Source organism: Desulfomicrobium apsheronum, assembly GCF_900114115.1.
Classification (GTDB): Bacteria; Desulfobacterota; Desulfovibrionia; order Desulfovibrionales; family Desulfomicrobiaceae; genus Desulfomicrobium; species Desulfomicrobium apsheronum.
Window position 1 is genome coordinate 1 of the sequence record NZ_FORX01000016.1, and the last position, 53,127, is coordinate 53,127.

Here is a 53,127-nt window from a genome sequence, read left to right on the forward strand (position 1 = left end):
GACATGGAAGTTCGTGAGCTCCTGTCCAAGTACGAGTTCCCCGGCGATGACGTTCCGGTCATCCGCGGTTCCGCACTGAAGGCACTGGAGAGCGACAGCGCCGACACCGATGAGGCCAAGTGCATCCTCGAACTGCTCGACGCTTGCGACGCTTACATTCCCGATCCGATCCGCGAGACCGAGAAGCCCTTCCTGATGCCCATTGAAGACGTGTTCTCCATTTCCGGTCGTGGCACGGTCGTCACCGGTCGTGTTGAGCGCGGCATCGTCCGCGTTGGCGAGGAAGTCGAGATCGTCGGTATCACCGACACCCGCAAGACGACTTGCACCGGTGTGGAAATGTTCCGCAAGCTTCTTGACGAAGGCCAGGCCGGCGACAACATCGGCGCCCTGCTTCGCGGTATCAAGCGTGACGACGTCGAGCGTGGCCAGGTTCTGGCCAAGCCGGGCAGCATCACCCCGCACACGAAGTTCTCTGCCGAAGTATATGTCCTGAGCAAGGAAGAAGGCGGCCGTCACACACCTTTCTTCTCCGGCTATCGTCCTCAGTTCTATTTCCGTACGACAGACATCACCGGTGTGGTGACTCTGGACGAAGGTGTAGAAATGATCATGCCTGGTGACAACACGACTTTCCATGTGCATCTGATCAACCCGATCGCCATGGAAAAGGGTCTTCGCTTCGCTATCCGCGAAGGTGGACGTACCGTTGGCGCTGGTGTTGTTTCCGAAATCGTGGAGTAATGAGGCAAGGTCATCATGAACAGTGACAAAATTCGTATAAAATTGAGAGCGTACGACTACCGCATTCTGGATAAGGCTGTAGCCGAGATTGTCGATTCCGCACGTAATACCGGCGCATCCATCGCCGGCCCCATTCCGTTGCCGACCCGTATTCACAAGCAGACGGTTCAGAAGTCTGTGCATGTGGACAAGAAATCTCGGGAACAGTTTGAAATGCGTGTACACAAACGCCTTTTGGACATTCTTGAACCCACCCAACAGACGGTTGATGCTCTGGGTAAGCTGAATCTTCCCGCTGGCGTTGATGTAGAAATCAAGCTGTAGGGATAACGAGAGGCTATCATGAAAAAGACTTTGGGAATCGTTGGGCGCAAAATCGGTATGACCAGAATCTATGGTGCTGACGGAAACGTCATCCCCGTAACGGTCATTCAGGCCGGTCCTTGCCCAGTTATTGAAAAAAAGGTCAGCGAAAAAGACGGTTACACCGCTTTACAGGTTGGGTTTGAAGAAGTGGCAGCACATCGACTGACCAAACCCGAGCAGGGCCATCAGCAAAAGGCAAATTGTGGCTTTTACAAAATGCTGAAGGAAATCCGTCTTGGCAGCGTAGATGAATATGAAATCGGTCAGAAACTGACTGTTGAAATGTTCACTCCCGGCGAAAAAATTCGCGTTACCGGTACCTCCAAGGGCCGCGGGTTCGCAGGCGTCATCCGTCGTTGGAATTTCGGCGGCGCTCCTGCATCACACGGACACGAACAGGTCCACAGAAAGCCCGGCTCGATCGGCCAGTGCGCATGGCCGAGCAAGGTTTTCAAGGGAAAGAAAATGCCGGGTCAGCTTGGAAACAAGACCGCCACGATGCTCAATCTTGAGATTGTGGACGTCCGCCCGGAAGACAATGTCGTGCTTGTACGCGGCCAAGTTCCAGGACCCAAGCAGGGGATCGTCGTCCTCAGCAAGATGAAGTAAAGGGGTATAGATAATGGCAAACGCGAAAGTATACGATCAAAACAGGATGGAAGTCGGCGAGATTTCCCTGGCTGATGACATCTTCCAGGTTGAAGTAAGACCCGAAGTGCTTCACCTGGCTGTGAAATCTCATTTGGCGAAGCTTCGCTCCGGAACCGTAGGTGTCAAAACCCGCGGTCTCGTCAGGGGCGGCGGCAAGAAGCCGTGGCGCCAGAAGGGCACTGGTCGGGCTCGTGCCGGATCCAGCCGTTCCCCTCTTTGGAGAAGCGGCGCGGTGATCCACGGACCTCAGGCCCGTGACTACAGTTTCAAGATCAACAAGCAGATCCGCAAGCTTGCTCTGAAGATGGCCATCTCCTCGCGGTTTACCTCCGAGAACATGCTTGTCGTCAACAAGCTCCAGTTCGATGAGATCAAAACCAAGAACTTCGTGGCCTGCAAGGATACCCTCGGGTTGAAAAAAGCCTTGATTGTTGTTGCTGAAAAAGATACCAACCTTGCTCTTTCGGCCAGGAACGTTCCTGGTATTCTCGTGTTGGATCCGCAGTCGATCAATGTTTACGAAATCCTCAAGTATCCCCAGATGGTCCTGGACCAGGGTGCTGTTTTGGCCCTGCAGGAGAGGTTGAAATAATGGAAAGCACGCAAGTATTACTCAGGCCGTTGATTTCTGAAAAATCCACAGGCCTTAAGGAACTTGGGAATCAAGTTGCTTTTTTTGTTCATTCTGCAGCGAACAAAATCGACGTGCAGCGTGCAGTTGAGAACGTGTTCAACGTTAAAGTCACCGCTGTGAACATTGTCAATTACCGTCCGCGCACGAGAAAGAAGTTCGGTCGCGTGGTAGGCAAGATCAGCGGATACAAGAAAGCGTACGTATCTCTTGCCGCCGGCGAAAAGATTGATTTCTTTGAAGGGGTGTAATCATGGCAATTCGAAAGCTTAAACCCACATCTGCCGGACGCAGGTCGCAAACTGTTCTCACGTTTGATGAGATCACTTGCACAACCCCTGAGAAGTCCCTGACCAAGGGTTTGAATAAAAAAAGCGGTCGTAATAATAACGGCCGTGTAACCATGCGCCGCCGTGGTGGTGGAAACAAGTCTTTGTATCGCCTGATTGATTTTAAGCGTAACAAAATCGATGTCCCGGCCAAGGTAGCCACTATCGAGTACGACCCGAACAGAAGTGCGCGAATCGCCCTGCTGCATTACGCTGACGGCGATAAACGTTACATAATCTGTCCGCTTGGACTTAATGTAGGCGATCAGATCCTTGCCGGCGACAAGGCCGATATCAAGCCCGGCAATGCCTTGGCACTGGCCCGCATTCCCCTTGGTACCCTGGTGCATAACATCGAGCTGTACCCCGGACGTGGCGGCCAGTTGGCCCGCTCTGCCGGAGCATACGCGCAGGTTATCGCCAAGGAAGACAAGTACGCTTTGCTCAGATTGCCCTCGGGCGAAGTTCGCAAGGTGTTGGCCGTCAACATCGCAACTGTCGGTCAGGTTGGCAATATCGAGCATGAGAATGTCTCCATCGGTAAAGCCGGACGTAATCGTTGGCTGGGCAAGCGCCCCAAGGTTCGTGGCGTAGCGATGAACCCCGTCGATCACCCGTTGGGTGGTGGCGAGGGCAGAAGTTCTGGCGGACGTCATCCCGTTACCCCGTGGGGTAAGCCCACCAAGGGATACAAGACCCGTTCACCGAAGAAGCCTTCGTCCAAGTTAATCGTAAAACGCCGTGGAAGTAAGTAGGAGTTTCTATGCCTAGGTCTCTGAAAAAAGGCCCTTTCGTGGATGGCCATCTGCTTAACAAGGTGGAAAAATCCCACGCTGATAGAAGCCGTCAGGTGATCAAGACTTGGTCTCGCCGGTCTACGATTTTACCAGAGATGGTCGGACTTACCTTTGCAGTTCATAATGGAAAGAAATTTATCCCGGTGTTTGTCTCTGAGAATATGGTCGGACACAAACTTGGTGAATTTGCACCCACCAGGACTTATTTTGGCCACGCTGCTGATAAGAAGAAGAAATAGACAGGAAGTTTCAAATGGAAACAAGATCAGTTGCCAAGTTTATACGCGTTTCCCCGCAGAAAGCCAGGTTGGTCGCACGTAACGTGACCGGTAAACACGTGGAAGATGCGTTGAATGTCCTGAAATTCACCCCCAAGAAAGCTGCCCGTCTGATTGAGAAGGTTCTGACGACTGCAATTGCCAACGCTGAACACAATTCCAAACTCAACGTCGACAACCTCTATGTGAAGGAAGTTCGCATAGATGGCGGCCCGAGCTGGAAGCGGATTCAATCGAGAGCAATGGGCCGGGCTTACAGAATTATCAAGCGCAGCAGCCACATTACTGTGGTTGTCGATGAACTCTAGGAGGGCAGTGCTTTGGGTCATAAAGTTCATCCTTACGGATTCCGTTTGGGATACAATAAAAACTGGAAGTCCCGTTGGTTCAGCGACAAGAAATATGCTGAGTATGTTTTCGAAGACAGTAAGCTTCGGAAGTATGTGAAGGAAAAGCTGTTTCATGCCGGTATTTCCAAGATTGAAATCGAGAGAGCTGCCGACAAGGTTCGTCTGATACTTTTCACTGCACGCCCCGGTATTGTTATCGGACGAAAGGGCGTTGAAATTGAAAAGTTGCGGGCTGAACTCAAGGGCAAGTTCGCTCGTGAGTTTGTGATAGAGGTCAACGAAATCCGCCGCCCGGAAACAGATGCACAGCTCGTTGCGGAATCCATTGCGCAGCAGCTCGAGCGTCGGGTAGCTTTTCGTCGTGCCATCAAGAAGACACTGGGCATGGCCCAGAAGTTCGGAGCGCTCGGGATCAAGGTCCAGTGTGGCGGCCGTCTTGGTGGAGCGGAAATCGCTCGTACGGAATGGGCGAGAGAGGGTCGTGTGCCTTTGCATACCTTGCGTGCCGACATCGACTACGGTGTTGCACTTGCCAAGACCACTTACGGGATCATTGGCGTAAAGGTATGGGTGTTCAAGGGTGAGATCCTGAGCGAGGTAGATAGCTGATGCTGAGTCCTAAAAAGGTCAAATTTCGGAAGCAGCAGAAGGGTCGTATTCGCGGTCTTGCAGGTCGCGCGACCACGGTTGCTTTTGGTGAAATCGGTTTGAAGGCTATGGAATGCGGAAAACTCACGAGTCAGCAAATTGAAGCCGCCCGTATCGCGATGATGCGACACATTAAAAGAGGCGGTAAGGTTTTCATTCGTATTTTTCCCGACAAGACGATCACGGCCAAACCCTTGGAAGTTCGTCAGGGTAAAGGTAAGGGCTCGCCAGTCGGTTGGTGCGCACCAGTTCAGAGAGGCCGCATCCTTTATGAAATCAAGGGTGTCGACGTTGAACTGGCTAAAGAAGCATTGCAGAGAGCTGCCTACAAGCTGCCTATAAAGACTACCATAGTCGAAAAGGAGTAAGACAGGATGAATGCTCAACAATTACGGGAATTGGGTCCTGAGAAGCTCCAGGTTAAACTTGGTGAATTTCGTAAGGAATTGATGAATCTTCGTTTTCAGCATGCAACCGCGCAGCTTGAAAATAGTCAGAGAATACCGCTTGTTAAGAAATCCATAGCTCGGATTTTGACGATTTTGAAAGCGAAGGACATGGAGACAGGTGATGAGTAACAGCGGAAAGACATCAAACAAGAGAACTCTTGTTGGCTTCGTAGTGAGCGATAAGAACGACAAGACCATTGTCGTACGTGTCGAAACACTGGTCAAACATCCTGTTCTTAAAAAATATATCCGCCGCAGAAAGAAATTCATGGCTCATGACCCCAACAATGAATGTCACATTGGGGATAAAGTTCAGATCGTCGAGTCCCGTCCTTTGAGTGCGCGGAAGAATTGGCATCTGATGAAAATCATTGAAAGAGCTTTGTAGGGGATTGTAAAATGATTCAAATGCAGACGACTTTGGATGTCGCAGACAATTCCGGAGCCAAGAAGGTTGCCTGCATCAAGGTGCTAGGCGGAAGCAAGAGGCGTTACGCTCGCGTTGGTGACATCATTATGGTGTCCGTCAAAGAAGCGATTCCTCATGGAAAAGTCAAAAAGGGCGATGTTCTCCAGGCAGTAGTTGTAAGAACAACAAAAGAGATCGGCCGACCCGATGGTACTTTTATCCGTTTCGACAATAATTCAGCAGTTATGCTGAATAAGAACCTTGAGCCGATGGGCACTCGTATTTTTGGGCCTGTTGCACGTGAATTGCGGGCAAAGAACTTTATGAAGATTGTATCTTTAGCCCCAGAGGTGTTGTAATCTATGTCTACTCATGTCTGGAAAATTCACAAAGATGACAATGTGATGATTCTTGTCGGAAAAGACAAAGGTAAGATCGGCAAGGTTGTCAAAATTCTTCGCAGCAAAAAGCAGGTTATTGTCGAGAAGGCTAATATGGTGAAAAAACACACCAAGCCCAATCCTTATAACAACCAGCCTGGCGGAATAGTTGAGAAGGAAATGCCTGTGGACGTTTCTAACGTTCAGTTGGTGTGCAACGCTTGCTCAAAGCCGACAAGAGTTGGGTATAAGTTTACTGACGATAACAAGAAAGTTCGTTATTGCAAAAAATGCAATGAAACGATCAGTTAAGGTGCAGCAATGAGTAGTCTCATAAAGATCTACAAAGATAAAGTCGCTCCTGAACTCTCGAAGGAATTCAACTACACGTCAGTGATGCAGATTCCTTCGATTAAATGTGTCTCATTGAACATGGGACTGGGTGAAGGTAGCCAGAATAACAAAATCATACAGGATTCTGTACGCGATTTGTCTCTGATTGCTGGTCAGCGGGCCGTTGTAACACGGGCAAAGAAATCCATCGCTGCGTTCAAGCTGCGTGAGGGAATGCCTGTAGGCTGCCGGGTATCGCTTCGAGGAGACAGAATGTGGGCTTTTCTGGAGAAGCTGTTGACCATTGCGCTTCCCAGAGTCCGCGACTTCCGGGGTGTACCGGACAGAGGTTTTGATGGCCGCGGAAATTATACCCTTGGCATTAAGGAACATACTATCTTTCCCGAAATCGAGATCGATAGGATCGAAAAAGCAGTGGGTATGAATATTTCTGTTATAACTACTGCCCAGACTGACAAAGAAGGCAAGATGCTTTTGAAGCTTCTTGGAATGCCCTTCAAGAAGTAAGGAGGAGTGTAACTTGACTCGTACATCTTTGATGGTCAAGGCTCAGCGGAAGCCCAAATTTTCCACACGCCAGTATAACAGATGTCCCATTTGCGGTCGGCCCAGAGCCTTCATGCGCAAGTTCGGCATTTGCAGAATCTGCTTCAGGAATATGGCCCTTGCCGGTGAACTGCCTGGCGTAAGAAAATCTAGCTGGTAAATGAGGTACGCTCATGTCTGTCATAGATCCTATTGCAGATTTATTGACTCGAATTCGTAATGCATACAAAGCGATGCATTCAACTGTTTCTATTACTCCCAGCCGCACCCGCGAGGCGCTGCTCAAAATATTGAACGAAGAGGGCTATATCAATGGATACGCCCTTGAGAATGATGCCTTACTGGTTAATTTGAAATACCATGAAAATAAGGCTGTCGTTGCCGGCTTGAAGAGAATCAGCAAGCCAGGTCGTCGTATTTATGTGGGTGCAAAGAGCATTCCTTCTGTGCAAAATGGTCTTGGAATTTGCATTTTGTCCACATCCAAGGGTGTGCTCGAGGGAAAACAGGCTGCCGAAATCGGCGTTGGCGGCGAACTTCTTTGTGAGATTTGGTAGGAGATCGCTATGTCTCGAGTAGGAAAAATGCCGATCAGCATCCCTGGTGGTGTTGATCTTAAAATCGCGGAAAGCGGGATTGAAGTGAAAGGACCCAAGGGGGTTCTTACTCTTGCTAATCATCCTGCCATCGCAGTCAGTGTCGACAATAATACGGTTTCCGTTAATCCTGTTGACGACAGCCGGATCGCCCGCCAGCAGCATGGCTTGCGGAGAACACTGCTTGCTAATGCCGTGACCGGCGTCACCAGCGGATTCGAGAAGACTCTCGAAGTCATTGGCGTTGGTTACAAGGTCAACGTTCAGGGCAATACCGTAGTGCTGAATGTCGGTTTTTCTCATCCGGTCAACTTTGCGTTGCCCGCCGGAATTCAGGCCAAGGCCGAAGGCAACAAGCTTACCATCTCCGGATGCGACAAGCAGGCTGTTGGCGAAGTTGCGGCTCAGATTCGCCGGGTTCGTCCGCCTGAGCCTTATAAGGGCAAGGGTATCAAATATACTGATGAGACTATCCGTCGCAAGGCCGGCAAATCCGGCGGCAAGAAATAGGATAAGCTATGAAATTATCAAGAGATGAAGCCCGTAAAAAACGCAAGATGCGGATTCGTAAAAAGATCAACGGTACGCCTGAAAGGCCAAGACTGGTTGTTTTTCGCTCCAGCAAGCATATTTACGCGCAGATAATTGACGACTTGGCTGGCGCAACATTGGCATCCGCTTCAACACTGTGCCTCGAAGGCGACAATATTCGTCTGACTGTCGAGAATGCCAAGTTGGTAGGAAAGAAGGTTGCCGAAGAAGCGATCAAGAAGAGCATCACTTCCGTGGTCTTTGATCGCAACGGCTTCGTATACCATGGCCGGATTAAAGCCGTTGCCGATGGAGCCCGAGAAGGCGGCTTAAATTTTTAATCGAGGACATCCATGCAACAAAACGAATTTGAACTCATTGAGAAAATTGTCTATCTCAATCGCGTCGCCAAAGTTGTCAAGGGTGGCCGTCGATTCAGCTTCAGCGCATTAGTCGTTGTCGGTGACGGAAAGGGAACGGTTGGATTTGGCCTTGGTAAGGCCAACCAGGTTCCCGATGCCATCAAGAAGGCCACCGACAGGGCTCGCAAGGATATGCAGAAGGTTGAACTTCTCGATGGTACCATCCCTTACGAAGTATTGGGGAATTTTGGCGCAGGTCACGTAATGCTCAAACCTGCTTCGGCAGGTACCGGGATCATTGCCGGCGGCCCCGTCCGTGCCGTCATGGAAGCCGCTGGCGTTCATGACATTCTGACCAAGGCCATTGGCACGAACAATCCTCATAATGTGCTTCGCGCTACATTTGCCGGACTTCGTTCCCTTCGCAGCGCCGAACTCGTCGGACGGATGAGAGGCAAGACTCTCACCATCAAGAGAAAATAGGTGAAGTTATGATTAAGATCAAACTGACTAAGAGCCTTATCACCCAGAGCCCCGTGCAGAAAAGAACTGTTAAGGCTCTTGGTTTTACCAAGCTCAACCAGGTCCGCACTCTTCCCGACAATGACTGTGTTCGAGGGATGATCAATAAAGTCAAGCATCTTGTAGAGGTTATTCAATAATGAACCTGCATGAATTGTATCCATATCCCGAGGAACGCGCCAAAGTGAAAAGACTGGGTCGCGGCACTGCTTCGGGCCAGGGCGGAACTTCAGGCAAAGGTCACAAGGGTCAGAATGCTCGTAGTGGTGGCGGAGTACCTGCATGGTTTGAAGGCGGCCAGATGCGTCTTTACCGCAGACTCCCCAAACGCGGCTTCAAGAATCCCTTTCGTGTCACCTACCAGACTCTCAATCTGTCGACCATTTATTCCGCCTTTGCAGACAAGGCCGAAGTGCTGATCGAAGATTTGTATCTGTCCGGTCTTGTTGATCGCGATCAGCCGATCAAGATTCTTGGCGACGGTGAAGCTGTCAAGGCGCTCAAGATCACTGCTCACAAGTTCAGCAAGCAGGCTGTGGAAAAAATCACTGCAGCGGGTGGCGAAGCCATTTCGATCGAAGGATAGTAATGTGAGTATATCCAAAGGCGCAAACACGGGTATGTCAGAGCTGAAAAGCAAGTTTTTATGGACTTTTCTCCTGTTGGCTGTTTTCCGAGTAGGTGTTCATCTGCCGATACCAGGTGTTGACGGGAATGCTCTAGCAGATTTTTTTGCCAACGCACAAAACACCCTTTTTGGGCTGTTCGATATGTTTTCGGGCGGCGGCTTGATGAATCTGTCCATATTTGCACTTGGGATTATGCCTTACATCTCCGCTTCGATCATCCTGCAGCTTTTGACCGTGGTCAGTCCTGAACTCAAAAGGCTGAGCAAAGAAGAAGGCGCTGCGGGGAAGAAGAAAATTACCCAGTATACGCGATATGGAACGGTGTTGATATCCGTGATTCAGGGTCTTGGAATCTCCATTGGTGTCGAGACGATGACAAGCCCCACTGGGGCTTCCATTGTCTACATGCCGGGCTGGGGATTTCGGTTCATCACCGTTCTGACTCTTACCGCGGGCACAGTGTTCATCATGTGGCTGGGTGAGAAAATAACGGAGAAGGGGATCGGCAACGGTATCAGCCTGATCATTTGCGCGGGTATCATTTCCGGTCTGCCCAGCGGTATCGGGAAGTCTTACCGGCTTTTCACGGCCGGTGACGTTTCCCTTTTTACGGTACTGCTTGTTGTGGTCGTCATGGCAGGAGTTCTGGTCGGCATCACCTTCATGGAGCGAGCCCAGCGCAGGATTCCCATCCATTACGCCAAACGAATGGTCGGACGGAAAATGTATGGAGGGCAGACGAGTCATCTGCCGTTGCGGATAAATACAGCTGGAGTCATCCCGCCCATTTTCGCATCTTCGATCCTGATGTTTCCCGCGACGATAGCCAACTTTTCAAATGTTGAAATATTGAACAAGATGTCTGATTATTTCAGGCCAGATTCAATCATTTACAATATTTGTTTTGTTGCATTCATCGTATTTTTCTGCTTTTTTTATACGGCGATTGTTTTTGATCCCAAGGAAATCTCCGAAAATCTAAAGAAACAAGGGGCTTTTGTCCCTGGCATACGCCCTGGGTTCAAGACGAACGAGTATATCGACAAGGTTTTGACCCGTTTGACTTTATGGGGCGCTTTGTATATCTCGCTCGTCTGTGTTTTGCCCATGGTCCTTATGAAGCAGTTTAATGTTCCCTTTTATTACGGTGGAACATCCCTGCTGATTGTTGTCGGTGTGGCCATGGACACCATGTCCCAGGTGCAGTCGCATCTCATTTCGGGAAGATATGACGGCCTGCTTGCCAAGGCAAAAATCAAGGGCAGGCAAGGTTGAAAAAACATAGGGGCATTTTCCTGAAAAATTCTCAGGAAATTGCCGTCATGAGAGAAGCCAACCGGATAGCGGCCAACATTCTCAATGAAGTTGGCTGCTTGGTTGTCCCTGGAGTTACAACCTGGGAATTGGAAGAAAAAGCTATAGAGCTGTGCGCTGCTTTTGATGTTATTCCAGCATTCAAGGGTTATCTGGGATTCCCATATGCCCTTTGCTGCTCCGTCAATGAAGAGATCGTGCACGGATTTCCGTCCAAGCGAGAACTTCTTGATGGTGATATAGTATCCATTGATTTCGGCGTTAAGTTTCAGGGTTTTTACGGAGATACCGCAAGGACCTTTCCTGTAGGAAGCATCAGTGAGGGCGCGGCCCATTTACTGGAAATCACCTTGGATTCTCTCAGATTGGGAATCGAGCAGGCTGTTCCGGGAAATGACCTTTACGATGTTTCACGGGCTGTACAGGAACGGGTTGAGGCTCAAGGGTTTTCCGTTATAAAGCGATTTGTTGGTCATGGGATCGGCCGGATGCTTCATGAGAAGCCAGAAGTCCCCAATTTCGTGCCCAAGAATAGCTCAAGATTGCCTTTGAAGCCGGGAATGGTGATTGCCATTGAGCCAATGGTTGCAATTGGTACCGACCAGGTCGAAATCCTCTCCGACGGTTGGACCGCAGTAACCAAAGATCGAAGCCTATCTGCTCATTTTGAACATTCGGTGGCCATTACCAAGGACGGACCATTTATTCTCAGCCAAATGTAAATTGGCTTGAGTTTCAATTGAAAATCTTCGGGGGATTCAATGAAAGTTAGACCTTCAGTTCGCAAAATTTGTCCCAAATGCAAAGTTATCAAGCGCAAAGGCGTGCTTAGAGTTATTTGTGACAATACGCGGCATAAACAAAGACAGGGTTAAGGATAGGGGGATATTGTGGCAAGATTAGTTGGTGTAGATTTGCCGAGAAACAAAAGGCTAGATATTGCATTGACATATATTTATGGCATCGGCCGAGCTACAGCTCTTAAAATCCTTGATGCTACAGGTATTGATTGGACTAAAAACAGTGACGATCTCACTAGTGATGATATCAACACGCTTCGTAAAGAATTGGAAACCAGTCATAAGGTCGAAGGCGATTTGCGCCGTGAGATCGTGGCCAATATCAAGCGTCTTATGGATATCGGTTGCTACAGAGGTTTGAGACATAGGCGCGGCTTGCCATGTCGTGGTCAGCGCACGCATACCAATGCGCGCACTCGTAAGGGCCCACGCAGAGCCATTGTTGGTAAGAAGAAAAAGTAACTGGGTGGAGACAGACAAATGGCAAGACCGCAGAGAGTAGTAAAGAAAAAGGAAAAGAGAAATATCCCTACGGGTATTGCTCATGTGAACAGCACCTTCAATAATACGATTATTACCTTCACTGATCCGACGGGTAACGTAATCAGCTGGGCGAGTTCCGGTGCTTCCGGTTTCAAGGGTTCCCGCAAGAACACCCCTTTCGCTGCCCAGAAGGCCGCTGAGACCGCCGCTCGCAAGGCCATGGAGTGCGGAATGCGCTCCGTAGGCATCCTTGTGAAGGGACCTGGCTCTGGACGCGAGTCCGCAATGCGTGCAATCAATGCTGTTGGTTTGCGTGTCGCCTTCATCCGCGACGTGACTCCCATTCCGCATAACGGCTGCCGTCCGCCCAAACGTCGTAGAGTATAGGGGGAATTTACCTTGGCTAGATATACAGGCCCTAAGTGCAGAATATGCCGTAGAGAAGGCGGAAAGCTTTTTCTCAAAGGCGATAGATGTTATACTGATAAGTGTGCTTTCGAACGTCGCGCCTACGCGCCCGGCGATCATGGAAAGGCTCGCAAAAAACCCAGCGATTACGCCTTGCAGCTTCGTGAGAAGCAGAAAGTAAGGAAGATGTACGGTATCCTTGAAGGTCAGTTCCGCAGATATTTCGAGGAAGCCGAACGTCGCAAGGGAGTCACCGGTACGAATTTGCTGATGTTGCTTGAAACGCGTATCGACAACGTGGCCTACAAGCTCGGCTTCGCCAATTCGCGCAGCCAGGCTCGCCAGATGGTTCGTCATGGTCTGTTCACGCTCAATGGACGTCGCATCAATGTGCCGTCGATTCAGATGAAGTCCGGTGACGTTCTCGAGGTGCGGGATCGTACCAAGAAGAACCTTGTCATCACCGAAGCTTTGGAAGTTGTCGCGCGTCGCGGCGTACCTGCATGGCTTGAGATTGATGCTCCTGCCTACAAGGGATCCGTAAAGGCTCTTCCCACCAGGGAAGATATCACGTTCCCCATGACAGAGCAGTTGATTGTCGAACTCTACTCCAAATAAAGGGCGGTAAACATGAGTTCTACGTATAGCGGAGACAAAAAAGTTTACGTCCGAAATTGGGCAGAGCTTGTCAGGCCGGAACAACTTGAAAAAGATCCGAAGTGCAATGACATGTACGGTCGATTCGTGTGCGAGCCTCTGGAAAGGGGCTTTGGAACCACGATCGGAAACGCATTGCGTCGGGTTCTTCTTTCTTCTCTTCAGGGCGCGGCTCCGGTGTCGGTCAATATTCAGGGTATTCAGCATGAATTCACGACCATCCCCGGCGTCAATGAAGACGTCACCGACATTGTTCTGAACTTGAAGCAATTGCGTGTGGCCATGAACACTCCCGAGCCACAGCGGGTTCAGCTCATCGCCAATGCCAAAGGCGAAGTCACGGCGTCTGCAATTGTGGAAAATCAGCATATAAAGATACTCAATCCTGATTTGCATATCGCGACTCTTTCCGAAGATATCGATTTGGTCATGAATCTCGAGTTTCGCATGGGCAAGGGATATGTCCCCGCCGAGATGCACGAGGACCTGGATAGTGAGATCGGCGTTATCACCCTTGATTCGAGCTTTTCTCCCATTCGCAAGGTTGCTTACGCGGTGGAGCAGGCTCGTGTCGGGCAGATGACCAATTATGACAAATTGATCATCGAGGTTTGGACCGACGGTTCCATCACTCCGGACGATGCCTTGGCTTTCAGCGCCAAGATTCTGAAAGAGCAGTTGACTGTTTTCATCAACTTCGATGAAGGCTCGGCTGATATCGAGAAGGCCAAATCCAAGCCCCAGGACAAGATCAACGAAAATCTTTTCAAGAACATCGAAGATCTTGAACTTCCCGTAAGAGCGAGCAACTGCCTCAAAAGCGCCGGCATCCATATCGTTGGCGAACTGGTTCAAAAGACCGAGGCAGATCTGCTGAAAACCAAGAATTTCGGCCGCAAGTCTCTGGAAGACATTCGCCGGGTTCTTGAGAGCATGGGACTGGATTTCGGAATCAGAGTCGATAATTTTGACGAATTGTACCAGGATTGGTTAAAGAGGAACGAAGAAGATGAGGCATAGAAAAGCTGGTCGAAAACTGGGGCGTACGTGGGAGCACCGCAAGGCCCTGATGAAAAATATGGCTCGCTCTTTGGTAGAACATGAGCGGATTCGTACGACTGAAGCCAAAGCCAAGGAACTGAGCATCTTTGCTGACAAGCTCATCACAATGGCACTTCAGGATACCCTGCACGCTCGCAGGCAGGCCTTTACGGTCCTGGGAAGCCATCACAGTGTAAAAAAGCTGTTTGATGAAATTGGTCCCCGCTTCAAGGAAGTTCCTGGCGGTTACACCAGAGTCGTCAAGTTCGGTATTCCTCGTGTTGGCGACAGCGCCCCCATGGCTCTTATCGAATTCACCCGCTTGAGCGACAAGTTTGCCGAATCAGCTGGCTCCGAGGCCGCAGCCCCGGAAGCTACTGAAGAAGCTTAGACACATAAAAAAAATAAGGCAGCCAAGCTGCCTTATTTTTTGCCATGATGCATTGTTTTTATCTATACTAGGAATGGGCATATATGGATATTCGCAAAATTGAAGCATTTTCCAAGGTTTATGAGCACTGCAGTTTCTCCAAGGCCGGGAAGTCGTTGTATCTTTCTCAGCCGACAATCAGTGCTCATGTTGCTTCGCTGGAGCAGGAACTTGAAGTGCAGCTTTTTGATCGAATCGGTCGCAGTGTCGTTCCTACAAAAGCCGGGGAAGTGCTTTACGAGCATGCCAAGAAGATTTTTGAAGCATCTGAATTGGCGATTTCTGAGCTCAGAAAGCTCCAGGATCGTATTACCGGCAAACTCGATCTGGGCGGAAGCACCATTCCTGCAAATTACATCATGCCCGAAATTCTTGCAAAATTTTGGAAGAAATATCCTGAAGTAATAATGGATCTGCGCATAGGCGACTCCGAAGATATCGTAAACCAAGTTCGTGACAACGCACTGATGCTTGGGGTGGTTGGCGCTGTCTTTGAATCTCCCGATCTTCACTATGAAAAAATCGCAAGCGATTCGCTTGTTTTGGCCATGACGCCCTCGCTGTTTCAAAAGCACCGTCATCTGGCGGAGGATGATCTTTTGCGTGCCTTGCCGTGGGTGATGCGCGAAGAAGGCTCCGGGACGCGCGTGGCCATGGCCGAGAGTATTGCCAAGTTTGACATCGACATTCATTCCTTGCGAACGGTCATCATGGTTCGCAACGCCGGCGCCATGTCTCGCTGTCTTTCAGCCGGCATGGGCGCATCCATCACCTCCGCCATCACCATCCATGACGAACTCGAGACGGGAGCCCTGGTGGCCATAGAGCTTCCCGGATTACAGATGGAGCGGTCCTTTCATGTCGTCTTCAACAGGAAGCGCTCCCTGTTTCCTGCTGCCGTCAAATTGATAGAATTTTTAAAGAACAACGCCCAAAACATAGCTGTGAGGTCCAAACCGTGAAAAATACGCCACTGGTTCAAACGGTAAGCGCAGCAGGTTGAGCTGCCAAATTGGCTCCAGGGGACTTGGAGCAGGCATTGCTTGGACTGAATTTCGAGAGTGATGAGCGGATTCTTGCCGGAATGGGAAACAGCGAGGACGCAGCAATTGTGCGTTTTCCCGACGGCAAGGCGCTGGTTCAGACTCTGGATTTTTTTACGCCTATAGTGAACGATCCATTCAGATTCGGCCAGATCGCGGCGGCCAATTCGCTTTCCGACGTCTATGCCATGGGCGGTGTTCCGTATGTGGCCATGAATATCGTGTGTTTTCCCATCGCAACCATGGATGTTTCGATACTGCGGGAAATCCTGCGCGGAGGACTGCTCAAGGTCCAGGAGGCCGGGGCCATGCTGGTTGGTGGACACAGCGTCCAGGACAAAGAGATCAAATACGGATTGTCCGTCTCGGGTTTTGTCGATCCCGACAGATATGCCACTAACGCGGGCCTTCGCCCTGGCGATGTCCTCATTTTGACCAAGCCGATCGGCACAGGCGTTTTAGCCACGGCCATCAAGGGGAATTGGGAGGGCTGCGAAGGATTTGAGGAAGATGTGTACCGCTGGGCTTCGCGCCTCAACCGTGTTCCGGGTGAAGCAGTCGCCAGATTCAAACTCAAGGCAGCAACGGATATCACCGGTTTCGGCCTTGGGGGGCATGCTCTTGAAATGGCTACAGCCTCGGATTGCTCCATATCCATAGACGTTTCTTCCGTGCCCATCATGGATCACGCCCTTGATTTGGCCCGGGTTGGTCTTTTGCCTCTTGGCAGTCACGCCAACAAGCATTTTTGCCAGAAGACGGTTGAAGCCTCGTCCGCGCTTGATCCCGTACTGCTTGACCTTGTGTACGATGCGCAGACTTCAGGTGGAATGCTTCTTGGCGTGCCGCCTGAGATGCTCTGTGACGTGCGAGCGTGGCTGCGTGATGGCGGCGAAATGGCGGCCGAGATCGGGGTCGTGGAGCCGCCGCGTGCCGACGGGAAACGGCTTCTGCTGTGTTGATAGTCGATATCCATCAAGCTGGAGCAATTGCGGCTACCGCCCAGGCCAAACCTGGGCAGTCTTTTTTGCACCTGCTTTTTGAGACCGGCATCAGCCGGGGCCGTGAGCTTTGCGCAGGCACGGGGCTTTGCGGCAAGTGCAAAATCCGCTTTCTGGGCGCTCCCCCCGCGCCGTGCACGGATGACCAGGCGAGGCTTGACGCCGAAGAATTGGCGGACGGTTGGAGACTGGCCTGCAAGCATGTGGTGCTGGAGTCGTGCGACATCGAGGTGCCCGATTTTGCGCCAGTGACGCTTGCCGGCTCGCGAGGCGAGTCCCTGGCCGTTGATATCGGTACGACTCGCATAAAATGGTCGCTGATTTCCAAGGCCGGGCACAGCCCTGAGTTTGCCACGATCAATCCGCAGATGGGCGTCGGCAGCGAAGTCATGTCCCGACTCAGATACGCGCTTTCTTCGGATTCGGCCCGCGCCCATCTGCGTCAGTCGGTCATCCGGGTTCTCGGGGATTTGGTGCGCAGAAGCGGAGCCGTTTCCCTGGCCGTTTGTGGCAACAGCACCATGATCGCGACTCTTCTGGATGTTCCGTTGGTCGGCTTGGCCTACGCTCCCTACAGTCTGCCCTGGCAGGGCGGCGAGAAGGTCAGCATCGATGGTGATTTGCCTGCAGTCTATATTCCGCCATTGCTCGGTCCTTTTATCGGGGCCGACATCAGCGCGGGCCTGGCCCATATTTCAACTCTTGAGCCGGAATACCCATTTCTCCTTGCCGACCTTGGCACGAACGGGGAATTCGTTCTGGCGCTTGATGCAGAGCATTTTTTCGCATGCAGTGTACCCATGGGGCCAGCCATCGAAGGGGTGGGCCTGTGCTGCGGAGCCACGGCCGGTGAGCGGGTGCTGAGCCGCGTCGCCCTTGGCCCCACGGGCCTGCAATGGGTCGGCACGCCCTTGAGCGGGATCTCCGGAACTGGCTACGCCTCCATATTGGCTTTGCTGCGACGTCTTAGCGTGATCGATGAGGCCGGTCATTTTCAAGCAGCGACGATGCCTTTGGCCCGCAAGATATCAGATCGCATTGGTACTCACCGGCTTGGTCGCATCCTTGACCTTGAGCCGGGAGTATTCGTGGCGGAGCGCGATATCGAAGAATTTCTCAAAGCCAAGGCGGGAGTCAACGTGGCCCTGCGCAGCCTGGTCCGGCGCGCGGGATTGCTGGAAGGAGACGTGGCGAGAATTTATCTGGCCGGGGCGCTGGGAGAACACGCAGACCCCTCCGACTTGATCACGCTGGGGTTCTTGCCGGAGGCGTGGCGCGAAAAAGTCGAGGTGGCTGGAAACACGGCCCTGGCTGGAACTCTTCTGGCGTTGGAAAGTGAGGATGTCCGGAACTGGCTAGCCTGTTTGCCGGATAGAGTGGTCGTGGAAGGTCTGGTGGAAAGGGAGGATTTTGGTTCCGCCTTCATGCAGGCCATGCGTTTTGCCTGGGTTTGAAAGGCAACGCGGCAAAAGGCTCAGTCAGATAAGCCCCCGGTGATCGGGGGCTTTCGTCTTTACAATCGGGCCTGAATTGCTTCGTGAATGCGCCTCGATGCAAGCTCGTCGCCAATATACCCCACCCGGACCGAGACTTCGGTGGTGGTGGAGCTTTGGGCGGTAAGCGATATCCAGACATCCCGGTCCCCGTCCACGACCTTGACCGAAGCCTTGCTGAGCTGCTTTTGCCTGTCCTGAATGGGCAGCCCAAGAGCTTCGCAACCGGCCAGCGTGGCCTGATACGTGGTGTCCAGATTGGCGTTGTAAGTCCGCTGCAACATCCCCGCGACATACGTATAGGTTCCGACGGCTGCCGCCCCTCCGACTACCAATGCCGCACATCCAGTGCTTAACAGTACGAGAATAATCAATAAATTTCTGAGGGCTTTCATATGTTCCTCCGTGATTTTCACTGCTGTGTACGTGTTTTTAGGGATAAAGAAAAGCGCGCTCACTCCAGGGACAGGATATCCTGCACCGCCAGCTCGATCTGTTGCAAACCGTTGAATTTCGACAGGCGCGGCGTGTAGGCGATTTTAATCTGTCTGCCCGTGAAAGAGGCGTCCTGCCAGCGTTCACCCTGTCTCCAGGCCACGGCGCGCATGTTTGTTCCGTCGCTGGAGTCGGACAGATGCAGCTCCAGATGTTTTTTCTGGCTGAAAAAACGATGTTTGAGAATGTTCAGGGGCGGAGAAAGGAAAATGGGTCTGGGGTTGCCTTGGCCGAAGGGCTGGAGCAGTTCAAGTTCCTTGAGCAATGTGGCCGTGATCAAGGCGAATGGCAGCTCCGCGTCCAGCTCCAGGACCGGCGGGGCCGGGTTTGAGCCCAGTTGCTCTTCCACGGCCCAGGCAAAAAGATTTTTCAGATTCGCCAGTTGGAAGGGCTCCAGCTTGAGTCCTGCTGCCTGGCGGTGTCCGCCGAATTTGTAGAGGCACTGCTTGCAGGACAAGAGCGCCTGGTACAGATCGAAAGCGGGAGTGGAACGGCCTGAGCCTTTGAAGATTCCGTTTTCCTTGGTCAGGATCAGACACGGGCGATGAAAGCGCTCCACGATGCGCGAGGCCACGATGCCGATGATGCCCGAGTGCCAGTGTTCGGAATGCAGCACCAAGCCAGGCAGGTGAAGCTGCGACTCGGCCTGGGCTATGGCTTCTTCAAGGATGCGCTGCTCTTCGAGTTTGCGCTTGGCGTTGAGCTTGTCGAGTTTTGTGGCGAGTTGCCTTGCTTCTTCCGGATCTTTCGCCAGCAGCATGCGGACGGCAAGATCCGGGTCGCCGATACGGCCTGCGGCATTGATGCGGGGCGCAAGCGCAAAGCCGATGGAGCCCGTGCCCACATTGTCGTCCGGCGCAAGACCGCTGATTTCCTTCAAGGCCTGAATGCCGGGCCGCCTCCCTTCCTTGATCAGCAGAAGGCCGTTCTTGACCAGGATTCTGTTCTGTTCATCGAGTGGGACCACGTCGGCGACGGTGCCCAGGGCGACCAGATCAAGAAAATCGCGGATGTCTGCCGCAGCCCCGGGGAGGAGGCGGTTGACCGCGCCCATGAGCAGAAAGGCCACTCCGACTCCGGCAAGGTTCGGGGTGGGCCATCCTTCGAGCTTGGGGTTGATGATGACTTCGGCCTCGGGCAGTTCCTGGCCGGGCAGATGATGGTCGGTGACGATGACCTGCATTCCAAGCGCCCTGGCTTCGCGAATCTCCTCGTTGTTGGCGATGCCGCAATCGACGGTCAGCAGAAGCCCGATCCCTTGGGCGGCCAACTCGCGGATGCCGTCCACATGCAGCCCGTAACCGAAGTCCAGTCTGTCGGGGATGTAATGGCTGATTTCGACGCCCCGTCGGGCCATGAAGTCCTTGACCAGTGTTGTGGCCGTGATTCCGTCCACATCGTAGTCGCCCCAGACCGCGATCCTGCGGTTTTCCTCGACGGCTTTGCAGATGAGCGCCGCACCGGCTTCGATGCCGGGCCATTTGTCCAGCGGATGCAGATAGCGAAGCCCGGGGCTCAGGAATTTGTCCATGTCGGATTCGTTGGCCAGACCGCGCAGGGACATCAGGTGGACCAGCAGGGGGCTTACTTCAAGGCGTTCGGCGATGCCACGCTGCTGGGCGGGGTTTTGCGCGGCTTCGGGAGCCGGAGCTTTGAGTTTCCAGGTGGCCTGGGTATCTGACATAAGTATCATGCTTCCGGAAAATTGGGGTGACGTGCTTTGACATCCACGGGTTACAAAGTATAATTGTTTTTTCCTCAACTGCAAGAGCTTTGATTTCTTGAGTTTTTAAATCTGATCAAAATAACCGTAATTGTTGCGTAACTTATATTGGAAGGACCTATGGAAAAAACGTTTCGCCCCATCACCCTTGACGGGCAGAAAGAATATAACCGGCGTCTGGCGCAGTGCGGCCAGAAGCCTTCGGATTACAGCTTCATCAACCTCTGGGGCTGGGGGCGGGAGTACGGCCTGGAGTGGTCTTTTAGGGATGACTACGTACTCATTAGGCAGACTTTTCCGCAAACCATGTACTGGGCTCCCGTTGGGGATTGGGAAAAGGCCGACTGGGCCGCCCTGCGGGACGATTTGCCGCAGGACACCTGTTTCATCCGCATCCCCGAGGAATTGAAGCTCATCTGGGAGCAGCGGTTGCCTGGGATTGAGGTAGAGGAATGCCGGGAACACTGGGATTATTTGTATGATGTTGGTGAGTTGACCGAACTCAAGGGCCGAAAATTCCACAACAAGAGGAATTTGCTCAACCAGTTCATGCGCGACCATGATGCAAAATTCGTATCCCTGGATGAAAAAACCGTGGAATTCGCCCTGGCCCTGCAGACGGATTGGTTCTTGTGGCGCAACAGCGAAAACGATCAGACCCTGGACGCGGAAAATCGGGCCATCGTCAAGGTCATGCATGACTGGTCAAGGCTGGAAGGGCTGATTGGCGGTGGGCTTGTGATCGATGAAAAGATGATCGCCTACACCATCGCGGAGGCCCTGGACGATACGACCGTGGTCATCCATTTTGAGAAGGGATGCCCCAATTTCAAAGGGGTGTACCAGGCCATCAACCAGATTTTTCTGGAGCGGTGCTGCCAGGGTTTTCAGATCGTGAATCGTGAGCAGGACCTTGGCGACGAAGGGCTGCGCAAGGCCAAGCTCAGCTACAACCCCGTGGCGTTTCTGAAGAAATACAGGATCTGCATGCGCGGCGGCCTGCTCTAGTCCTCTTTTTCCCAGTATCCGCAATCCTTGACCGGGCAGGCCAGGTGCACTCCCCTGGCCTTGGTCTCCTTGCGCACCAGAATCTTGGATTCGCACAGGGGGCAGGGCTTGGCCACGGGAAAGTCCCAGACCGCGTAATCGCATTTGGGATATTTGCTGCAGGAATAGAAGGGCTTTCCGCGGCGGCTGGTTTTTTCGACCAGTTCGCCGTCGCATCCGTCCTTGGGGCAGGCCACGTGGGTGCTTACGGATTTGGTATGGCGGCAGGCCGGATAGTTGGAACAGGCCACAAATCTACCGCCGGTCTTGGTCTTCTTGACCACCAGTCGGCCGTCTTCGCATTTGGGGCAGGGTCCGAGCTCTTCGGGAGCTTCTTCCTTGACCAGCTCGATTTCTCCGGCGCTGTTGCGGGTGTAGTTGCTGGTGAAGGAACAGGCGGGATAATTGGCGCAGCCCAGGAAGGTTCCGTTCTTGCCGAATTTGACCACCAGTCGGCCGTCCTCGCATTGCGGGCAAGTCAGCCCGGTATCCATGCCGGCCTTGACCTGGGTCATGTTCTCGCGGGCCTTGTCCAGGGTCGGGTTGAAGTCCAGCGTGAAATCCCGGAGCAGGGCGACCCAGTCGGATTCGCCCTCGGCGACATGGTCGAGGCTTTCTTCCATGCGCGCCGTGAAGCCGGCGTCCATGAGGTGGGCGAAATGTTCCACCAGAAGGTCGCAGACAATGACGCCAAGATCCGTGGGCTGGAAATGTTTTTCCTCGATGTGGACGTAGTCGCGCTCGGTCAGGGTCGAGATGATCGCCGCATAGGTCGAGGGACGGCCGATGCCCAGTTCTTCGAGCTTATGCACCAGGGACGCTTCGGAGAAACGTGCCGGGGGCTGGGTAAATTTTTGTTCCTTGTGCAGTTTCTCAAGGCTCAGTTCCTGTCCGGCCACAAGTTTCGGCAGCAGGGCGCTCTGGCTGTCCGAGGACTGGGGCCAGATCCTCAGAAAACCGGGGAAGACGAGCCGCTCGCCCTTGGCGCGCCACAGGGCCGGGCCGCTCTCAATGGTGGCCACCGTGTCCCAGAAGCGTGCGGAAGCCATCTGCGAGGCCATGAAGCGCTCCCAGATGAGCTTGTAGAGCTTGTACTGTTCGGGCGGCAGGTTGTTCTTGATGGAGTCGGGAGTCAGGCTCGGATCGACGGGGCGTATGGCTTCGTGCGCGTCCTGTGCGCTGCCCTTGCTTTTGTAGACCCGGGCCTCGGCGGGATAGAATTCCGGCCCCATGGTGCTGATGATCCACTCGCGGGCGCCGTCCCGGGCCTCGTCGGAAATGCGCACCGAGTCGGTACGCATGTAGGTGATGAGCGCCGTGGTTCCGCGTTCGCCAAGCTCCACGCCCTCATAGAGGCGCTGGGCCACGGACATGGTCCGTTTGGCGTTGAAGCCGAGCTTGTTGCTGGCGTCCTGCTGCAGGGTGGAGGTGATGAACGGCGGGCGCGGGTGGCGCTGGCGTTCCTTCTCGACGATGTTCTGGACCACATAGGGCAGTCCGCTGACGCGGCTCTCCAGTGCCAGGGCCGTCTTTTCGTCGCCGATGACGGGCTTTTCCCCGTCCACTTTCCACAGGTCGGCATCGAAGGGCGGGGGCGTTTCGCCCTGGACCGTGATCTTGAAGAGCCAGTATTCTTCGGAGATGAAGGCCTGGCGTTCACGTTCGCGGTCCACGATGAGACGCAGGGCCACGGACTGGACACGCCCGGCGGACAGGCCGCGTTTGACTTTTTTCCAGAGCAGCGGAGAAATCTTGTAACCGACCAGACGGTCCAGGATGCGCCTGGCCTGCTGGGAGTCAAAAAGAGGCTTGCGCAGTTCCGTGGGGTTGGCCAGGGCCTCTTTGACGGCCTTGGCCGTGATCTCGTTGAACTGGATGCGCTTCACGTTGGGATTGGCCGTCCGGATGATCTCGGCCACGTGCCAGGCGATGGCCTCCCCCTCGCGGTCGGGGTCCGGGGCCAGATAGACCGTGTCCGCAGCCTTGGCGGCGGATTTGAGCTTGCTGACGACCTTGGCCTTGCCAGGGATTATCTGATAGTCCGGGGCGAAGTCGTTGTCTTCGTCAACGCCCAGGGTTTTGGTCGGCAGGTCACGCACGTGTCCCACGGATGCTTCCACTTCATACCCGCCGCCCAAAAACTTTTTGATGGTTTTGATTTTGGCGGGTGATTCTACGATGATTAAGTCCTTGCCCATAATGTTTGGGGGCTATATCCAGATTCCGAAGCGCAGGGCAAGGGATAATTCCCGCAAATCCCGAACGCTTCCCCGAGGCTGAATTTCAACCCGTCGGTATCCTTTTACAAAGATCATATGGAACCCATGTCCCCTACCTATCGAGCAGGATTCATCGCCCTAGTCGGGCCTCCCAATGCAGGAAAATCCACTTTTTTGAACAAGGTCCTTGGCGAGAAGATCGCTATCGTCTCTCCCAAGCCCCAGACCACTCGCACCAGCATCACCGGGATTCACACCACCGCCGAAGAGCAGATCATTTTTCTGGACACCCCCGGCGTTCACACCGCGCGCGGCAAGTTGAACCGCTTTCTGGTCGATGCCGCCTGGGGCGCCCTGCAGGAGGCCAACGGAGTCATCCTGTTCCTCGACGGCTCCCGCTACGCGGGCAACGAAAAAGCTCTGGAGCGCGACCTGCGCCCCCTGGCCGCCCGGATCGGTTCTCTTGGCGTGCCCATGGCCGTGGCCTTGAACAAGGTCGACCAGATCAAGCCCAAGGAGCGCCTGCTCGGACTTTTGGCCAACTGCGCCGAGCGTTGGCCCGGAGTGGAGCTGGTGCCCATCTCGGCCCGCACTGGGGTTGGCGTTGACGGTCTGCTGGCCGTGATCCGCAATTTCCTGCCGCTCAGTCCGGCCCTCTTTCCCGAAGATCAGCTGAGCACGGCGTCGGTCCGGTTCATGGCCTCGGAGATCATCCGCGAAAAGCTTTTCCTGGCTCTGGACCAGGAGTTGCCCTACAACGTGGCCGTCGAAATCGAAACCTGGGAAGAATTGCCGGAACAGAACATGACCATGATCGGGGCCATGATCTATACGTCAAAAAACAGTCACAAGGGCATGATCGTGGGCAAGCAGGGGCAGAATTTGAAAATTGTCGGCCAGCAGGCCCGGCAGGAACTCAAGACCTTGCTCGGAACGAAAGTGCATCTGGAACTCTGGGTCAAGGTGCGCGAAGGCTGGACCGAAGACGGTCAGTTCATGACTTCCCTGGGCCTTGGGTCCTAGGGCAGGAGGAGAGCGTCCATGGATCAGCCAAGCATCACCGACCGGTGGCAAAAAGTTCTGGAGCAGATGGCCGCGGCCGCCCGCAGGGCCGGAAGGGACCCGGCTGACGCGCGTCTGCTGGCCGTTTCCAAGCTGCATTCCGCCCACGATATCCGGACTCTTTTCGAGGCCGGACAGCCCATGTTCGGCGAAAATTACGTGCAGGAGGCCCTGGGCAAGATGGCCATCCTGCCGCGTGAAATATCCTGGCATTTCATCGGGCATCTGCAGACCAACAAGGTCAAGAGCGTGGTCGGGCGCTTTGGCCTCATTCACGGGGTGGATTCCCTGAAACTGGCCCGCTCGTTGCAAGGTCAGGCCGAAGCGATGGACGTGGTCCAGGACGTGCTGGTGCAGGTCAACCTGGCCGAGGAAAAGCAGAAAAGCGGCATTCTGGAGTCGGAGTTGCCGCCTTTGGCGGAATTTCTGGCCCACGCCACGAATCTGCGCTGGCGGGGACTCATGCTCATGCCTCCTTTTTTTGACGATCCCGATCGGGCGCGTCCCTATTTCGCCCGTTTGAGGGAACTTGCCGAAACCTTGCGCACAGGCTTCGGCCTTGCCCTGCCCGAATTGTCCATGGGCATGACCGGGGATTTCGAGGCGGCTATCGAGGAAGGAGCGACCTTGGTGCGCATTGGCACCAGAATATTTGGAGAACGCGGCTCAATCTAACGGCCCTGGGGACGGATGTTTTATGGATCTGGCCACAATCATCGGAATCTTGGTCGCCTTCGGGCTGGTCATCGCCGCCCTGGGCGGTGACGGCTTTCTTTTTCTGGATTTTTCCTCTCTGCTCATCGTGATCGGTGGCACCATCGGCGCGGTGCTGGTGACCCATCCCCTGGAGAGTGTTCTTGGCGTAGCCCGCATCATCAGGAAGACGTTCATGTCCAAGGCGGACGACCCTGCGGCGCTCATCGCCCAGTTTGTCGATTACGCCACCCGGGTCCGGCGCGAGGGAATCCTGTCCCTGGAAGCGCATCTGAAGAACATACCCGATGATTTTCTGCGCAAGGGCCTGCAATTGACCGTGGACGGCCTTGATCCGCAGCTCATCCAGGAAATCATGGAGACCGAAATCTCGTGTCTTGAGGAGCGCCACCTGAAAGGCGCCGAGATATTGCTGACCTTTGGAACCCTGGCCCCCGGCATGGGCATGATCGGCACCATCATCGGCCTTGTGCTCATGCTCAAGCGCATGAACGATCCGAGCACCATCGGCCCGGCCATGGCCGTGGCCCTTTTGACCACCTTTTATGGCGCCATCCTCGCCAACCTCGTCTTCAACCCCATGGCCGGCAAGCTGCGGGCCCGCAGTCGCGAGGAAGTCCTGATCCGGACCATGATCCTGGAAGGGATCATGTCAATTTCGCGTGGCGAGAACCCGCGCATTCTCGAAGAGAAGCTGAACAGCTACCTGCCTCCCAAGGAGCGCAAGGTCAGGCCCTGAGGCTGGACAGGGGAAAAGCATGATCAGTAAGAGGGCGAAAACCGAGCAGTCGAAACCTGGGGTTCCGTCCTGGATGATCACCTTTTCGGATCTGGTCACCCTGCTGATGACGTTTTTCATTGTGCTCGTGTCCATGGCCTCCCTCACGGACATCTATAAACGCAAAGTCGCCATCGGCTCCGTTTCGGGTACCTTCGGCACCGGCGCGCCGAGCATGAGCGATCTGACCACGGTGGACACCAGAACCCAGGTCGACCCCGGGCCCATCAACGTTTTCAAGGATCTCTCGCCGGTCAAGGATCACCTTTGGGAAGATCCGGACAAGGATCTGCGTTTTGAATCCAACCGCTTCATGCAGCGGCTTTCCATAGGGGCCGATGCCCTTTTTGCACCCGGTTCTTCGGAACTCACGGAGAAAGGTCGGTCGCTTCTGGACCGTCTGCGTCCCGTGGTCATGGAAAGCGCTCATCCGCTTGGATTGTCGGGGCACGCCTCGGACGGCATGGACGAATTTGGCCCTGACTATCTGGCCAAGCCGTGGGTCAAGGTTGATTTCTCCTGGGAGCTCTCCCTGGCGCGGGTCATGGCCGTGTACAAGTATTTCATTGAGACGGGCGTCGAGCCCGAGAAGCTGCGCCTGGAAGCTTTTGGACGTTTTCGGCCACGCGTGACCACCGAAGACCCAGGCGAGAGACTGACCAATCGGCGGGTTGAAATCATCCTCGACCGGCGTGTCGGCAGCTGGAGCCATGAGATGGCGGCCCAGGCCGTGCGCGAAGACTCTGCCCAAAAGCCCACGGACAGTTACCGGGTCAAGGATTTTCTGTTCCGCTTCGACCTGCCGGGAGAACCCTGATGGCTCGCAGGAAAAAACGCGCCGAATTTGAGTCTCAGGGATCGTCATGGCTGGTCACCTTTGCGGATCTCATGACCCTGCTGCTGAGTTTCTTTGTGCTGCTTCTGTCCATGTCGTCCATGGACAAATCCATCCTGCGCGACGTGGTCTCCCACTTCGTTGGCGACATGGGGCTGGCTCCGAAAAAAGGGGCGGGCAGGCTGACAACCCACTTCGAGTTCATGAATGTGATCATCGAGAATCCGGCCGAGGCCCTGCACGATCCGCAGCGCATCAAGGATTTGCTTTTTCCGGACGAGGTCTTGCCCGAGGGCATGGCCAGGAGCACCCTTGACGAGAATCTGCGAATCCTGGTGAGGCCCGAGGGAATCGCTCTCGTCCTCTCCGACGGGCTTCTTTTTGACATCGGAGAAAGCGCCTTGACCCAGGACAGCCGCAAGCTTCTGTCGGAGTTCTCCCGTTTTCTGGCCACCGTGACCATGCCGGTCAACGTGGCTGGATACACGGATAACGTCCCGGCGGGTCAAAAAGACAACTACATGCTGTCCTCGGAACGGGCCATGTCCGTGCTGAGTTTCTTTTTGCAGCAGGGTTTTGATCCCGGACGTTTTTCCGTTTCCGCCTATGGCGAGGCATTTCCCCTGGGCGACAATACCACGCCGGAAGGCCGGGCCAAGAACAGAAGAGTGGAGATTTTACTCAAAACCACGGGAAGAACGTATCTTTAGGCCCGTTTTTCGCAAGGATCAAAAAGGAGGAATATATGGCCGAAAAAAAAGCGGCTGCACCGGAAAAGGCTGAAAAGAAAAAGGGCGGCAAGCTCAAGCTCATTATCATCGCGCTCGTTGTCCTTGGCGTTCTGGGTGGGGGAGGTTTCGCGGCGTGGAAGTTCTATCTGCAGCCGAAGGCGGCTGGGGAAACCGCCGAGAACGCAACCGTCGAAGGCGCCGACGGACACAAGGCCGAGGTCGAACCGGGCGGACAATTGGTGACTCTTGACTCTTTCGTGGTCAACCTGTCCGATCCCATGGGGCGTAGATACCTGAAAACCACGCTGGATGTTGAAGTGGCCAACGCGGCGGCGGCGGCGGAGTTGACCGCAGCCATGCCCAGGGTCAAGGATACCCTGCTGCTCCTGCTTTCCAGCAAGTCCTTTGCCGATATCAGCAGCATGGACAAGAAGATCGAGCTGAAAAACGACATCGTCAGTCGACTGAACCAGATTATCGGCAAGAACAAGGTGCGCAATGTCTATTTTACGGAATTCGTGGTCCAGTAAGCGACTGGTGGGCAGCATATGAGCAAGATCCTCAATCAGGACGAGGTCGATGCCCTGCTCCGGGGAATCTCGGGCGGGGAGATCGAGACCGAAGAAGAGGTAGCCGTTGACACGAAGGGCTTCGTGGCCTTTGATCTGGCCAATCAGGACCGGATCATTCGCGGCCGCATGCCCGTGCTTGAGATCATTAACGACCGCTTCTCACGACTCTGCACCAGCGCCTTGGCCAACACCATGCGCAAGCGGGTGGATGTGAACCCGATCTCCATCGACATGTCCAAGTTCGGGGATTTCATGCGCTCCCTGCCCGTGCCGACGAGCATCAACATCTTCAAGATCGATCCCCTGCGCGGCAATGCGCTTTTGGTGGTCGATACCCGGCTGGTGTTTTCCCTGGTGGAGAATTTTTTTGGCGGCGCAGGCAGTCAGCCCAAGATCGAGGGCCGCGATTTCACGCCCATCGAGCAGTCCATCATCGTAAAAGTGGTCAAGATCATCCTGGCCAATCTTGAAGACGCCTGGCGGCCGGTGCACGAGGTCAGCATCGAATTGCTGCGCTCTGAAATCAACCCGCAGTTCGCCACCATCGTCCCTCCAAGCGACGTGGTAGTGGTCATCTCTTTCGAGGTGGAACTGGAGAATGCCCTGGGGTCCATGGTTCTGGCGCTGCCGTATGCCACCATTGAACCCATCAGGTCGAAGCTGTACGCCGCCTTCCAGACCGAGCGCCTGGAAATCGACCATGCCTGGATTTCCCGTTTCCGGGATCGGCTCATGGAAACGCCCGTTGATCTGAACGTCACGTTCGGCACGACGCAGATCACCGGCCGTCAGCTTCTCGACATGAAAGTCGGCGACATACTCATGCTGGACCAGGACGAGGACGACATGCTTTCGGGCCGGATCCACGGGATACTCAAATTTTTCGGACTTCCGGGTTTTGTCAAAGGAAACAAGGCGTTCAAGATCGTCAAAGAACAGGAACTCAATTACTAGGGGAACGGTATGGTCGAAGATCAGGACAAGCTGGCGGCGGAATGGGCCGCGGCCCTGGAACAGCAGGGTGAGGCGGAGGCTGAAGGCGGCGGGGCCGAGAAAGACCTGGCCGATGCCTGGAGTTCGGCGTTGCAGGAACAGGACTCCGGCGGCTCCGATCAGGCCCTGGCCGACGAATGGGCCAAGGCTCTGGCCGACGAGGAGGAGACCAAGATTCAGCATGAGAAGAAGCAGAGACAGCTCGCCGCCCAGAGCAAGGATTTCGATTACAAAGATTTGACGGCGGAAGCCAAGGCACCAAGGCCCGAAGGGCTGCGCAAGGACCTTGACTTCATCCTCGACATTCCGCTTGAAGTCTCGGCCCAGCTCGGGAGCACCAAGCTGCTCATCAATGAACTGCTACAGCTCGGGCAGGGCTCGGTCATAGAATTGAACAAGCTGGCCGGCGAACCTCTTGAGATCCTGGTCAACGGCAAGCTCGTGGCGCGCGGAGAGGCCGTGGTCATCAACGAAAAGTTCGGGGTGCGTCTGACCGACATCATCAGCCCCATCGAGAGGGTCAAGCAACTTGGATAACGCGACTTTGACAGGCGCCGGTGCGGGACTCGGACTTGCATCGGTCAAAATGGCGGCGGCGTTGCTGCTTATTTTGGGGCTTATTTTCCTCGGGCTCGCGCTTCTGAAACGCTTTGGGCTGGCGGCACGACTGCAAGGGCGCGGTTCCGGTGCTCTCAGGGTGGAGGAGAGAGTTGCCCTTGGTCCGCGCAAGCAGCTGGTGGTGGTCCGCTTCTTGAATAAGCTTCTGGTGTTGGGCGTCACCGACAACGGAATCAACTTGATAGCGGAGCACCAGGCAGACAATGAACCGATCCCGGATTTTCAGACCACACTGGACCAGGAAACTGGGGAGGATACTCCTTCCTAGCCTGATTTTCTGTTTTTTTCCTATTTTACTCCTGGCCGCCGATGGGCCCAATCTTCCTTCTCTTTCCTTGCAGCTTTCCAGCGGTCAGGCCGAGCCCCAGAAAGTGGCCGTGGCGCTGGAGATCATGGCCCTGCTCACGATGCTGTCCATGGCTCCGGCCTTCATGCTGACGGTCACGTCCTTCACCCGCATCATCATTGTCTTCCATTTTCTGCGTCAGGCCATGGGAACCCAGCAGATGCCACCCAATCAGGTGCTGGCCTCCCTGGCCATCTTCATGACCGTGGTCATCATGATGCCTACGGGACGCACCATCAACGATACGGCCCTGCAACCCTACCTGAAAGAAGAGATCGGCTACGGGGAAGCCTTGCAGCGGGCTGAGACACCGCTGCGTACTTTTCTTTTCAAGCATACTCGGGAAAAGGATCTTTCGGTATTTTTCTCGATGACGGGTCTTGAGAGGCCGCAGAACAAAGATGAAGTGCCGACCATGGTCCTTGTTCCTGCCTACGTGATCAGCGAGCTCAAGACAGGATTTCAGATTGGATTTTTGATTTACATACCATTTCTCATTTTAGACATGGTTGTGGCCAGTATCCTTCTTTCCATGGGTATGATGATGCTTCCGCCGGTCATGGTTTCCTTGCCGTTCAAGATTCTTCTTTTTGTCATGGTGGATGGCTGGAATCTGATAATAGGCTCTCTTGTAAACAGTTTTATCTAGCCCCTGATCAGGAGTGGAGCATGACCCCCGAATTTGTCATCGGTTTCGCACGGCAATCCATTGAATTGACCCTGGTCATCGCCTTGCCCATGCTTGGCGTGGGACTGGGAGTGGGTGTTTTCGTGAGCATACTTCAGGCCGCGACACAGATTCAGGAAATGACCCTGACGTTCGTGCCCAAGATCATCGCCGTTTTTTTGGCGCTGCTCATATCCTTCCCCTGGATCATGGACAAGATGATCACGTACACCCAGGAGATTTTCCTGAATTTTCCGCAATACATCAAATAGCTCGCCCCATTACAGCCTCTGCCGCAACATTTCCGTCATGATCATGGCGCCGGCCTGGGCCACGTTCAGCGAATCGAATCCGCCCTGCATGGGAATGGACAGCTTTTCCGTGCAGCGCTTGCCCACATTGGGGCGCATGCCCTTGTCCTCGTTGCCAAGCACCAGCACCGCAGGGAAATGCAGGCGGGCCTGAAAGAGGTCCCGGCTTTCGGGCCCGGTGCCCGATCCATAGATCGCAAGTCCGGCCTCGGCGCACGCATCGAGTGCCCGGGCCAGATTGACCACCTGGCACAGAGGGAGGCTGTCGAGCGCCCCTGCAGCGGCTTTGGCGGCCGCCGGGCCGATGAAGGCCGTGCGGTCCTTGGGAAAGAGCATACCGGCCCCGCCAAGGGCCAGGAGGGTGCGGGCCAGCGTGCCCACGTTTCCCGGGTCCTGAACCTGATCCAGGGCCAGGATGAGCGGAAACGTGCTCCCGGCGGCCCGGGTGATGAGTTCGTCCAATTCGACGAGCTGCCGTCCGCGCAGGCGGGCCACCACCCCCTGGTGATTCCCGGGGTACATGCGGTCCAGATCCGGGCGCCGCACCTTGCGGAAGCGCACCCCGAGCTCGCGGCATTTGCCGATCACATCGCCAAGGCCCGGGGCGTCTTCAGACAGAAACACCGTGTCCAGTGCCTCGGGCCTTGAAGTCAGGAGTTCAAGAACCGGCTTGCGGCCCGGGGTGAGATGGGCATTGTTTTCGGATTTTTCGTGTGTTTGATGGTCCATGATGAGCCCCTGGTTCGGATTTGCAATTTGATTTTTTTTTCTGTAGCAGGTCAAAATGCTCGATCTCGCTCGCCCGTTTTTTAAGGGCCAGTGGCCAACTTGTGACCAGGAGATTGTTTTGACATTTCATATACGTGGAGTTCTGCTCCTTATCATGCTGATCTTGGCAGGTTGTATGCCCGTCAAGAAAGCTCAGGGACCGTTCCCGGACGGCTCCGGCATGGCGAGTCAGAACGCCGAAAATATGCCGCCGCGGGATGCAGCGGTCAAGGAAGGCGCACCGGAGGCCTGTGGTCCGGTCGACGATGTTGACCCGCTTGATGTCCTGCCGGAGGGAGAAGAACTTCCCGACGCCGAATCCCTGTCCGCCGAGGAGCAGAAAATCCTCGATACGCAGATATCCTTTCATATCGGTCTGGATACCGAGGAAAACGAGGATGTCCAGCGCTATTTTCACTACTACACCCACGTTCAGCGGGGCACGATGACGGGTTGGCTCAAGCGGGCGCAGCTCTATCTGCCGCATATCCGGGAGCGCTTTCTGGCCGAGGGATTGCCCGAGGATCTTATTTATCTGCCTTTTGCCGAGAGCGGCTTCAATCCTTTTGCCCAGTCCCACGCGGGAGCGTGCGGCGTGTGGCAATTCATGCCCCGGACCGCCATCAACTATGGGTTGACCGTGGACAAATGGGTGGACGAGCGCCGTGATCCCTACAAATCCACCGAGGCCGCCATTGCCTACCTGAAGAAGCTGTACGGGGATTTCGGGGATTGGTCCTTGGCCCTGGCCGCCTACAATGCAGGCGAGGGCGCCATCGGCCGCGCCCTGAAAAAGACGGGCACCGAGGATTTCTTCAGCCTGTGCGAGGCCTCCGAGGATCTGAAGAAGGAAACCAAACTGTACGTTCCCAAGTTCCTGGCCCTGGTCAAGGTTGCCAGGAATCTGGAAAAATTGGGTTTTGAACCCCTGAATATGGATAAACGTTCCGCTGCGCCGGTCATGCTCAAAGTCAAACCGGAAACGGATCTTTTGGCGCTGTCCCAAAGCGTGGGCATGGACTGGAAGTCTTTTCGGGAGCTCAACCCCTCTTTTCGCAAGCAGGAAGCGCCTCCCGGACGGTCCGTCAAAGTCGCGGTCCCTGGCCATCTCGTGGCCAAGGCCCAGGACTTTTTGAAGCGTCCCGTGACTCCACGGCAAACCCGCTATGCGTCCTACAGGGTGAAACCCGGGGACACCTGGTGGGGAATTTCCCAAAAGTACAATGTATCAGTGGCGGTCTTGCAGCAAGTCAACGATGTCAGCAGGACCAAGGCCCTCAAGGTGGGGCAGGCGTTGCGCATACCCGGCCAGGGTCCGGCGTCCGATTCAGTGGCTGATGCCAGAAAGTGGGCCTCCAAAAGAGCCAATTATCTGGTCCGCGAGGGCGACACGCTCTGGTCCATCGCCAAGCAGTTCAAGACCGATCCGGCTTCGCTGAGCCAGGCCAATGGCATCCAGCGATCCTCGGTGCTGCGCGTCGGCCAGAAGCTCTATGTGCCTGATGCCGGCAGCGCCGACGTCAAGGTCGCCAAGGCCAGTGCCGATGCCGTGCGCACAAAGCTGGTCAACTACAAGGTTCAGCCGGGGGATAGCCTGTGGGGTATTGCCAAGCGTTTCGGGGTGACTCCCTCCGACTTGCTGGCCTGGAACAATCTGGCGAAGAATGGTCATATCCGCCCGGGAGATCGGCTCAAGGTCTATCGCTGATAACGCGCCCTTCATTCATTCAAGCGGCAGGCTCCCGGGCCTGCCGCTTTCATTTTGACGACATCGCGACCGGCAGGTCGATGATGAATCTGGTCCATTCTCCCTCGGCCGTCTGCACGGCCATCATGCCCGCGTGCTCCTCGGTGATGATGAAGTAGGAAACGGACAGCCCGAGCCCCGTGCCCTTGCCCACGGACTTCGTGGTGAAGAATGGTTCGAACACCCGTTTGCGCACGGATTCCGAAAGCCCTGGTCCGTTGTCTTCCAGCTCAATGCGCACCCATGGTGCATTTCTTTTCACCCGCAGCGTGAATTGCGGCCACTGTCCCTCCGGGTAGATCTTGTCGCCCATGGCCTCGGCCCCGTTGCGCAGCAGGTTCAGGAAGACTTGCTGCAGCTTGCTCGCCGAGCCCTGGATTTTGGGGAGATTGTCTTCGTATTCACGGACGATGCGGATTTTTTTGAAGTCGTAATTTTTCTTCAGATCGTAATCGGTGCGGGCAAGTTCCAGTGTCTTGCCGAGAAGTTCCACGATGTTTTCCGGGGCCAGCACCGGTTCGCTCTTGCGGCTGAAGCTGAGCATGTTGCTTACGATCTGCGCGGCTTGTGCCCCCGAACTGCGCACGGAGTTCAACATTTTCGGAATTCCCCGTTTTTCAAGATAGCTTTGCAGGGCCTCAAGGGTGAAGCCCGCTTCCTGCGCCGCCAGTTCGTTTTGCGGCAACGGCAGAAGGAGTCTGGTTTCCAGGACCTGGGCGTTGCCCATGATCGAAGCCAGGGGATTGTTGATTTCGTGGGCCATCCCGGCAGCCAGGCCGCCGACGGAGAGCATTTTCTCCGACTGAATCAGGATTTCCTCGATGCGGACCTTCTCGGTCACGTCGTCGATGCGGATGACCGCCCCTTCCACCCCGTTGGTGATCAGGGGGTAGATGGTCACGTCTTCGTACATGGTCTCGCCATGTTCCACCCTACTCAGTTTCCCCTCGAAAAAGGGCTTCTTGTTGGCGATGGACTGGCGGATCTTTTTCATTTCGGAGCCAAGCCAAGGCACCACCTGCCTCAGAGGCCGGCCTTGCGCCTGGGCTTCGCTCACGCCGGTCACCAGCGCTGCCTGCTGGTTCCATTGTGCGATGCGGCCGTCGGCATCGACGCCGATCAGCATGGACGGCATGGAGTTGATGATGTTGGCGAGCAGGGTGCGCAAGCGCTGGGTTTCCTTTGCGGCGCGGTTGCGTTCGGTTATGTCCACGAAGGATCCGATGATGCCTTGCGCGTTCTTGAATTCGTCGAAAAAAATCTGCTTGGCGAAGATGACTTCGCGCAGGTCGCCATTCTTGTCGCGGACTTTGGATTCGTACGTGCTTTTGCGAGTGTCCTGACGCAGGCTGTGGTCGTTATTGTCGTAGACATCGGCGAGGTCCGGCCATAACTCCCGGGCTGTCCTGCCGCGCAGAGCCTCGGAGGTAATGCCCATGATGTCGGTGAAGGTCTGGTTGCAGCCCAGATAGCGCCGCTTGGAGTCCTTGTAGAAGATCGGGATGGGAATGGCGTCCAGCAGCACCTCGGTGAAGCGCAGGTTGCGAGTCAGGTCGGCGTGGGCGCTTTGCAGCTGCTCCTCGGTTATGCGCCGACGCTGGCCAGCCAGGATGAGCGCGACCTGATCGGCGATGCGGCTGGCGAAAGTGACTTCGTCCGGCTGCCAGACGCGCGGCTCTCCGACATGCTCGAAGCAGATGACGGCGGTCAGTTCTCCGTCGATGAGCACCGGCACGTCGAGCATGGACGCAATTCCGTTGGCTTCGAGATATTTTGGGGAAAAATCGCGGGTGCGTGGGTCCTGCAGGGCGTCGGTCACGATGACGGGGCCTTTTTCGATGGCCTCGAAATAGGCGCCGAACCTGCCGCATTCCAGGCAGGTCCCGGATGTATGCTCACCCCCATGCGCATCGAACTTGTCCATGCTGCAGAGCCTGTCGGGCTCCATTATCCACAGGCTGGCCCGGGCCACGTCCATGGCGTGGGTCATCCGGGTCGTGATCATGGGGGCGGCTTCCTGCAGAAGGCCATGAAAAACGGTTGGATGCGTCGAGATTTCGGCGATGACGGCCTGCTGCCGTTCGATGCGCTTCAGGGTTTCGCGCAGCGTCTCTTCGGCCCGGTGCCTTTCGGCGATTTCCCCCTGCAACTCCCGGATCTTTTGCTGCAACATGGGGTAGTAGCTTTTGCGCCCTGAAGATTCGCTGAGACCCACGATCTTGTCGCGCAGGGATGTGGCGCTGATCACGCTCTCCTCAGGTTGCTTCTTCATAGATGACTTGAATGTCGCGCTTGTTGGCGGATTTGGGGTTGGTGACCAGACAAGGGTCAAGGATCGCCTTGTCCGAAAGCACCGGGATGTCGCTGGCGCGTATGCCCTTGGAGGCCAGCCTGTCCCTGATGCCAAGGGCGCTGCGCAGGCCTGTCATGGATTCGATGAGCCACGCGCGCACTTCCGAGGTGCTCATGCCCCGGGAATCAAGGCCCATGTTTTCGGCGATGACCCGGAATCGTTCGGGCGCCGCCGAAAAATTGTAGTCCACCACATGGGGCAGGAGCAGGGCGTTGCATTCGCCGTGGGGCAGGTCCTTGTAGCCGCCCAGGCTGTGGGCCAGGGCGTGCACCGCGCCAAGGCTTGCGTTGGAAAACGCCAGCCCTGCCTGCATGCTGCCGAGCATGGTCTTGGCCTTGAGTTCCATGTCCTCGGGATGCAGAAAGGATTCCAGCAGATTGCCGTGAACCAGGCGGATGGCTTCCAGGGCGTGCACGTCGGTCATGGGCGAATGCGCGCTGGACACAAAGGCCTCGATGGCGTGGGCCAGCGCGTCCATGCCCGTGCAGGCGATGAGGTACGGGCTCTTGGTCATCAGGGTCTGGGGATCGATGAGGGCCACATCGGGGATGATGGTCTTGCTGATGATGGCTATCTTGGTCTTGCGGTCCGTGTCGTTGATGATGGCGAACTGGGACACGTCGGCCGAAGTGCCCGCCGTGGTCGGGATGCAGATGAGCGGCGGCATGGGCACGATGATCTTGTCCACGCCTTCGTAGTCGAGGATGTGTCCGCCGTTGGAGACGACGATCCCGATGCCCTTGGCGCAATCCATGGGACTGCCTCCGCCCACGGCCACGATGCCGTCGCATTCGCCCGCTTCATAGGCCGCGACACCGGCCATGACTTCCGCGGTCTTGGGATTGGGGGTGATGTCCGAAAAAATGACGCCTTCGATGTCGAAGGCGGCCAGACTGTCCATGACACGTGTGGCCCATCCGGCAGCGAGCACGCCTGCGTCGGTGACGACAAGGGGTCTGGTGATGCCGAATTTGCCTGCGTACTGTCCGGCCAGATCCACCGCGCCCACCCCGAAAATCGTTTCCGGAGCGACAAATTTGCGCAGATCGGTGAAGTTCATGCTGTTCCCCCAGGAGCGTTTTGGATGAAATGCCCGATACTCATTTTTAGCACGCTACGGCTTGATGTGCCAGAATAAGTTGGCTTGCGCGTTTTTGCTCCGGGAGCAAAAGACGAAGGGCGGTGGGGCGGTAAGTCCTGCTGCTCAGGCCTGCCGGGTCACTTCCTCCCTGCGAAAGCAGTCCCGACTGTGATCGTTGAACAGTCCGACGGCCTGCATGTAGGCGTGGCAGGTGGTTCGGCCCAGAAAGGAAAAGCCGCGTCGCTTGAAGTCCAGCGCCAGCGCGTCGGCCTCGGACGAGGTCGTCTGGTAGTCGGCCAGGGCCCGGATGTCGTGGGCAATGGGGCGGCCGTCGACGAAGTTCCACAGATAGGACGCGAAAGTGCCGAAGCGGGATTGCACTTCCAAAAATGCGCGGGCGTTGGCGATGGTCGTCTCGATTTTGCGACGATGGCGGATGATGCCGGGATCCAGGAGCAGTCGGTCCACGTCCTGGGTGGTGAACCGCGCCACCTCCAAAGGATCGAATCCGGCAAAGGCGGCCCGGTAACCTTCCCGCTTGCGCAGCACCGTGTACCAAGACAGCCCGGCCTGTGCCGATTCAAGGATGAGGAACTCGAAAAGAACGCGGTCGTCGTGGACCGGCACTCCCCACTCCTCGTCGTGGTAGCGGACGTAGTCGGGCTTTGAGAGATCAAGCCAGGGACAGCGGATCATGCCTTGCCTCGGGCGGCCAGGGTCTCTTCCAGCAGGGAGACGGCGCGCGGGACGGGGAAGCGCTGCCCGGTCCAACGTTCGAACTGGGCCAGCCCCTGGTGCACGAACATGGGCAGGCCGGGGATGGTCGCCACCCCTTCGCGTGCGGCCTGGGCCAGAAGCTGGGTTTCCCTGGGGTTGTAGACCAGGTCGTAGACCAGGGAGATGCCGGTCAGGGACGATTTCCAGGGCGAAAGGGCCTGGAAGGGACCGGACATGCCAAGCGGGGTGGTGTTGACCAGCAGGCTCGGGCGCACGTCGTGCCGGTCGGCCCAGGGCACATGCTCGGCCTGGAACGATTGGGCCAGGCGGTCGGCCCGGCCTCCCGTGCGCGCGGACAGGAGCACCTGCCATCCCGCTTGGCGCAGGCCGTGGACCGCCGCACGGGCGGCCCCTCCCGCGCCCAGGACCAGGGCCGTGCCGGGCTGCGTATCGCGTTCACGGAGCGGCGCCATGAACCCGGCCACGTCGGTGTTGTCGCCCCAGACCATTTTGTCCTGCCAGTAGAGGGTGTTCACGGCCCCGATGTCGCGGGCGTTGTCCGTCAGCCTGTCGACAAGGGGCATGACCGTCTCCTTGTGCGGAATGGTCACGCTGGCCCCGTGAATGGGCAGGGTGCGCAGGGCGGCCATGAAGGCGGCGAGTTTTTCGGGGGGCGTGTCCCAGACGTGGTAGGAGGCCTTTATGCCCAGTTCCCGGAAGCCCCAGTTGTGCAGGACGGGACTCAGGGTGTGCGCGAGGGGGTGGCCGATGATGCCGAGAAGAAGCATGGTCGCACCTCGGACGGTTCAGGTGATGGATGGGTGCGGAAAAAAACGGGGCCCGCGAGGGCCCCGGGAATCGTTAAGCGTATTGACCGTTGGCGATGACGTAATCCGCGCCGGCCTGTATGGCTGCAGCGTTCTTGGGAATCATGTGGCTGTAGTGCGAGGAGATGACCGAATCGAGGCTGTCCTGCACCTGCTTGACCGGCATGATGCCCGTGGCCTGCACGTAGGCGCCGATGGCGACCATGTTGGCCATGCGCGTATTGCCCAGTCCGTCGGCGATCTCGTTGACCGGAACGGCGTAGACCTTGACCCGGTTCTTGTCGGTCTGAGCCGGGTCGATGAGCGAGGAGTTCAGAATCAGGACTCCGCCGTCCTGCAGTTGCGGCTGGAACTTGTCCAGGGACGGGCCGTTCATGATGATCAGGCTCACGGGCGAGCGGATGATGGGCGATCCGATGACGTCATCGGAGACCACGACGGTGCAGTTGGCCGTGCCGCCGCGCATTTCCGGTCCGTAGACGGGAATGTAGGTCACGTTGAGCCCTGCGTTCATGCCCGCGTAGGCCAGGAGATTGCCGATGAGCATGACGCCCTGGCCGCCGAATCCGGCGATGATTGCATCCTGGTAAATGCTCATTTCTCCTCCTTTGCCAGCACGTCTTTGAAGTTGCCCAGAGGGAAGTAGGGGATCATTTCCGTTTCAATGCGCTTGTTGGCCTGAAGCGGGGTCATGCGCCAGTTGGTGGGGCAGGTGGCCAGAATTTCCACAAAGGAGAAGCCGGCATTTTTGGTCTGGCACTCGAAGGCCTTGGTTACGGCCTTTCTGGCTTTCTTGATGTTTTTGATGTTGTTGACCGCGACCCGTTCCGCAAAGGCCACACCGCCCAGGGAGGCGATGATCTCGGTCATGCGGATGGGCATGCCCTCGTTCTCGCTGCAGCGGCCGCCGGGGCAGGTGGTGGTCTTCTGGCCGACCAGGGTGGTCGGGGCCATCTGACCGCCGGTCATGCCGTAGACGGTGTTGTTGACGAAGATCGTGGTGATGTTCTCGCCCCGGTTGGCGCAGTGCATGATCTCGGCCATGCCGATGGAGGCCAGGTCGCCGTCGCCCTGATAGGTGAAGACGATCTTGTCCGGCCGGGCGCGCTTGACGCCGGTGGCCACCGCCGGAGCGCGGCCGTGGGGCGATTCGATGGCATCCAGGGTGAGGTAGTTGTAAATGAAGACCGAGCAGCCGATGGATCCGACAAGGATGGTGTTGTCGACCAGGCCCAGGTCCGTGATGGCCTCGGCCACCAGACGGTGGGCCGTGCCGTGATGGCAGCCCGGACAGTAATGCGAGGCCCGGTCGGTCAGGACCTCGGGATAGTTTGTGACGCGAATTTCCTGGGTCATGCTTATCCCTCCAGCGCCTTCAGAATGGGTTCTTCGAAATCATCCGGCGTGGGCAGATTGCCGGGCAGCTGGCCATGGAACGCCGAATCAGCCACGGTCCGGATGGAGAGACGCACGTCTTCCACCATCTGGCCCATGTTGTGCTCGATGGTCAGGAAGCGTTTGCCTTCCTTGGCCAGGTTCAGGAGCACTTCCGAAGGGAAGGGAAAGAGCGTGATGGGCCGCACCAGCCCGACCTTGTGCCCCTGGCCGCGCAGTTTGCGGATCGTGCTTTTTACAATGCGGCCGATGGACCCGAAGGCCACGACGACAAGCTCGGCATCTTCGGTCAGGAAAAGCTCCTGATCCACTTCGGCCTGCATGGCCTGGTACTTGGCCTGAAGCTTCTGGTTCTGTCCCGCCAGCGCGCCGTCGTCGAGGAAGAGGGATTTCAGGAGTCGCGGAGCGCGGTCCTTGGCTCCCTGCAAGCCCCAATCCTGCCCCTCGTCCGGGTCCAGGTTCTCGGGCACCCACGGTACCACCGGCTCCTTCATCTGGCCGATGATGGCGTCGGCCAGGACCAGGACCGGGTTTCTGTACTTGAAGGCCAGGTCAAAGGCCTTGATGGTCAGGTCGTAGGCTTCCTGCACCGTGCCCGGCGCCAGGACCAGCAGCTTGTAGTCGCCGTGTCCGCCGCCCTTGACGGACTGGAAGTAGTCGCCCTGGGAGGGGCCGATGTCCCCGAGGCCGGGGCCGCCGCGGCTGACGTTGACCAGCACGCCGGGGAGTTCGCTGCCGGCCATGTAGGAGATGGCCTCCTGCTTGAGGGACATGCCGGGGCTCGACGACGAGGTCATGGCCCGGATGCCGCATCCTGCCGCTCCGAGCAGCATGTTGGCCGCGGCCACTTCGCTCTCGGCCTGCACGAACTGTCCGCCGGCCTCGAACATGGCCGAGGACATGAATTCGGGGATGTCGTTCTGGGGGGTGATGGGGTAGCCAAAAAAGCATTTCACCCCGGCGGCCAGGGCACCGCGCGAGATGGCTTCGTTACCTTTGACGAAGATGCGTTTGGGAGTGCTCATTTTTCTCCTCCTTTGGCCGACTTCGTCGTGTACACGTTGATGGCATAATCCGGACACATCATGGCGCAAAAGGCGCAGCCCTTGCACTCGCTCATCATGTCGGGGGCGATTTCGGTCACCTTGTATCCCTTCTGATTGAATCGACTCGATTGCTGGATGATGCCGGTCGGGCAGACTTCGGTGCAGAGCAGGCAGCCCTTGCAGCGGTCTTCCCGGAACTCGACTCTGCTTGACATGGAATACCTCCACGGGGGGATAGTGTTGACGATCAAAAAATTCCTGTCGGGCGTGTCAGCGGATGAGCATGGCGTCGCCGTACGAAAAAAAACGGAAACCCTGCCGCACCGCGTGGTTGTAGGCATCGATAATCTGTTGCCTGCCCGCGAGTGTGCAGACCATAATGATTAGGGAAGAGCGGGGCAAGTGGAAGTTGGTGATGAGCTGGTCCACGACCTTGAAGCCATAGCCGGGGCGGATGAAAATGTCCGTCCAGCCCTTGAAGGGACCGATTTCCCCCAGGGCCGTGGCCATGCTCTCCAGCGTCCGGGAGGTGGTCGTGCCCACGGCGACGACGGGCCGTCCTTCGCTTTTGGCCGTGGCGATGGCGCGGGCCGTTTCCTCGGACACTTCGGCGTATTCGGCGTGCATGACGTGCTCGCGGATATCGTGCGCGCGCACCGGGCTGAAGGTGCCGTAGCCGACGTAGAGGGTGACTTCGGCCATCCGGATGTCCCGCGCGGCCAGGGCGTCCATGATCGACGGGGTAAAGTGCAGCCCGGCCGTGGGCGCGGCCACGGAGCCGAGCTTGTCTTCCCGGGAGTATACGGTCTGGTAGCGGGTGCGATCCTCGCTCTTGTCCTCGCGGTGGATGTATGGGGGCAGGGGGATGTGACCCTGCTTCAGGAAATGTTCGGCCAGATCGCCGGTCCAGCGCATCGCAACCTTCGCCCTGCCGAACTCGCCCTTTTCGAGCACGCGCAGTTCGATGCCCGGGAAAAGGAGTCGGTCTCCCTGACGCGGTCCCTTTGACGCCTTGAGCAGTCCTTCGACCGTGGCGGTCTTGGTGCCGTCCGCGTTTGCGCCTGGCTCTATGAGCGCCAGGGGTGTGAGCAGCAGGAATTCGACCTTGCCGCCGGACTCCTTGCGTCCGATGAGCCTGGCGGGCAGGACCTTGGTGTTATTGACCACCAGCAGCGCGCCCGGCGGGAGAAGGTCCGGGATGTCGGCGAACATGGCGTCGCGCACTTCGCCGCTGTTCCGGTCCAGCACCAGCAGCCGGGAGGCCCCGCGCTTTTCGGTCGGGTCCTGGGCTATCTGGGCCTCGGGCAGGTCGAAATCATATGATTGAAGATTGAATTCCGGTGGAATAGCAGTCATGTTTGTCCTCGTGTCCACGTGCTGCTAGCCCAAGCCACGGCGAAGCGCAATTCCTCCGAACAGTGCAAAACCTCACCGGCGAACCCATGACCAACCACATCCTTGATTTTGACCGCCAGCACATCTGGCATCCCTATACCTCGACGACTTATCCCCTGCCCGTGCACGAGGTCGTCTCCGCGCACGGCGTGCGTCTTCGGCTCGCGGACGGCCGGGAGCTCGTCGATGGCATGGCCTCGTGGTGGGCGGCCATCCATGGCTACAACCATCCCGTCCTGAACGCCGCCGTCACCGACCAGCTCTCCCGCATGGCCCATGTCATGTTCGGCGGCCTGACCCATGCGCCGGCCGTCGAGCTTTGCCGGTCCCTGGTCGAACTGACGCCCGCGCCCCTGACCAAGGTTTTTCTGGCCGATTCCGGCTCGGTGGCCGTGGAGGTCGCCATCAAGATGGCCTTCCAGTTTTGGATCTGCCGGGGCCGGGGAGGGAAGAACCGCCTTTTGACCATCCGGGGCGGCTACCACGGAGATACGTTCGCGGCCATGAGCGTGTGCGACCCGGTGAACGGGATGCACGAGAGTTTCTCGGGCGTCCTTTCCAGGCACCATTTCGTGCCGCGGCCCGGCTGCCAGTTCGGCGACGAATGGGACGAAAGCGACATCGCTCCCATGCGCGAAACCCTTGAGCGCCATCATGACGAGATCGCGGCCGTGATTCTTGAACCCGTGGTGCAGGGCGCGGGGGGGATGTACTTCTATCATCCCATGTATCTCAAACGCGTGCGGGAACTCTGCGACGCCTTCGACGTGCTGCTCATCGCCGACGAGATCGCTACGGGTTTCGGCCGGACCGGGAAGCTTTTCGCCTGCGAACACGCCGGGATCAGTCCGGACATCATGTGTCTGGGCAAGGCCCTGACCGGGGGGTACATGACCCTGGCCGCGACCCTGGCCACGGATCGCGTGGCGGAAGGGGTCTGCCTGGGAAAACCCGGAGTGTTCATGCACGGCCCGACCTTCATGGGCAACCCGCTGGCCTGCGCTGTGGCAAGGGCGTCCCTGGGCCTGCTTATTGATAGCGATTGGGCCTCGCAAGTGGCGCGGATCGGGCGTTTACTGACAATTGGCCTTGCCCCATGTCGAAATTTGTCCTACATTTCGGACGTGCGCATCCTCGGCGCCATCGGAGTGGTGGAGCTCAAGGAACCGGTGCGTATGGCCGAAATTCAGACCGCTTTTGTCGATGAGGGTGTCTGGGTTCGTCCCTTTGGCCGTTTGGTGTACGTGATGCCGCCATACATCACGGATGACCAGGACCTGGCCTTTTTGACCAAATCCTTGATCAAGGTTGTGGCGGAGCATTTTCGTTGATGCCCCTAGGCCTTGATCACAAACGACCGGCTGCCGCGTTGGCGGCAACACAAGAAGGAGAACATCGGATGCGGAAAAGTTCTGTGTGGTTTTTTTGCCTGGCAGTCATGGGCCTGGGAGTGCTTGGCATCTTGCCTGAAGTCTGGGCCGCCGGGGGGCTGCATCATGCGGCGGATGAAATCGGCAAGCAGATGGGCGTGCTCTGGGTCGTGCCCTTCGCGGGCCTGCTTTTGTCCATCGCCATCATGCCGCTGGCGATCCCGCATTTCTGGCATCACAACTACGGCAAGGTCGCCGCTTTCTGGGGCGCGGCCTTCATCGTGCCATACGCCCTGGTGTACGGTTTCGATCTGGCAGTCTACAATGTGCTGCATGTCCTGTTTCTGGAATACATCTCCTTTATCATCCTGCTCTTCTCCCTGTTCACCATCGCCGGCGGCGTGTGTCTGCGCGGCTCCCTGGTGGGCAAACCACAGGTCAACGTGGTCATCCTGCTGATCGGCACCCTGCTGGCCAGTTGGATGGGCACCACCGGCGCGGCCATGCTGCTCATTCGCCCGCTCATGCGCGCCATCTCGCACCGCAAGTACAAGGTGCACACCATCGTGTTCTTCATCTTCCTGGTCGCCAACATCGGCGGCAGCCTCACGCCTCTGGGCGATCCGCCGCTGTTCCTGGGCTTCCTGAAGGGCGTATCCTTCTTCTGGACCACGGTGCACATGTTCATCCCGTTTGCTGTGTTGTCGGCCATTCTGCTGGCGCTTTATTTCGTCATCGACACGGTGCTCTTCAACAAGGAAGGCCGCCCCGAGTCTCCTGACGCAGGCCTGGACGGCAAGCTGCGCCTTGAAGGGACCTCCAACCTGCTGCTTCTGGGCGGCGTGGTCGCCGGCGTGCTCATGAGCGGCATGTGGAAACCCGGCGTTGAAATCACCGTCTATGAAGTTCACGTGGAACTGCAGAACATCCTGCGCGACGTCCTGCTGGTGGCCCTTGCCTTCGTGAGCCTCAAGATCACGGCTCCGGAAATCCGCCGTCGCAACGAGTTCGACTGGGAGCCCATCCGGGAAGTCGCCAAGCTCTTCTCCGGCATCTTCATCTCCATGATCCCGGCCATCTCCATCCTGCGTGCGGGCATGGACGGCGCCCTGAACGGCATCATCTCCATGGTCAAGACCGCCGAGGGTCTCGACAACCACACCATGTACTTCTGGTTGACCGGTATTCTGTCCGCCTTCCTGGACAACGCCCCGACCTATGTCGTGTTCTTCAACACGGCCGGTGGCGACGCGCAGCGCCTCATGACCGAGGTGGGCACCCTGCTGGCCATTTCAGCAGGCGCGGTTTTCTTCGGAGCGTGCACGTACATCGGCAATGCCCCCAACTTCATGGTCCGGTCCATCGCTGAAACGGGCGGCATCAAGATGCCCAGCTTCTTTGGCTACATGGCTTGGTCCGCAGGCATTCTGGTGCCGTGTTTCGTTCTTATGAACATTCTCTTCTTCCACTAATCAACAGCTTTGAGGCGGGAATATCCGCCGTGGAGATATGACTATGATCAAAGTTGAACGTGTACTCATTCCGGTCGATGGCTCGGATTCATCCAGAAACGCGGCCAAGTATGGCGCGCATCTGGTCAATTCCAAGTATCCCAAGATCTATCTGCTCAATGTCTGGGAGCCCATCAACATGACCATCGGCGGCGAAATGGCCGAAAAGCTGCGCGCCAATGCCGAGGCCAAATCCATGGCCGTGCTCGAAGAATACAAGAAACTGCTTGAGCCCTGCGGCATGGACGTGGAGCTGATTTCGCGCAGCGGTCGTCCTGACTACGCCATCCTGAACGTTCAGGACGAGCTTCAGTGCGACCTCATCGTTATCGGTTCGCGCGGTCTGTCCGTGCTCGAGAACGTGATCATGGGCAGCGTGGTCACCCGCGTGCTCGAAGGCGCGACCTGCCCCGTGCTGGTCACGCGCAACCTGCGCCTGAAGTATCTGAAGGACGCTTGCGGGCTGTAATACGGTAGGCAACGTCCTCTTTAAACATTGAATCAAGGCCGGCTCTCTTCAAGGGGGCCGGTTTTTTTTGTGCGCTTCTGGGGCAATCCGAATCGTTTTGGTACGAATTGGTCAATGAAAACAATAACTCCTCAGCAGGGCGCGCGAGGATGACGCGGACTGCCCGTTTACATAGACAGACCGTGGGTTTTTCAGGGGTCTTGCCGCGTGCGGCGATATGGCATATGGACCCGCCGTGCGAAAAATCAGGTCTTTGGCGGTCGCGGCGTGCCGATCGACCGCCCCGTTCCCGGGCAATTTTGTTCCGGACAGGACCGCAGAGTTCATTATTTCATCTTTTTCGGTGTCCGGAGATGACACGCGCCGGGAGACGAGTCTGCTTTTTCGCTTGCAAGGGATAAAGGGGAGAGGCTGGGCGTCTTCGTGACGCCTTTCATGTTAGCGAACTGGTTGCCACCTCCTGGTGGTGGTCAATAAGGAGACATCGGATGCGAAAAAGTTCTGTCTGGTTTTTTTGCCTGGCGGTCATCGGGCTGGGGGTTCTTGGCATCTTGCCGGATGTTTGGGCCTCCGGGGGGGATCTGCACCATGAGGCCGAGGAGATCGGCAAGCATTTGGGCGTGCTTTGGGTGGCTCCCTTTGCGTGCATGCTTCTTTCCATTGCCGTCATGCCCTTGGCCGTGCCGCACTTTTGGCACCATCATTACGGCAAGGTGGCAGCTTTTTGGAGCGTGGCGTTCCTGGTTCCCTTCGCCATAGGCCACGGTTACGAGCTGGCGCTGTATTCCGTGGTGCACACCATCGCCCTGGAGTACGTTTCGTTTCTAATCCTGCTTTTTTCCCTGTTCACCATCGCCGGCGGCGTGTGCCTGCGCGGATCCCTGGTGGGCAAGCCGGTGGTCAACACGGTCATTCTGCTCATCGGCACCCTGCTGGCCAGCTGGATGGGCACCACCGGCGCGGCCATGCTGCTCATCCGTCCGCTCATGCGCGCCATCTCGCACCGCAAGTACAAGGTGCACACCATCGTGTTCTTCATCTTCCTGGTCGCCAACATCGGCGGCAGCCTCACGCCCCTGGGCGATCCGCCGCTGTTCCTGGGCTTCTTGAAGGGCGTGTCCTTTTTCTGGACCACGAAGCATCTGTTCGTGCCTTTCGTGGTCATGTCGATCATTCTGCTGGCGCTTTATTTCGTCATCGACACGGTGCTCTTCAGCAAGGAAGGCCGCCCCGAGTCGCCTGATGCGGGGCAGGACGGCAAGCTGCGCCTTGAGGGCACCTTCAACCTGCTCCTGCTGGTCGGCGTGGTCGGCGGCGTGCTCATGAGCGGCATGTGGAAGCCCGAGGGCGGCGTGGAGATCTATCACGTGCATGTCGAATTGCAGAACATCGCCCGCGACGTGCTGCTGCTGGTTCTGGCCGGTGTGAGTCTCAAGACCACGGCCGCCGAAATCCGCCGTCGCAACGAATTCAACTGGGAGCCCATCGTCGAGGTGGCCAAGCTCTTCGCCGGTATCTTCATCACCATGATTCCGGCCATTTCCATCCTGCGTGCAGGCATGGACGGCGCTCTGTCGAGCCTCATCGCCCTGGTCTCCGTGGACGGCGTGGCCAACAACGCCATGTACTTCTGGCTGACCGGCACCCTGTCGAGCTTCCTGGACAACGCTCCGACCTATCTGGTCTTCTTCAACACCGCCGGTGGCGACGCACAATTCCTGATGGAACACGTGCACACCCTCATGGCCATTTCGGCGGGTGCGGTGTTCATGGGCGCCAACACCTACATCGGCAACGCCCCCAACTTCATGGTTCGGTCCATCGCAGAATCAAGCGGAATCAAGATGCCCAGTTTCTTTGGCTACATGGCCTGGTCTGTGGGCATTCTGGTCCCCTGTTTCGTGCTGATGACCTTTCTTTTCTTCCGTTAATCGCAAGCAAAGAGGCGGCTCTGCCGCCGTGGAGATACTACCATGATAAAGGTTGAACGTGTTTTGATCCCGGTGGATGGTTCGGATTCATCCAGAAACGCGGCCAAGTACGGCACGCAGCTGGTCAATTCCAGACATCCCAAGATATATCTGCTCAACGTCTGGGAGCCCGTCACCATGACCATCGGCGGCGACATGGCCGAGAAGTTGCGCGCCAACGCCGAGGCCAGGTCCATGGCGATTCTGGAAGAGTACAAGAAGATGCTCGAGCCCTGCGGCATGGAAGTGGAGCTGATTTCGCGTAGCGGCCGCCCTGACTATGTCATTCTGAACGTGCAGGACGAACTGGATTGCGATCTGATCGTCATCGGTTCGCGCGGGTTGTCGGTGCTCGAGAACGTGATCATGGGCAGCGTGGTCACGCGCGTGCTCGAAGGCGCAAACTGTCCCGTGCTGGTCACGCGCAACTTGCGCGTGAAGTATCTGCGGGATGCCTGCGGCATCTGATCGTTGCGTTCATGAGAAGTCAAAAGGCCGGCTCCCTGCGAAGGGGGCCGGCCTTTTTTTATCTGGTGGTCAGTCCGTATTTCTTGAGCCGGTATTGCAGCGTGCGCCGACTGATTCCGAGCGCCTGGGCCGTGCGCTCGCGGTGTCCGGCGTATTTGCGCAGGGTCTCTTCCAGGGCATGCCGTTCGGCGGTCTCCAGCGGGCTTTCCCCGGGCTGGACGAGCTGCGCCGGGCGTGCGGTCGGAGCGGGAGCCAGCAGGTGATCCGGGAGGTCCCGCAGGTCCAGGATGTCCGCGCGGCAGAGGATGAGCGCGCGCTCCAGGACGTTCTCAAGCTCGCGCACGTTGCCCCGCCATTCGTGACGGCCCAGCGCGTCCAGGAATTCGCGGCTGACCGTGCGGATCGGGCGGTTGTTTTTGCGGCCGAGCTTGTCCAGCAGATAGTCGACGAGCAGGGGGATGTCCTCGATGCGTTCGCGCAGGGGCGGAATGCGTATTTCGAGCACATTCAGTCGGTAATAGAGGTCTTCGCGGAATTTGCCTTCGGCGATCATGGTTGGCAGGTCGCGGTTGGTGGCCGCGATGAAGCGCACGTCGATGCTGACCGGGGTTACGCTGCCGAGGGGTTCGACGATGCGTTCCTGCAGGGCGCGCAGAATTTTGGCCTGCAAGGTCAGGGGCAGTTCGCCGATTTCATCGAGAAAGAGGGTGCCGCCCCCGGCCAGCTGGAAGCGCCCGGGCTTGTCCTGGGCCGCACCGGTGAAGGCGCCGCGCACATAGCCGAAAAGTTCGCTTTCGAGCAGGTTCTCGGGCAGGGCCGCGCAGTTTACCTTGACCAGAGGACCCTTGGCGCGCGTGCTCTGCTCGTGCAGCTGTTGGGCGACGAGTTCCTTGCCCGTGCCAGATTCCCCGAGGATGAGCACGTTGGCCTCGCTTGGGCCCACCTGTTCGATGAGCTCCACGACCTTGCGGATTTCCCGGCTGTTGCCGATGATCCTGGTCTCCTGCAACCGGCCGATCTGTTTTTTGAGGTCGCGGTTTTCGCGGGTCAGGCGCACATGTTCCGCCGCCTTCTTGACCACGGCCAGCAATTCGTCGTTGTCTGTGGGCTTGGTCAGATAATCCCAGGCCCCGATCTTCATGGATTCGACGGCGCTGCTGACGTTGCCGAACGCGGTCAGCATGATCACCGGAGTCGTCATCCCTTCCTCGTGCATCTTCTGCAGCACATCAAGGCCGCTCATGCCCGGCATGCGCATGTCCAGAAGGACAACGTCCACGGGCCTGGCGCGCAATGTGGCCAGGCCGGACGAGCCGTTGTCCGCCTCCAGCACCTTGAAGTCCGCATCGCCAAGGACGACGCGGACCATGAGTCTGTGCGCCGGTTCGTCGTCAATGACGAGGACAGTGGACTGTGGGGTCATGTGCTGCTCCCGGTTTGGTTGGCGGGGAAGAAAAGGGAGACGGTGGTGCCTCCGGTCGCCGGCGTTTCAATCTGGATGCTGCCGCCATGCTCCTGCATGATGGTGTGGACGATGGCAAGGCCAAGGCCCGTGCCCTTGTCCCTGGTGGTGAAGAACGGCTCCAGGGCGTGTTCGCGCTCTTCAGGGCTCATGCCCGCGCCGTTGTCCCGGACACGAATCCACGTTCCGTTGTCGGTGGCCTCGGCCAAAAGTTCGATCAGGCCGCCTTGCTCGGGCATGGCCTCTACGCTGTTCATGAGCAGGTTGATGACGGCCTGCTTCAGGGCGTCACGGTCAGCCAGCACGGTTTCTGTGTCCGTCCATTGTTCCAGACGGCCGTTTTTGGCGCCTGCGTCCATGGACAAGAGAGTATGCACTTCCCGGAAAATCTCTGCAAGGGGCACCTGGGCGAAGCTCAGCTGTCTTGGCCTGGCCAGGAAGAGCAGGTCGGTGATGACGCGGTTCAGGCGGTCCGCTTCCTGGACCATGGTCCTTGCATACAGTTCTTCGGGGTCGCGTCCGGCCAGCTTCTTGGCGAAAAACTGGGCAAATCCGCGCAAGGCCGAGAGCGGGTTGCGGATCTCGTGGGCCACGCCCGCCGCCATGCGGCCGATGGCGGCCAGCTTTTCATTGCGGTGCAGTTCCCGCTCAAGCCCGGCAAGTTCCGTGCGGTCGCGAATCAGCACGAGGCGCTGCTCCGATCCGTCCTTCAGGGGGAGTTGCAAGATTTCCAGGTGCCTGTCGGGCGTCTTGAGGGTGCTCCATTCCTGCCCGGGTTGCCTGTCCGGGGTCAGACCCAGGTTCGAGAAAATGTTGGAGAGCGGCTGCCCCACGAGGCCGAGTCCGCCCATGATGCTTGTGGCCGCCGGATTGGCCGCCACGACCGTGCCGTCGGCGGAGAGGGTCAGCAGACCGTCGGGCATGTTGTCCAGCAGACGGGCGTTGAAGGATTCCAGGCGTTGCAGGCGTCTGTGCTGCTCGTTGCGTTGCAGAAATCCCAGGAGCAGAATCCAGAAGACGATGGTCACCGCCAGGATGTACCCCGTCTGCAGGATGGCCGTGCGCTTGTATTTGCCGAAGGCCGCCAGATGATGGGTCATGTCGACGCCGATGAGCAGGAGCGGCGGCTGCTTGTCCGGCGGACACTGGCCGTCGGGACAGGCGGGAGCGGTGGTCAGGTGCGAGATGCGGCCCAGGACCATGATGGGCTGGCCTTCGAAATTCATTTCGCCGCTCCATTCCCCGGCGTTGCCGATGCTCGCCCAGGCGATGGTCGGCAGCTGGCCCTGGATCGCCTTTGGATCATTGTGCGAGGAGAGCAGGATGTGCCCGAGGGGGTTGTAGAGGCCGATGAAGCGGGCGTCGGTGCGCTTGATGTAGTCCTGGAGCAGTTCTTTGGCCAGGGTGCGATGGAGGTGCAGAAGCGTGTTGGTGTGTTCGGGGGTCGCGGGCAGCCGCAGCTCCCGGCGCAGATTGATTTCGATCCCGGCGGCGATGGCCCGGGCCGTGACCAGGGCGTGCTCGTGAAAGGAGTCCTGCTGCTGACGCAGATTGCGCCATGTGGAGAAGCTTAGCGCCAGGCCAATGACGAACACGGCCATGGTGGCCATCATGATGGTGCGATCGCTGCGTGACGGGAGAACGAGTTCCATGGCCTGCCTTTCTCAAGGAAAAGGCAAAGGCCGCAGGGGGTACGGCCTTTGCCCTTTTCAAGGGAGGGAGAGAGAAGGTTTTACATGGTTTGTGCGGCTGGGCATCCAGGGGCGGAGCCGACGCTTGGGGTAGCGCCGCTGGAGTGTGCTCCGCATCCGGACATGCGTCCGCATCCTCTGCCGGATTCGATGGGGACGGGCTTTCCGGCGACTTCAGTCAACTCCACACGGTAGTCCGCGTTGAGTTTTTCTTTTTTCGCCTGGAGTTCGCTCACTTCGGCCACTGCCTTGTCGATGGCGGCTTTATCGGTCGGGGTTGCCGCAAACAGGGCTTCCATGGCTTGGTGCTTGGCAAGGAGTTCCTTGTGGAGGGCAAAGAGTTCCTTGTGGTGCTCGTCGGTCAGTGTCTGTACTTTCTGTTGCTGTTCGGGGGTAAGGCCGGACATGAAGTCCTGGTAGTGTCCCTGTCCCGGACAGCCGCTCTTGTAGGCCTGGGCTCCGGCTGCGAGGGCCAGGACCAGCGAGGCGGCGATTAAGAGGTGTTTCAGGTACATTTTAAGGCTCCCTTTACAATTACATTCTGGAGGTAGTGGAATGTCTTTGGTTGATTCTCACATAGCAGGCGTCGTGCCAAAAGATTAAGTTGTTTTATTTAAGAGATTTAGTGTTTTTGACCATGCCCTTTACAGGTGATTTGTGCGCCGGTTGCTGCACAAGACGTGTATATGTGCAAGATATTGCAGTTTGTCCGGTATTGCCATTGCCGGGGAAAGGATTACCTTGACCTCCATATTTATCGCAAACAGCCTGTTTCAAGGCGTAAGGGAGGTCCGTATGTGCAAGGGTTGCGGATGTTTGAGAGGCAAGACCACCACGACCGTGGTCAAGCATGAGCACGAACACACCCACGGGGATCTGACCCACAGTCATCCCCATGACCATGATCACGACCATGGTCACGATGAGCAGGCTCATGCGGCTCATGAGGATCACAAGCATTAGTATCGACGGAAACGCGTCGGTTCAAGGGCCGCCTGCCGCAAGTGGGGGGCCTTTTTTCATCTTTACAGGATTTCAGGGAGGGTGAGTGCGTAAAACCGGAATGATCGTGCTTGGGCACGGCAGCAGGCGCAGGGAGGTTTCCTTGCAGTTCACGGCCATGGTGGAGCGGGTCGCGCGGGAAGTCAGCGGAGCGCCGGTCCTCCCGGCCTTTTTTTCCCTGGGCGAACCGACCCTGGCCGATCAGGTGCGCGCCCTTGCCCGGCAGGGCTGCGACAGGATCGTGGTCATGCAGTACTTTCTCTACAACGGGGTGCATATCGAGCAGGACATTCCGGAAATGATCGTGGCCCTGCGGGAGGAATTTCCCGGGGTCGAGTTCGTGCTCCAGCCGACCCTGCAGGACGATCCCGCCCTTGAACGTCTCATCGTTGATCGCCTTTTGACGGATGCGGGCCTGTGACTTTGTCATGAAACCTCCTCGTCTTTGTCTCCGGCACGAAACACGCGGATCCTAGTGTGCTTCAACGGCAAGAAGTTCGAA

At 56.9% G+C, this 53,127-nt stretch carries 69 protein-coding genes; 52 read left to right on the top strand and 17 right to left on the bottom strand.

Features of this window, described 5'->3' with window-relative positions:
* The 33 genes from BMZ40_RS13740 to BMZ40_RS13900 form a co-directional block, all read left to right on the top strand.
* Window positions 1-744 (top strand): EF-Tu C-terminal domain-related protein (locus BMZ40_RS13740; protein WP_245751116.1); only part of this gene is annotated, 744 nt, incomplete at its 5' end.
* Between the two features lie 15 nt (window positions 745-759).
* Window positions 760-1,068 carry a 30S ribosomal protein S10 gene (gene rpsJ / locus BMZ40_RS13745; RefSeq protein WP_015774940.1) on the top strand — a complete coding sequence of 103 codons (309 nt, stop codon included), beginning with the start codon at window positions 760-762 and terminating at the stop codon, window positions 1,066-1,068.
* Between the two features lie 18 nt (window positions 1,069-1,086).
* Complete coding sequence (gene rplC, locus BMZ40_RS13750) at window positions 1,087-1,719, top strand: 50S ribosomal protein L3 (protein WP_092376932.1); 633 nt, start codon at window positions 1,087-1,089, stop codon at window positions 1,717-1,719.
* Between the two features lie 13 nt (window positions 1,720-1,732).
* Window positions 1,733-2,353 (top strand): 50S ribosomal protein L4, encoded by a 621-nt coding sequence (gene rplD / locus BMZ40_RS13755; protein ID WP_092190626.1) that lies wholly within the window; start codon window positions 1,733-1,735, stop codon window positions 2,351-2,353.
* Window positions 2,353-2,643 carry a 50S ribosomal protein L23 gene (rplW, locus tag BMZ40_RS13760; protein WP_015774937.1) on the top strand — a complete coding sequence of 97 codons (291 nt, stop codon included), beginning with the start codon at window positions 2,353-2,355 and terminating at the stop codon, window positions 2,641-2,643. The genes rplD and rplW overlap by 1 nt, the downstream gene beginning before the upstream one ends.
* Window positions 2,644-2,645: 2 nt before the next feature.
* On the top strand, window positions 2,646-3,476 hold the full coding sequence (gene rplB / locus BMZ40_RS13765; protein WP_092190628.1) for a 50S ribosomal protein L2: 831 nt from the start codon (window positions 2,646-2,648) through the stop codon (window positions 3,474-3,476).
* 8 nt (window positions 3,477-3,484) lie between these two features.
* On the top strand, window positions 3,485-3,757 hold the full coding sequence (gene rpsS, locus BMZ40_RS13770) for a 30S ribosomal protein S19 (RefSeq protein ID WP_092376935.1): 273 nt from the start codon (window positions 3,485-3,487) through the stop codon (window positions 3,755-3,757).
* Between the two features lie 14 nt (window positions 3,758-3,771).
* The gene (gene rplV, locus BMZ40_RS13775) at window positions 3,772-4,104 is read left to right on the top strand and encodes a 50S ribosomal protein L22 (protein ID WP_015774934.1); all 333 of its coding nucleotides are present in this window, start codon (window positions 3,772-3,774) and stop codon (window positions 4,102-4,104) included.
* A gap of 12 nt (window positions 4,105-4,116) precedes the next feature.
* Window positions 4,117-4,755: a 30S ribosomal protein S3 gene (gene rpsC, locus BMZ40_RS13780; protein ID WP_092376938.1), complete on the top strand. Its 639-nt coding sequence runs from the start codon at window positions 4,117-4,119 to the stop codon at window positions 4,753-4,755.
* Window positions 4,755-5,162 carry a 50S ribosomal protein L16 gene (rplP, locus tag BMZ40_RS13785; protein WP_092376940.1) on the top strand — a complete coding sequence of 136 codons (408 nt, stop codon included), beginning with the start codon at window positions 4,755-4,757 and terminating at the stop codon, window positions 5,160-5,162. The genes rpsC and rplP overlap by 1 nt, the downstream gene beginning before the upstream one ends.
* A 6-nt stretch (window positions 5,163-5,168) precedes the next feature.
* Complete coding sequence (gene rpmC, locus BMZ40_RS13790; protein WP_015774931.1) at window positions 5,169-5,372, top strand: 50S ribosomal protein L29; 204 nt, start codon at window positions 5,169-5,171, stop codon at window positions 5,370-5,372.
* On the top strand, window positions 5,365-5,631 hold the full coding sequence (rpsQ, locus tag BMZ40_RS13795) for a 30S ribosomal protein S17 (protein ID WP_015774930.1): 267 nt from the start codon (window positions 5,365-5,367) through the stop codon (window positions 5,629-5,631). The genes rpmC and rpsQ overlap by 8 nt, the downstream gene beginning before the upstream one ends.
* An 11-nt stretch (window positions 5,632-5,642) precedes the next feature.
* Window positions 5,643-6,011: a 50S ribosomal protein L14 gene (gene rplN / locus BMZ40_RS13800; RefSeq protein ID WP_015774929.1), complete on the top strand. Its 369-nt coding sequence runs from the start codon at window positions 5,643-5,645 to the stop codon at window positions 6,009-6,011.
* Window positions 6,012-6,014: 3 nt separating this feature from the next.
* Window positions 6,015-6,344, top strand: coding sequence for a 50S ribosomal protein L24 (gene rplX, locus BMZ40_RS13805; protein WP_092190635.1), 330 nt, complete (start codon window positions 6,015-6,017; stop codon window positions 6,342-6,344).
* A gap of 9 nt (window positions 6,345-6,353) precedes the next feature.
* The gene (rplE, locus tag BMZ40_RS13810; RefSeq protein ID WP_092190637.1) at window positions 6,354-6,893 is read left to right on the top strand and encodes a 50S ribosomal protein L5; all 540 of its coding nucleotides are present in this window, start codon (window positions 6,354-6,356) and stop codon (window positions 6,891-6,893) included.
* A 13-nt stretch (window positions 6,894-6,906) separates the two neighbouring features.
* Window positions 6,907-7,092 carry a type Z 30S ribosomal protein S14 gene (locus BMZ40_RS13815; protein WP_015774926.1) on the top strand — a complete coding sequence of 62 codons (186 nt, stop codon included), beginning with the start codon at window positions 6,907-6,909 and terminating at the stop codon, window positions 7,090-7,092.
* Window positions 7,093-7,105: 13 nt separating this feature from the next.
* Window positions 7,106-7,489 carry a 30S ribosomal protein S8 gene (gene rpsH, locus BMZ40_RS13820; RefSeq protein WP_015774925.1) on the top strand — a complete coding sequence of 128 codons (384 nt, stop codon included), beginning with the start codon at window positions 7,106-7,108 and terminating at the stop codon, window positions 7,487-7,489.
* A gap of 9 nt (window positions 7,490-7,498) precedes the next feature.
* Complete coding sequence (gene rplF / locus BMZ40_RS13825; RefSeq protein ID WP_092376943.1) at window positions 7,499-8,038, top strand: 50S ribosomal protein L6; 540 nt, start codon at window positions 7,499-7,501, stop codon at window positions 8,036-8,038.
* Between the two features lie 8 nt (window positions 8,039-8,046).
* Entirely contained in the window at window positions 8,047-8,400 is a 354-nt protein-coding gene (gene rplR, locus BMZ40_RS13830; RefSeq protein WP_092376946.1) for a 50S ribosomal protein L18, read from the top strand.
* A gap of 12 nt (window positions 8,401-8,412) precedes the next feature.
* On the top strand, window positions 8,413-8,904 hold the full coding sequence (gene rpsE / locus BMZ40_RS13835; RefSeq protein ID WP_015774922.1) for a 30S ribosomal protein S5: 492 nt from the start codon (window positions 8,413-8,415) through the stop codon (window positions 8,902-8,904).
* Between the two features lie 8 nt (window positions 8,905-8,912).
* A complete protein-coding gene (gene rpmD, locus BMZ40_RS13840) occupies window positions 8,913-9,083 on the top strand; it encodes a 50S ribosomal protein L30 (RefSeq protein WP_015774921.1) in 171 nt (56 codons plus the stop codon).
* Window positions 9,083-9,529 (top strand): 50S ribosomal protein L15, encoded by a 447-nt coding sequence (rplO, locus tag BMZ40_RS13845; RefSeq protein ID WP_092376949.1) that lies wholly within the window; start codon window positions 9,083-9,085, stop codon window positions 9,527-9,529. Before rpmD ends, rplO begins: the two co-directional genes overlap by 1 nt.
* A gap of 34 nt (window positions 9,530-9,563) precedes the next feature.
* Window positions 9,564-10,847, top strand: coding sequence for a preprotein translocase subunit SecY (secY, locus tag BMZ40_RS13850; RefSeq protein ID WP_218143780.1), 1,284 nt, complete (start codon window positions 9,564-9,566; stop codon window positions 10,845-10,847).
* Window positions 10,844-11,608 (top strand): type I methionyl aminopeptidase, encoded by a 765-nt coding sequence (gene map, locus BMZ40_RS13855; RefSeq protein ID WP_092376956.1) that lies wholly within the window; start codon window positions 10,844-10,846, stop codon window positions 11,606-11,608. The genes secY and map overlap by 4 nt, the downstream gene beginning before the upstream one ends.
* Before the next feature lie 39 nt (window positions 11,609-11,647).
* Complete coding sequence (gene rpmJ / locus BMZ40_RS13860; RefSeq protein ID WP_081434451.1) at window positions 11,648-11,761, top strand: 50S ribosomal protein L36; 114 nt, start codon at window positions 11,648-11,650, stop codon at window positions 11,759-11,761.
* 15 nt (window positions 11,762-11,776) lie between these two features.
* Window positions 11,777-12,148: a 30S ribosomal protein S13 gene (gene rpsM, locus BMZ40_RS13865; RefSeq protein WP_092376959.1), complete on the top strand. Its 372-nt coding sequence runs from the start codon at window positions 11,777-11,779 to the stop codon at window positions 12,146-12,148.
* Window positions 12,149-12,166: 18 nt separating this feature from the next.
* Entirely contained in the window at window positions 12,167-12,556 is a 390-nt protein-coding gene (rpsK, locus tag BMZ40_RS13870; protein WP_092376962.1) for a 30S ribosomal protein S11, read from the top strand.
* Between the two features lie 12 nt (window positions 12,557-12,568).
* Entirely contained in the window at window positions 12,569-13,195 is a 627-nt protein-coding gene (rpsD, locus tag BMZ40_RS13875; protein WP_092376966.1) for a 30S ribosomal protein S4, read from the top strand.
* A 12-nt stretch (window positions 13,196-13,207) separates the two neighbouring features.
* Window positions 13,208-14,254, top strand: coding sequence for a DNA-directed RNA polymerase subunit alpha (locus BMZ40_RS13880; RefSeq protein WP_092376968.1), 1,047 nt, complete (start codon window positions 13,208-13,210; stop codon window positions 14,252-14,254).
* Window positions 14,244-14,666: a 50S ribosomal protein L17 gene (rplQ, locus tag BMZ40_RS13885; RefSeq protein ID WP_092376970.1), complete on the top strand. Its 423-nt coding sequence runs from the start codon at window positions 14,244-14,246 to the stop codon at window positions 14,664-14,666. Before BMZ40_RS13880 ends, rplQ begins: the two co-directional genes overlap by 11 nt.
* Window positions 14,667-14,749: 83 nt before the next feature.
* The gene (locus tag BMZ40_RS13890; protein WP_092376973.1) at window positions 14,750-15,667 is read left to right on the top strand and encodes a selenium metabolism-associated LysR family transcriptional regulator; all 918 of its coding nucleotides are present in this window, start codon (window positions 14,750-14,752) and stop codon (window positions 15,665-15,667) included.
* Window positions 15,664-16,710, top strand: a complete 1,047-nt coding sequence (gene selD / locus BMZ40_RS13895; RefSeq protein WP_092376975.1) for a selenide, water dikinase SelD — start codon at window positions 15,664-15,666, stop codon at window positions 16,708-16,710. Before BMZ40_RS13890 ends, selD begins: the two co-directional genes overlap by 4 nt.
* Complete coding sequence (locus tag BMZ40_RS13900) at window positions 16,704-18,203, top strand: ASKHA domain-containing protein (protein WP_092376978.1); 1,500 nt, start codon at window positions 16,704-16,706, stop codon at window positions 18,201-18,203. Before selD ends, BMZ40_RS13900 begins: the two co-directional genes overlap by 7 nt.
* 59 nt (window positions 18,204-18,262) lie before the next feature.
* Here the strand turns inward: BMZ40_RS13900 and BMZ40_RS13905 are convergent, their stop codons facing one another.
* The gene (locus tag BMZ40_RS13905; protein ID WP_092376981.1) at window positions 18,263-18,637 is read right to left on the bottom strand and encodes a DUF3568 family protein; all 375 of its coding nucleotides are present in this window, start codon (window positions 18,635-18,637) and stop codon (window positions 18,263-18,265) included.
* Window positions 18,638-18,696: 59 nt separating this feature from the next.
* Window positions 18,697-20,421 (bottom strand): single-stranded-DNA-specific exonuclease RecJ, encoded by a 1,725-nt coding sequence (gene recJ / locus BMZ40_RS13910; protein WP_092376985.1) that lies wholly within the window; start codon window positions 20,419-20,421, stop codon window positions 18,697-18,699.
* 159 nt (window positions 20,422-20,580) lie between these two features.
* On the opposite strand from recJ, the gene BMZ40_RS13915 reads away from it, so the two are divergent.
* A complete protein-coding gene (locus BMZ40_RS13915) occupies window positions 20,581-21,468 on the top strand; it encodes a DUF2156 domain-containing protein (protein ID WP_092376989.1) in 888 nt (295 codons plus the stop codon).
* Here BMZ40_RS13915 and topA read toward each other — a convergent pair.
* Window positions 21,465-23,705 (bottom strand): type I DNA topoisomerase, encoded by a 2,241-nt coding sequence (topA, locus tag BMZ40_RS13920; protein ID WP_092376992.1) that lies wholly within the window; start codon window positions 23,703-23,705, stop codon window positions 21,465-21,467. The genes BMZ40_RS13915 and topA overlap by 4 nt on opposite strands.
* 126 nt (window positions 23,706-23,831) lie before the next feature.
* Here topA and era point away from each other — a divergent pair, with 126 nt between their 5' ends.
* From era to fliQ, 11 genes are read left to right on the top strand one after another with little or no spacing between them, the layout of a single operon-like run.
* The gene (gene era, locus BMZ40_RS13925) at window positions 23,832-24,749 is read left to right on the top strand and encodes a GTPase Era (protein WP_092376996.1); all 918 of its coding nucleotides are present in this window, start codon (window positions 23,832-23,834) and stop codon (window positions 24,747-24,749) included.
* Window positions 24,750-24,767: 18 nt separating this feature from the next.
* The gene (locus BMZ40_RS13930) at window positions 24,768-25,463 is read left to right on the top strand and encodes a YggS family pyridoxal phosphate-dependent enzyme (RefSeq protein WP_092376999.1); all 696 of its coding nucleotides are present in this window, start codon (window positions 24,768-24,770) and stop codon (window positions 25,461-25,463) included.
* Window positions 25,464-25,485: 22 nt separating this feature from the next.
* A complete protein-coding gene (locus tag BMZ40_RS13935) occupies window positions 25,486-26,241 on the top strand; it encodes a motility protein A (protein WP_092377002.1) in 756 nt (251 codons plus the stop codon).
* A 19-nt stretch (window positions 26,242-26,260) separates the two neighbouring features.
* Complete coding sequence (locus BMZ40_RS13940; RefSeq protein WP_092377005.1) at window positions 26,261-27,097, top strand: OmpA/MotB family protein; 837 nt, start codon at window positions 26,261-26,263, stop codon at window positions 27,095-27,097.
* Window positions 27,097-27,825, top strand: coding sequence for an OmpA/MotB family protein (locus BMZ40_RS13945; protein ID WP_092377008.1), 729 nt, complete (start codon window positions 27,097-27,099; stop codon window positions 27,823-27,825). Before BMZ40_RS13940 ends, BMZ40_RS13945 begins: the two co-directional genes overlap by 1 nt.
* Before the next feature lie 35 nt (window positions 27,826-27,860).
* Window positions 27,861-28,376 (top strand): flagellar basal body-associated FliL family protein, encoded by a 516-nt coding sequence (locus BMZ40_RS13950; protein WP_092377010.1) that lies wholly within the window; start codon window positions 27,861-27,863, stop codon window positions 28,374-28,376.
* A gap of 18 nt (window positions 28,377-28,394) precedes the next feature.
* On the top strand, window positions 28,395-29,372 hold the full coding sequence (gene fliM / locus BMZ40_RS13955; protein WP_092190681.1) for a flagellar motor switch protein FliM: 978 nt from the start codon (window positions 28,395-28,397) through the stop codon (window positions 29,370-29,372).
* A gap of 9 nt (window positions 29,373-29,381) precedes the next feature.
* Complete coding sequence (gene fliN, locus BMZ40_RS13960) at window positions 29,382-29,948, top strand: flagellar motor switch protein FliN (protein ID WP_092377013.1); 567 nt, start codon at window positions 29,382-29,384, stop codon at window positions 29,946-29,948.
* Complete coding sequence (gene fliO / locus BMZ40_RS13965) at window positions 29,941-30,297, top strand: flagellar biosynthetic protein FliO (protein ID WP_143075647.1); 357 nt, start codon at window positions 29,941-29,943, stop codon at window positions 30,295-30,297. The genes fliN and fliO overlap by 8 nt, the downstream gene beginning before the upstream one ends.
* Entirely contained in the window at window positions 30,233-31,024 is a 792-nt protein-coding gene (gene fliP, locus BMZ40_RS13970; RefSeq protein WP_245751117.1) for a flagellar type III secretion system pore protein FliP, read from the top strand. Before fliO ends, fliP begins: the two co-directional genes overlap by 65 nt.
* A 20-nt stretch (window positions 31,025-31,044) precedes the next feature.
* On the top strand, window positions 31,045-31,314 hold the full coding sequence (gene fliQ / locus BMZ40_RS13975) for a flagellar biosynthesis protein FliQ (protein ID WP_092190689.1): 270 nt from the start codon (window positions 31,045-31,047) through the stop codon (window positions 31,312-31,314).
* Window positions 31,315-31,323: 9 nt separating this feature from the next.
* Here fliQ and BMZ40_RS13980 read toward each other — a convergent pair whose 3' ends face one another.
* Window positions 31,324-32,082: a TrmH family RNA methyltransferase gene (locus BMZ40_RS13980; RefSeq protein WP_092377213.1), complete on the bottom strand. Its 759-nt coding sequence runs from the start codon at window positions 32,080-32,082 to the stop codon at window positions 31,324-31,326.
* Window positions 32,083-32,257: 175 nt separating this feature from the next.
* Here BMZ40_RS13980 and BMZ40_RS13985 point away from each other — a divergent pair, with 175 nt between their 5' ends.
* Window positions 32,258-33,829, top strand: coding sequence for a lytic transglycosylase domain-containing protein (locus BMZ40_RS13985; protein ID WP_177193181.1), 1,572 nt, complete (start codon window positions 32,258-32,260; stop codon window positions 33,827-33,829).
* Window positions 33,830-33,878: 49 nt separating this feature from the next.
* On the opposite strand, the gene BMZ40_RS13990 is transcribed toward BMZ40_RS13985, so the two are convergent.
* From BMZ40_RS13990 to queA, 9 genes are all read right to left on the bottom strand, one after another.
* The gene (locus tag BMZ40_RS13990; RefSeq protein WP_092377019.1) at window positions 33,879-36,140 is read right to left on the bottom strand and encodes a PAS domain S-box protein; all 2,262 of its coding nucleotides are present in this window, start codon (window positions 36,138-36,140) and stop codon (window positions 33,879-33,881) included.
* Window positions 36,124-37,281: an alcohol dehydrogenase-like regulatory protein ErcA gene (gene ercA, locus BMZ40_RS13995; protein WP_092377022.1), complete on the bottom strand. Its 1,158-nt coding sequence runs from the start codon at window positions 37,279-37,281 to the stop codon at window positions 36,124-36,126. The genes BMZ40_RS13990 and ercA overlap by 17 nt, the downstream gene beginning before the upstream one ends.
* A 144-nt stretch (window positions 37,282-37,425) precedes the next feature.
* Entirely contained in the window at window positions 37,426-37,998 is a 573-nt protein-coding gene (locus BMZ40_RS14000) for a DNA-3-methyladenine glycosylase I (protein WP_092377025.1), read from the bottom strand.
* The gene (aroE, locus tag BMZ40_RS14005) at window positions 37,995-38,807 is read right to left on the bottom strand and encodes a shikimate dehydrogenase (protein ID WP_092377028.1); all 813 of its coding nucleotides are present in this window, start codon (window positions 38,805-38,807) and stop codon (window positions 37,995-37,997) included. Before aroE ends, BMZ40_RS14000 begins: the two co-directional genes overlap by 4 nt.
* A gap of 73 nt (window positions 38,808-38,880) precedes the next feature.
* Entirely contained in the window at window positions 38,881-39,444 is a 564-nt protein-coding gene (locus BMZ40_RS14010) for a 2-oxoacid:ferredoxin oxidoreductase subunit gamma family protein (RefSeq protein ID WP_092190702.1), read from the bottom strand.
* Window positions 39,441-40,202 (bottom strand): thiamine pyrophosphate-dependent enzyme, encoded by a 762-nt coding sequence (locus BMZ40_RS14015; RefSeq protein ID WP_092377033.1) that lies wholly within the window; start codon window positions 40,200-40,202, stop codon window positions 39,441-39,443. The genes BMZ40_RS14010 and BMZ40_RS14015 overlap by 4 nt, the downstream gene beginning before the upstream one ends.
* A gap of 2 nt (window positions 40,203-40,204) precedes the next feature.
* Window positions 40,205-41,266, bottom strand: a complete 1,062-nt coding sequence (locus BMZ40_RS14020; RefSeq protein WP_092377036.1) for a 3-methyl-2-oxobutanoate dehydrogenase subunit VorB — start codon at window positions 41,264-41,266, stop codon at window positions 40,205-40,207.
* Window positions 41,263-41,502, bottom strand: coding sequence for a 4Fe-4S dicluster domain-containing protein (locus BMZ40_RS14025; protein WP_092377039.1), 240 nt, complete (start codon window positions 41,500-41,502; stop codon window positions 41,263-41,265). The genes BMZ40_RS14020 and BMZ40_RS14025 overlap by 4 nt, the downstream gene beginning before the upstream one ends.
* A 55-nt stretch (window positions 41,503-41,557) precedes the next feature.
* On the bottom strand, window positions 41,558-42,643 hold the full coding sequence (gene queA / locus BMZ40_RS14030; RefSeq protein WP_092377042.1) for a tRNA preQ1(34) S-adenosylmethionine ribosyltransferase-isomerase QueA: 1,086 nt from the start codon (window positions 42,641-42,643) through the stop codon (window positions 41,558-41,560).
* Between the two features lie 86 nt (window positions 42,644-42,729).
* Here queA and bioA point away from each other — a divergent pair, with 86 nt between their 5' ends.
* From bioA to BMZ40_RS14055, 5 genes are all read left to right on the top strand, one after another.
* On the top strand, window positions 42,730-44,013 hold the full coding sequence (bioA, locus tag BMZ40_RS14035) for an adenosylmethionine--8-amino-7-oxononanoate transaminase (protein ID WP_092377045.1): 1,284 nt from the start codon (window positions 42,730-42,732) through the stop codon (window positions 44,011-44,013).
* A 68-nt stretch (window positions 44,014-44,081) separates the two neighbouring features.
* A complete protein-coding gene (locus BMZ40_RS14040; RefSeq protein WP_092377048.1) occupies window positions 44,082-45,524 on the top strand; it encodes a sodium:proton antiporter in 1,443 nt (480 codons plus the stop codon).
* A gap of 43 nt (window positions 45,525-45,567) precedes the next feature.
* Window positions 45,568-46,032 carry a universal stress protein gene (locus tag BMZ40_RS14045; protein ID WP_092377051.1) on the top strand — a complete coding sequence of 155 codons (465 nt, stop codon included), beginning with the start codon at window positions 45,568-45,570 and terminating at the stop codon, window positions 46,030-46,032.
* Between the two features lie 488 nt (window positions 46,033-46,520).
* Window positions 46,521-47,963 (top strand): sodium:proton antiporter, encoded by a 1,443-nt coding sequence (locus BMZ40_RS14050; RefSeq protein WP_092377054.1) that lies wholly within the window; start codon window positions 46,521-46,523, stop codon window positions 47,961-47,963.
* Between the two features lie 42 nt (window positions 47,964-48,005).
* On the top strand, window positions 48,006-48,470 hold the full coding sequence (locus tag BMZ40_RS14055) for a universal stress protein (RefSeq protein ID WP_092377057.1): 465 nt from the start codon (window positions 48,006-48,008) through the stop codon (window positions 48,468-48,470).
* A gap of 58 nt (window positions 48,471-48,528) precedes the next feature.
* On the opposite strand, the gene BMZ40_RS14060 is transcribed toward BMZ40_RS14055, so the two are convergent.
* From BMZ40_RS14060 to BMZ40_RS19655, 4 genes are all read right to left on the bottom strand, one after another.
* Window positions 48,529-49,893, bottom strand: coding sequence for a sigma-54-dependent transcriptional regulator (locus BMZ40_RS14060; RefSeq protein WP_092377060.1), 1,365 nt, complete (start codon window positions 49,891-49,893; stop codon window positions 48,529-48,531).
* Complete coding sequence (locus BMZ40_RS14065) at window positions 49,890-51,584, bottom strand: two-component system sensor histidine kinase NtrB (RefSeq protein ID WP_092377062.1); 1,695 nt, start codon at window positions 51,582-51,584, stop codon at window positions 49,890-49,892. Before BMZ40_RS14065 ends, BMZ40_RS14060 begins: the two co-directional genes overlap by 4 nt.
* Before the next feature lie 80 nt (window positions 51,585-51,664).
* The gene (locus BMZ40_RS14070) at window positions 51,665-52,138 is read right to left on the bottom strand and encodes a periplasmic heavy metal sensor (RefSeq protein WP_092377065.1); all 474 of its coding nucleotides are present in this window, start codon (window positions 52,136-52,138) and stop codon (window positions 51,665-51,667) included.
* Window positions 52,139-52,232: 94 nt separating this feature from the next.
* Window positions 52,233-52,559, bottom strand: a complete 327-nt coding sequence (locus tag BMZ40_RS19655) for a hypothetical protein (RefSeq protein ID WP_177193182.1) — start codon at window positions 52,557-52,559, stop codon at window positions 52,233-52,235.
* 112 nt (window positions 52,560-52,671) lie between these two features.
* On the opposite strand from BMZ40_RS19655, the gene BMZ40_RS14080 reads away from it, so the two are divergent.
* Window positions 52,672-53,046 carry a sirohydrochlorin chelatase gene (locus BMZ40_RS14080; protein WP_143075648.1) on the top strand — a complete coding sequence of 125 codons (375 nt, stop codon included), beginning with the start codon at window positions 52,672-52,674 and terminating at the stop codon, window positions 53,044-53,046.
* Window positions 53,047-53,127: the final 81 nt, after the last annotated feature.

Coding starts and splice junctions, on each gene's coding strand:
- ercA (WP_092377022.1), bottom strand. CDS start 37,281: ATGAACTTCACCGATCTGCGCAAATTTGTCGCTCCGGAAACGATTTTC.
- BMZ40_RS19655 (WP_177193182.1), bottom strand. CDS start 52,559: ATGAGCCTGCTCATCGTGACCATGGTCGTGATCATGGTCATGGGGATG.
- fliM (WP_092190681.1), top strand. CDS start 28,395: ATGAGCAAGATCCTCAATCAGGACGAGGTCGATGCCCTGCTCCGGGGA.
- rplB (WP_092190628.1), top strand. CDS start 2,646: ATGGCAATTCGAAAGCTTAAACCCACATCTGCCGGACGCAGGTCGCAA.
- BMZ40_RS14055 (WP_092377057.1), top strand. CDS start 48,006: ATGATAAAGGTTGAACGTGTTTTGATCCCGGTGGATGGTTCGGATTCA.
- rplX (WP_092190635.1), top strand. CDS start 6,015: ATGTCTACTCATGTCTGGAAAATTCACAAAGATGACAATGTGATGATT.
- rpmC (WP_015774931.1), top strand. CDS start 5,169: ATGAATGCTCAACAATTACGGGAATTGGGTCCTGAGAAGCTCCAGGTT.
- rplO (WP_092376949.1), top strand. CDS start 9,083: ATGAACCTGCATGAATTGTATCCATATCCCGAGGAACGCGCCAAAGTG.
- BMZ40_RS14050 (WP_092377054.1), top strand. CDS start 46,521: ATGCGAAAAAGTTCTGTCTGGTTTTTTTGCCTGGCGGTCATCGGGCTG.
- BMZ40_RS14020 (WP_092377036.1), bottom strand. CDS start 41,266: ATGAGCACTCCCAAACGCATCTTCGTCAAAGGTAACGAAGCCATCTCG.
- topA (WP_092376992.1), bottom strand. CDS start 23,705: ATGGGCAAGGACTTAATCATCGTAGAATCACCCGCCAAAATCAAAACC.
- BMZ40_RS14070 (WP_092377065.1), bottom strand. CDS start 52,138: ATGTACCTGAAACACCTCTTAATCGCCGCCTCGCTGGTCCTGGCCCTC.
- rpsH (WP_015774925.1), top strand. CDS start 7,106: ATGTCTGTCATAGATCCTATTGCAGATTTATTGACTCGAATTCGTAAT.
- rplV (WP_015774934.1), top strand. CDS start 3,772: ATGGAAACAAGATCAGTTGCCAAGTTTATACGCGTTTCCCCGCAGAAA.
- BMZ40_RS13950 (WP_092377010.1), top strand. CDS start 27,861: ATGGCCGAAAAAAAAGCGGCTGCACCGGAAAAGGCTGAAAAGAAAAAG.
- fliN (WP_092377013.1), top strand. CDS start 29,382: ATGGTCGAAGATCAGGACAAGCTGGCGGCGGAATGGGCCGCGGCCCTG.
- rplQ (WP_092376970.1), top strand. CDS start 14,244: ATGAGGCATAGAAAAGCTGGTCGAAAACTGGGGCGTACGTGGGAGCAC.
- rplW (WP_015774937.1), top strand. CDS start 2,353: ATGGAAAGCACGCAAGTATTACTCAGGCCGTTGATTTCTGAAAAATCC.
- rpmJ (WP_081434451.1), top strand. CDS start 11,648: ATGAAAGTTAGACCTTCAGTTCGCAAAATTTGTCCCAAATGCAAAGTT.
- BMZ40_RS13980 (WP_092377213.1), bottom strand. CDS start 32,082: ATGGACCATCAAACACACGAAAAATCCGAAAACAATGCCCATCTCACC.
- BMZ40_RS14065 (WP_092377062.1), bottom strand. CDS start 51,584: ATGGAACTCGTTCTCCCGTCACGCAGCGATCGCACCATCATGATGGCC.
- fliQ (WP_092190689.1), top strand. CDS start 31,045: ATGACCCCCGAATTTGTCATCGGTTTCGCACGGCAATCCATTGAATTG.
- rplN (WP_015774929.1), top strand. CDS start 5,643: ATGATTCAAATGCAGACGACTTTGGATGTCGCAGACAATTCCGGAGCC.
- rplE (WP_092190637.1), top strand. CDS start 6,354: ATGAGTAGTCTCATAAAGATCTACAAAGATAAAGTCGCTCCTGAACTC.
- bioA (WP_092377045.1), top strand. CDS start 42,730: ATGACCAACCACATCCTTGATTTTGACCGCCAGCACATCTGGCATCCC.
- BMZ40_RS14040 (WP_092377048.1), top strand. CDS start 44,082: ATGCGGAAAAGTTCTGTGTGGTTTTTTTGCCTGGCAGTCATGGGCCTG.
- BMZ40_RS13930 (WP_092376999.1), top strand. CDS start 24,768: ATGGATCAGCCAAGCATCACCGACCGGTGGCAAAAAGTTCTGGAGCAG.
- era (WP_092376996.1), top strand. CDS start 23,832: ATGTCCCCTACCTATCGAGCAGGATTCATCGCCCTAGTCGGGCCTCCC.
- secY (WP_218143780.1), top strand. CDS start 9,564: ATGTCAGAGCTGAAAAGCAAGTTTTTATGGACTTTTCTCCTGTTGGCT.
- aroE (WP_092377028.1), bottom strand. CDS start 38,807: ATGCTTCTTCTCGGCATCATCGGCCACCCCCTCGCGCACACCCTGAGT.
- BMZ40_RS13945 (WP_092377008.1), top strand. CDS start 27,097: ATGGCTCGCAGGAAAAAACGCGCCGAATTTGAGTCTCAGGGATCGTCA.
- rpsE (WP_015774922.1), top strand. CDS start 8,413: ATGCAACAAAACGAATTTGAACTCATTGAGAAAATTGTCTATCTCAAT.
- BMZ40_RS14045 (WP_092377051.1), top strand. CDS start 45,568: ATGATCAAAGTTGAACGTGTACTCATTCCGGTCGATGGCTCGGATTCA.
- rplC (WP_092376932.1), top strand. CDS start 1,087: ATGAAAAAGACTTTGGGAATCGTTGGGCGCAAAATCGGTATGACCAGA.
- BMZ40_RS13905 (WP_092376981.1), bottom strand. CDS start 18,637: ATGAAAGCCCTCAGAAATTTATTGATTATTCTCGTACTGTTAAGCACT.
- BMZ40_RS13985 (WP_177193181.1), top strand. CDS start 32,258: ATGCCCGTCAAGAAAGCTCAGGGACCGTTCCCGGACGGCTCCGGCATG.
- rpmD (WP_015774921.1), top strand. CDS start 8,913: ATGATTAAGATCAAACTGACTAAGAGCCTTATCACCCAGAGCCCCGTG.
- BMZ40_RS14015 (WP_092377033.1), bottom strand. CDS start 40,202: ATGACCCAGGAAATTCGCGTCACAAACTATCCCGAGGTCCTGACCGAC.
- BMZ40_RS13990 (WP_092377019.1), bottom strand. CDS start 36,140: ATGAAGAAGCAACCTGAGGAGAGCGTGATCAGCGCCACATCCCTGCGC.
- BMZ40_RS14010 (WP_092190702.1), bottom strand. CDS start 39,444: ATGAGCATTTACCAGGATGCAATCATCGCCGGATTCGGCGGCCAGGGC.
- queA (WP_092377042.1), bottom strand. CDS start 42,643: ATGACTGCTATTCCACCGGAATTCAATCTTCAATCATATGATTTCGAC.
- BMZ40_RS13880 (WP_092376968.1), top strand. CDS start 13,208: ATGAGTTCTACGTATAGCGGAGACAAAAAAGTTTACGTCCGAAATTGG.
- fliP (WP_245751117.1), top strand. CDS start 30,233: ATGAACCGATCCCGGATTTTCAGACCACACTGGACCAGGAAACTGGGG.
- BMZ40_RS13935 (WP_092377002.1), top strand. CDS start 25,486: ATGGATCTGGCCACAATCATCGGAATCTTGGTCGCCTTCGGGCTGGTC.
- BMZ40_RS14025 (WP_092377039.1), bottom strand. CDS start 41,502: ATGTCAAGCAGAGTCGAGTTCCGGGAAGACCGCTGCAAGGGCTGCCTG.
- BMZ40_RS13915 (WP_092376989.1), top strand. CDS start 20,581: ATGGAAAAAACGTTTCGCCCCATCACCCTTGACGGGCAGAAAGAATAT.
- rpsK (WP_092376962.1), top strand. CDS start 12,167: ATGGCAAGACCGCAGAGAGTAGTAAAGAAAAAGGAAAAGAGAAATATC.
- BMZ40_RS14060 (WP_092377060.1), bottom strand. CDS start 49,893: ATGACCCCACAGTCCACTGTCCTCGTCATTGACGACGAACCGGCGCAC.
- rplF (WP_092376943.1), top strand. CDS start 7,499: ATGTCTCGAGTAGGAAAAATGCCGATCAGCATCCCTGGTGGTGTTGAT.
- rpsQ (WP_015774930.1), top strand. CDS start 5,365: ATGAGTAACAGCGGAAAGACATCAAACAAGAGAACTCTTGTTGGCTTC.
- rplD (WP_092190626.1), top strand. CDS start 1,733: ATGGCAAACGCGAAAGTATACGATCAAAACAGGATGGAAGTCGGCGAG.
- BMZ40_RS13890 (WP_092376973.1), top strand. CDS start 14,750: ATGGATATTCGCAAAATTGAAGCATTTTCCAAGGTTTATGAGCACTGC.
- rplR (WP_092376946.1), top strand. CDS start 8,047: ATGAAATTATCAAGAGATGAAGCCCGTAAAAAACGCAAGATGCGGATT.
- BMZ40_RS14000 (WP_092377025.1), bottom strand. CDS start 37,998: ATGATCCGCTGTCCCTGGCTTGATCTCTCAAAGCCCGACTACGTCCGC.
- rpsS (WP_092376935.1), top strand. CDS start 3,485: ATGCCTAGGTCTCTGAAAAAAGGCCCTTTCGTGGATGGCCATCTGCTT.
- recJ (WP_092376985.1), bottom strand. CDS start 20,421: ATGTCAGATACCCAGGCCACCTGGAAACTCAAAGCTCCGGCTCCCGAA.
- BMZ40_RS13940 (WP_092377005.1), top strand. CDS start 26,261: ATGATCAGTAAGAGGGCGAAAACCGAGCAGTCGAAACCTGGGGTTCCG.
- rplP (WP_092376940.1), top strand. CDS start 4,755: ATGCTGAGTCCTAAAAAGGTCAAATTTCGGAAGCAGCAGAAGGGTCGT.
- rpsJ (WP_015774940.1), top strand. CDS start 760: ATGAACAGTGACAAAATTCGTATAAAATTGAGAGCGTACGACTACCGC.